Source organism: Brevinematales bacterium, assembly GCA_026415355.1.
GTDB lineage: Bacteria > Spirochaetota > Brevinematia > DTOW01 > DTOW01 > SKYB106.
The window spans coordinates 1-57,671 of sequence record JAOAHF010000014.1 but is presented as its reverse complement, the minus strand read 5'-3'; the positions used below and the strand labels follow the sequence as shown (position 1 = coordinate 57,671).

The 57,671-nt window shown below is 32.5% G+C and carries 57 protein-coding genes and 2 tRNA genes (1 of these 59 running past the window's edge); 32 read left to right on the top strand and 27 right to left on the bottom strand.

Going from position 1 to position 57,671, the window contains the following annotated elements:
• Nucleotides 1-232 carry the beginning of a T9SS type A sorting domain-containing protein gene (locus N2712_06480; GenBank protein ID MCX8029624.1) on the bottom strand. 554 nt of this gene lie to the left of the window's left edge, so only the first 232 of its 786 coding nucleotides appear in the window; the start codon lies at nucleotides 230-232; the stop codon falls past the left edge of the window.
• A 175-nt stretch (nucleotides 233-407) separates the two neighbouring features.
• On the opposite strand from N2712_06480, the gene N2712_06475 reads away from it, so the two are divergent.
• Nucleotides 408-1,433 carry a rod shape-determining protein gene (locus N2712_06475; GenBank protein MCX8029623.1) on the top strand — a complete coding sequence of 342 codons (1,026 nt, stop codon included), beginning with the start codon at nucleotides 408-410 and terminating at the stop codon, nucleotides 1,431-1,433.
• A gap of 5 nt (nucleotides 1,434-1,438) precedes the next feature.
• Nucleotides 1,439-2,281, top strand: coding sequence for a rod shape-determining protein MreC (locus N2712_06470; protein MCX8029622.1), 843 nt, complete (start codon nucleotides 1,439-1,441; stop codon nucleotides 2,279-2,281).
• On the opposite strand, the gene N2712_06465 is transcribed toward N2712_06470, so the two are convergent.
• Nucleotides 2,282-2,620, bottom strand: coding sequence for a rod-binding protein (locus N2712_06465; protein MCX8029621.1), 339 nt, complete (start codon nucleotides 2,618-2,620; stop codon nucleotides 2,282-2,284).
• 278 nt (nucleotides 2,621-2,898) lie between these two features.
• Here N2712_06465 and N2712_06460 point away from each other — a divergent pair, with 278 nt between their 5' ends.
• Nucleotides 2,899-3,024, top strand: coding sequence for a hypothetical protein (locus tag N2712_06460; GenBank protein MCX8029620.1), 126 nt, complete (start codon nucleotides 2,899-2,901; stop codon nucleotides 3,022-3,024).
• A 9-nt stretch (nucleotides 3,025-3,033) separates the two neighbouring features.
• Complete coding sequence (locus N2712_06455; GenBank protein MCX8029619.1) at nucleotides 3,034-6,000, top strand: tetratricopeptide repeat protein; 2,967 nt, start codon at nucleotides 3,034-3,036, stop codon at nucleotides 5,998-6,000.
• A gap of 70 nt (nucleotides 6,001-6,070) precedes the next feature.
• Here N2712_06455 and N2712_06450 read toward each other — a convergent pair whose 3' ends face one another.
• The 3 genes from N2712_06450 to N2712_06440 are packed head-to-tail and all read right to left on the bottom strand — an operon-like array spanning nucleotide 6,071 to nucleotide 9,458.
• On the bottom strand, nucleotides 6,071-7,108 hold the full coding sequence (locus tag N2712_06450) for a hypothetical protein (protein ID MCX8029618.1): 1,038 nt from the start codon (nucleotides 7,106-7,108) through the stop codon (nucleotides 6,071-6,073).
• 1 nt (nucleotide 7,109) lies between these two features.
• Nucleotides 7,110-8,918, bottom strand: coding sequence for a DUF5312 domain-containing protein (locus tag N2712_06445; protein MCX8029617.1), 1,809 nt, complete (start codon nucleotides 8,916-8,918; stop codon nucleotides 7,110-7,112).
• Between the two features lie 36 nt (nucleotides 8,919-8,954).
• A complete protein-coding gene (locus N2712_06440) occupies nucleotides 8,955-9,458 on the bottom strand; it encodes a gamma carbonic anhydrase family protein (protein ID MCX8029616.1) in 504 nt (167 codons plus the stop codon).
• A 135-nt stretch (nucleotides 9,459-9,593) separates the two neighbouring features.
• Here N2712_06440 and N2712_06435 point away from each other — a divergent pair, with 135 nt between their 5' ends.
• Nucleotides 9,594-10,733: a branched-chain amino acid ABC transporter substrate-binding protein gene (locus tag N2712_06435; GenBank protein MCX8029615.1), complete on the top strand. Its 1,140-nt coding sequence runs from the start codon at nucleotides 9,594-9,596 to the stop codon at nucleotides 10,731-10,733.
• A 1-nt stretch (nucleotide 10,734) separates the two neighbouring features.
• Nucleotides 10,735-11,991 (top strand): hypothetical protein, encoded by a 1,257-nt coding sequence (locus tag N2712_06430; GenBank protein ID MCX8029614.1) that lies wholly within the window; start codon nucleotides 10,735-10,737, stop codon nucleotides 11,989-11,991.
• Here the strand turns inward: N2712_06430 and rsmD are convergent.
• From rsmD to N2712_06410, 4 genes are all read right to left on the bottom strand, one after another.
• Nucleotides 11,986-12,528, bottom strand: coding sequence for a 16S rRNA (guanine(966)-N(2))-methyltransferase RsmD (rsmD, locus tag N2712_06425; protein MCX8029613.1), 543 nt, complete (start codon nucleotides 12,526-12,528; stop codon nucleotides 11,986-11,988). The two genes, N2712_06430 and rsmD, sit on opposite strands and share 6 nt — an antisense overlap.
• A complete protein-coding gene (locus N2712_06420) occupies nucleotides 12,528-12,872 on the bottom strand; it encodes a hypothetical protein (GenBank protein MCX8029612.1) in 345 nt (114 codons plus the stop codon). The genes rsmD and N2712_06420 overlap by 1 nt, the downstream gene beginning before the upstream one ends.
• A gap of 1 nt (nucleotide 12,873) precedes the next feature.
• Nucleotides 12,874-12,947 (bottom strand) — tRNA-Val (locus N2712_06415).
• Between the two features lie 142 nt (nucleotides 12,948-13,089).
• Nucleotides 13,090-14,733 carry a carbon starvation protein A gene (locus N2712_06410; GenBank protein ID MCX8029611.1) on the bottom strand — a complete coding sequence of 548 codons (1,644 nt, stop codon included), beginning with the start codon at nucleotides 14,731-14,733 and terminating at the stop codon, nucleotides 13,090-13,092.
• A 1,051-nt stretch (nucleotides 14,734-15,784) separates the two neighbouring features.
• Here N2712_06410 and N2712_06405 point away from each other — a divergent pair.
• The 3 genes from N2712_06405 to N2712_06395 are packed head-to-tail and all read left to right on the top strand — an operon-like array spanning nucleotide 15,785 to nucleotide 17,285.
• Nucleotides 15,785-16,105 carry an HPF/RaiA family ribosome-associated protein gene (locus tag N2712_06405; protein ID MCX8029610.1) on the top strand — a complete coding sequence of 107 codons (321 nt, stop codon included), beginning with the start codon at nucleotides 15,785-15,787 and terminating at the stop codon, nucleotides 16,103-16,105.
• Nucleotides 16,102-17,010 carry an HPr(Ser) kinase/phosphatase gene (gene hprK, locus N2712_06400; GenBank protein MCX8029609.1) on the top strand — a complete coding sequence of 303 codons (909 nt, stop codon included), beginning with the start codon at nucleotides 16,102-16,104 and terminating at the stop codon, nucleotides 17,008-17,010. The genes N2712_06405 and hprK overlap by 4 nt, the downstream gene beginning before the upstream one ends.
• Complete coding sequence (locus tag N2712_06395) at nucleotides 17,007-17,285, top strand: HPr family phosphocarrier protein (protein ID MCX8029608.1); 279 nt, start codon at nucleotides 17,007-17,009, stop codon at nucleotides 17,283-17,285. Before hprK ends, N2712_06395 begins: the two co-directional genes overlap by 4 nt.
• On the opposite strand, the gene pyrF is transcribed toward N2712_06395, so the two are convergent.
• Both pyrF and N2712_06385 read right to left on the bottom strand, forming a co-directional pair.
• Complete coding sequence (gene pyrF / locus N2712_06390; GenBank protein MCX8029607.1) at nucleotides 17,282-17,947, bottom strand: orotidine-5'-phosphate decarboxylase; 666 nt, start codon at nucleotides 17,945-17,947, stop codon at nucleotides 17,282-17,284. The genes N2712_06395 and pyrF overlap by 4 nt on opposite strands.
• A complete protein-coding gene (locus N2712_06385) occupies nucleotides 17,944-18,861 on the bottom strand; it encodes an NAD(P)H-binding protein (protein MCX8029606.1) in 918 nt (305 codons plus the stop codon). Before N2712_06385 ends, pyrF begins: the two co-directional genes overlap by 4 nt.
• A 206-nt stretch (nucleotides 18,862-19,067) precedes the next feature.
• Between N2712_06385 and N2712_06380 the strand changes: the two genes are divergently transcribed.
• Together N2712_06380 and N2712_06375 are read left to right on the top strand one after the other, a co-directional pair.
• The gene (locus tag N2712_06380; protein MCX8029605.1) at nucleotides 19,068-19,733 is read left to right on the top strand and encodes an MtnX-like HAD-IB family phosphatase; all 666 of its coding nucleotides are present in this window, start codon (nucleotides 19,068-19,070) and stop codon (nucleotides 19,731-19,733) included.
• On the top strand, nucleotides 19,730-20,800 hold the full coding sequence (locus tag N2712_06375; protein ID MCX8029604.1) for an iron-containing alcohol dehydrogenase family protein: 1,071 nt from the start codon (nucleotides 19,730-19,732) through the stop codon (nucleotides 20,798-20,800). The genes N2712_06380 and N2712_06375 overlap by 4 nt, the downstream gene beginning before the upstream one ends.
• Before the next feature lie 77 nt (nucleotides 20,801-20,877).
• Here N2712_06375 and alaS read toward each other — a convergent pair whose 3' ends face one another.
• On the bottom strand, nucleotides 20,878-23,490 hold the full coding sequence (alaS, locus tag N2712_06370; protein ID MCX8029603.1) for an alanine--tRNA ligase: 2,613 nt from the start codon (nucleotides 23,488-23,490) through the stop codon (nucleotides 20,878-20,880).
• A 276-nt stretch (nucleotides 23,491-23,766) separates the two neighbouring features.
• On the opposite strand from alaS, the gene N2712_06365 reads away from it, so the two are divergent.
• From N2712_06365 to N2712_06345, 5 genes are all read left to right on the top strand, one after another.
• On the top strand, nucleotides 23,767-24,027 hold the full coding sequence (locus N2712_06365) for a hypothetical protein (protein MCX8029602.1): 261 nt from the start codon (nucleotides 23,767-23,769) through the stop codon (nucleotides 24,025-24,027).
• Between the two features lie 194 nt (nucleotides 24,028-24,221).
• Nucleotides 24,222-25,412, top strand: a complete 1,191-nt coding sequence (gene tuf, locus N2712_06360) for an elongation factor Tu (GenBank protein MCX8029601.1) — start codon at nucleotides 24,222-24,224, stop codon at nucleotides 25,410-25,412.
• Nucleotides 25,413-25,423: 11 nt separating this feature from the next.
• Nucleotides 25,424-25,732: a 30S ribosomal protein S10 gene (gene rpsJ, locus N2712_06355; protein ID MCX8029600.1), complete on the top strand. Its 309-nt coding sequence runs from the start codon at nucleotides 25,424-25,426 to the stop codon at nucleotides 25,730-25,732.
• 31 nt (nucleotides 25,733-25,763) lie between these two features.
• A complete protein-coding gene (gene rplC, locus N2712_06350) occupies nucleotides 25,764-26,417 on the top strand; it encodes a 50S ribosomal protein L3 (protein MCX8029599.1) in 654 nt (217 codons plus the stop codon).
• Nucleotides 26,417-26,505: transfer RNA gene (locus N2712_06345), tRNA-Ser, on the top strand. The genes rplC and N2712_06345 overlap by 1 nt, the downstream gene beginning before the upstream one ends.
• A gap of 5 nt (nucleotides 26,506-26,510) precedes the next feature.
• Here the strand turns inward: N2712_06345 and N2712_06340 are convergent.
• Nucleotides 26,511-27,368, bottom strand: a complete 858-nt coding sequence (locus tag N2712_06340) for a hypothetical protein (protein MCX8029598.1) — start codon at nucleotides 27,366-27,368, stop codon at nucleotides 26,511-26,513.
• Between the two features lie 109 nt (nucleotides 27,369-27,477).
• Here N2712_06340 and N2712_06335 point away from each other — a divergent pair, with 109 nt between their 5' ends.
• Complete coding sequence (locus N2712_06335; GenBank protein MCX8029597.1) at nucleotides 27,478-27,984, top strand: phosphatidylglycerophosphatase A; 507 nt, start codon at nucleotides 27,478-27,480, stop codon at nucleotides 27,982-27,984.
• 98 nt (nucleotides 27,985-28,082) lie between these two features.
• On the opposite strand, the gene nth is transcribed toward N2712_06335, so the two are convergent.
• The 4 genes from nth to N2712_06315 form a co-directional block, all read right to left on the bottom strand.
• Nucleotides 28,083-28,733 (bottom strand): endonuclease III, encoded by a 651-nt coding sequence (gene nth, locus N2712_06330; GenBank protein ID MCX8029596.1) that lies wholly within the window; start codon nucleotides 28,731-28,733, stop codon nucleotides 28,083-28,085.
• Complete coding sequence (locus N2712_06325; GenBank protein MCX8029595.1) at nucleotides 28,730-30,343, bottom strand: CTP synthase; 1,614 nt, start codon at nucleotides 30,341-30,343, stop codon at nucleotides 28,730-28,732. Before N2712_06325 ends, nth begins: the two co-directional genes overlap by 4 nt.
• Before the next feature lie 124 nt (nucleotides 30,344-30,467).
• On the bottom strand, nucleotides 30,468-31,058 hold the full coding sequence (locus N2712_06320) for a DedA family protein (protein ID MCX8029594.1): 591 nt from the start codon (nucleotides 31,056-31,058) through the stop codon (nucleotides 30,468-30,470).
• A gap of 125 nt (nucleotides 31,059-31,183) precedes the next feature.
• On the bottom strand, nucleotides 31,184-32,206 hold the full coding sequence (locus N2712_06315) for an aspartate-semialdehyde dehydrogenase (protein MCX8029593.1): 1,023 nt from the start codon (nucleotides 32,204-32,206) through the stop codon (nucleotides 31,184-31,186).
• 183 nt (nucleotides 32,207-32,389) lie between these two features.
• Here N2712_06315 and N2712_06310 point away from each other — a divergent pair, with 183 nt between their 5' ends.
• A complete protein-coding gene (locus N2712_06310; GenBank protein ID MCX8029592.1) occupies nucleotides 32,390-33,094 on the top strand; it encodes a SagB/ThcOx family dehydrogenase in 705 nt (234 codons plus the stop codon).
• Nucleotides 33,095-33,103: 9 nt separating this feature from the next.
• Here N2712_06310 and N2712_06305 read toward each other — a convergent pair whose 3' ends face one another.
• Nucleotides 33,104-33,982 (bottom strand): class I SAM-dependent methyltransferase, encoded by an 879-nt coding sequence (locus N2712_06305; GenBank protein ID MCX8029591.1) that lies wholly within the window; start codon nucleotides 33,980-33,982, stop codon nucleotides 33,104-33,106.
• Between the two features lie 5 nt (nucleotides 33,983-33,987).
• Nucleotides 33,988-35,142 (bottom strand): pyridoxal phosphate-dependent aminotransferase, encoded by a 1,155-nt coding sequence (locus N2712_06300; GenBank protein ID MCX8029590.1) that lies wholly within the window; start codon nucleotides 35,140-35,142, stop codon nucleotides 33,988-33,990.
• Between the two features lie 97 nt (nucleotides 35,143-35,239).
• On the opposite strand from N2712_06300, the gene N2712_06295 reads away from it, so the two are divergent.
• Nucleotides 35,240-35,980 carry a phage holin family protein gene (locus N2712_06295; GenBank protein MCX8029589.1) on the top strand — a complete coding sequence of 247 codons (741 nt, stop codon included), beginning with the start codon at nucleotides 35,240-35,242 and terminating at the stop codon, nucleotides 35,978-35,980.
• On the opposite strand, the gene N2712_06290 is transcribed toward N2712_06295, so the two are convergent.
• Nucleotides 35,963-37,030 carry a hypothetical protein gene (locus N2712_06290; protein ID MCX8029588.1) on the bottom strand — a complete coding sequence of 356 codons (1,068 nt, stop codon included), beginning with the start codon at nucleotides 37,028-37,030 and terminating at the stop codon, nucleotides 35,963-35,965. The two genes, N2712_06295 and N2712_06290, sit on opposite strands and share 18 nt — an antisense overlap.
• A gap of 128 nt (nucleotides 37,031-37,158) precedes the next feature.
• On the opposite strand from N2712_06290, the gene N2712_06285 reads away from it, so the two are divergent.
• The 4 genes from N2712_06285 (at nucleotide 37,159) to N2712_06270 (ending at nucleotide 41,442) form a co-directional block, all read left to right on the top strand.
• Nucleotides 37,159-37,620: a hypothetical protein gene (locus N2712_06285; GenBank protein MCX8029587.1), complete on the top strand. Its 462-nt coding sequence runs from the start codon at nucleotides 37,159-37,161 to the stop codon at nucleotides 37,618-37,620.
• A 153-nt stretch (nucleotides 37,621-37,773) separates the two neighbouring features.
• Entirely contained in the window at nucleotides 37,774-39,315 is a 1,542-nt protein-coding gene (gene secD / locus N2712_06280) for a protein translocase subunit SecD (protein MCX8029586.1), read from the top strand.
• Nucleotides 39,316-39,324: 9 nt separating this feature from the next.
• Nucleotides 39,325-40,236: a protein translocase subunit SecF gene (gene secF, locus N2712_06275; GenBank protein ID MCX8029585.1), complete on the top strand. Its 912-nt coding sequence runs from the start codon at nucleotides 39,325-39,327 to the stop codon at nucleotides 40,234-40,236.
• 9 nt (nucleotides 40,237-40,245) lie between these two features.
• Entirely contained in the window at nucleotides 40,246-41,442 is a 1,197-nt protein-coding gene (locus N2712_06270; protein MCX8029584.1) for a class I SAM-dependent rRNA methyltransferase, read from the top strand.
• Between the two features lie 60 nt (nucleotides 41,443-41,502).
• On the opposite strand, the gene def is transcribed toward N2712_06270, so the two are convergent.
• Together def and N2712_06260 are read right to left on the bottom strand one after the other, a co-directional pair.
• Nucleotides 41,503-42,012 carry a peptide deformylase gene (gene def, locus N2712_06265; protein MCX8029583.1) on the bottom strand — a complete coding sequence of 170 codons (510 nt, stop codon included), beginning with the start codon at nucleotides 42,010-42,012 and terminating at the stop codon, nucleotides 41,503-41,505.
• A gap of 1 nt (nucleotide 42,013) precedes the next feature.
• Complete coding sequence (locus N2712_06260; GenBank protein ID MCX8029582.1) at nucleotides 42,014-42,556, bottom strand: hypothetical protein; 543 nt, start codon at nucleotides 42,554-42,556, stop codon at nucleotides 42,014-42,016.
• A 184-nt stretch (nucleotides 42,557-42,740) separates the two neighbouring features.
• Here N2712_06260 and N2712_06255 point away from each other — a divergent pair, with 184 nt between their 5' ends.
• On the top strand, nucleotides 42,741-43,457 hold the full coding sequence (locus tag N2712_06255) for a tetratricopeptide repeat protein (GenBank protein ID MCX8029581.1): 717 nt from the start codon (nucleotides 42,741-42,743) through the stop codon (nucleotides 43,455-43,457).
• A 94-nt stretch (nucleotides 43,458-43,551) separates the two neighbouring features.
• On the opposite strand, the gene N2712_06250 is transcribed toward N2712_06255, so the two are convergent.
• Nucleotides 43,552-44,202 (bottom strand): site-2 protease family protein, encoded by a 651-nt coding sequence (locus tag N2712_06250; GenBank protein MCX8029580.1) that lies wholly within the window; start codon nucleotides 44,200-44,202, stop codon nucleotides 43,552-43,554.
• Nucleotides 44,203-44,204: 2 nt separating this feature from the next.
• The gene (rpsO, locus tag N2712_06245; protein MCX8029579.1) at nucleotides 44,205-44,471 is read right to left on the bottom strand and encodes a 30S ribosomal protein S15; all 267 of its coding nucleotides are present in this window, start codon (nucleotides 44,469-44,471) and stop codon (nucleotides 44,205-44,207) included.
• A gap of 179 nt (nucleotides 44,472-44,650) precedes the next feature.
• Between rpsO and rpsK the strand changes: the two genes are divergently transcribed.
• The 6 genes from rpsK to N2712_06215 all read left to right on the top strand — a co-directional run bounded on the left by rpsK (nucleotide 44,651) and on the right by N2712_06215 (nucleotide 49,195).
• On the top strand, nucleotides 44,651-45,022 hold the full coding sequence (rpsK, locus tag N2712_06240) for a 30S ribosomal protein S11 (protein ID MCX8029578.1): 372 nt from the start codon (nucleotides 44,651-44,653) through the stop codon (nucleotides 45,020-45,022).
• A gap of 11 nt (nucleotides 45,023-45,033) precedes the next feature.
• Nucleotides 45,034-45,654 (top strand): 30S ribosomal protein S4, encoded by a 621-nt coding sequence (rpsD, locus tag N2712_06235; protein MCX8029577.1) that lies wholly within the window; start codon nucleotides 45,034-45,036, stop codon nucleotides 45,652-45,654.
• Nucleotides 45,655-45,671: 17 nt separating this feature from the next.
• Nucleotides 45,672-46,685: a DNA-directed RNA polymerase subunit alpha gene (locus tag N2712_06230; GenBank protein MCX8029576.1), complete on the top strand. Its 1,014-nt coding sequence runs from the start codon at nucleotides 45,672-45,674 to the stop codon at nucleotides 46,683-46,685.
• 9 nt (nucleotides 46,686-46,694) lie between these two features.
• Entirely contained in the window at nucleotides 46,695-47,048 is a 354-nt protein-coding gene (gene rplQ, locus N2712_06225; protein ID MCX8029575.1) for a 50S ribosomal protein L17, read from the top strand.
• Between the two features lie 223 nt (nucleotides 47,049-47,271).
• Nucleotides 47,272-48,516: a serine hydroxymethyltransferase gene (locus tag N2712_06220; protein MCX8029574.1), complete on the top strand. Its 1,245-nt coding sequence runs from the start codon at nucleotides 47,272-47,274 to the stop codon at nucleotides 48,514-48,516.
• A 178-nt stretch (nucleotides 48,517-48,694) separates the two neighbouring features.
• The gene (locus N2712_06215; protein ID MCX8029573.1) at nucleotides 48,695-49,195 is read left to right on the top strand and encodes a YfcE family phosphodiesterase; all 501 of its coding nucleotides are present in this window, start codon (nucleotides 48,695-48,697) and stop codon (nucleotides 49,193-49,195) included.
• Here N2712_06215 and acnA read toward each other — a convergent pair.
• A complete protein-coding gene (gene acnA / locus N2712_06210) occupies nucleotides 49,178-51,772 on the bottom strand; it encodes an aconitate hydratase AcnA (GenBank protein MCX8029572.1) in 2,595 nt (864 codons plus the stop codon). The genes N2712_06215 and acnA overlap by 18 nt on opposite strands.
• A 445-nt stretch (nucleotides 51,773-52,217) precedes the next feature.
• Here acnA and N2712_06205 point away from each other — a divergent pair, with 445 nt between their 5' ends.
• Nucleotides 52,218-53,399, top strand: coding sequence for an acetate kinase (locus tag N2712_06205; protein MCX8029571.1), 1,182 nt, complete (start codon nucleotides 52,218-52,220; stop codon nucleotides 53,397-53,399).
• A 267-nt stretch (nucleotides 53,400-53,666) separates the two neighbouring features.
• Here N2712_06205 and N2712_06200 read toward each other — a convergent pair whose 3' ends face one another.
• The gene (locus N2712_06200) at nucleotides 53,667-54,812 is read right to left on the bottom strand and encodes a hypothetical protein (GenBank protein MCX8029570.1); all 1,146 of its coding nucleotides are present in this window, start codon (nucleotides 54,810-54,812) and stop codon (nucleotides 53,667-53,669) included.
• An 88-nt stretch (nucleotides 54,813-54,900) separates the two neighbouring features.
• Entirely contained in the window at nucleotides 54,901-56,937 is a 2,037-nt protein-coding gene (ligA, locus tag N2712_06195; GenBank protein MCX8029569.1) for an NAD-dependent DNA ligase LigA, read from the bottom strand.
• Between the two features lie 81 nt (nucleotides 56,938-57,018).
• On the opposite strand from ligA, the gene N2712_06190 reads away from it, so the two are divergent.
• Nucleotides 57,019-57,671, top strand: a 653-nt coding sequence (locus tag N2712_06190; protein MCX8029568.1) for a hypothetical protein, incomplete at its 3' end; no start/stop codon positions are given.

Here is a 57,671-nt window from a genome sequence, read left to right as displayed (position 1 = left end):
TTTCCATTTTGGATTTATCTATTGTTATGTTTGTGATCTTAAAAGATGATGTACCACCGTTGAGTAGTATTGAATTATTTGGTGGTTGTAATATTGATGCATTTACAATATCATAGATTAAATTTGTAGTTGCTGGAGAAAAATCAATGTTGAGTACGTTATTAGTCATTTTGAAGGGATATCCTTGGTTTAGTACCAGCAAAAATATTACTACTATAAAAATAACTTTCATACTACCAATATTATACTAAAATTTTCGTATAATTTGAAAAACATTGCAAATTTCAGAAAAATATGTTTTTTCTATTCTAAAAACTTTGATAAACATTTTTGAGATGTTTTAGTAGGTTAATTTTGTAAGAAATGCTAGGTTATGTTTATAATGAATTCTGTTAAGAGGATAGGATATGGCTATTTTGGGGAGAGTTTTGGATGCTTTTACAAATGAAGTTGGGGTTGATTTAGGAACTGCTAATACTCTTATATATGTTAAGGGGAAGGGTATAGTGCTTTCGGAGCCTTCTGTTGTTTCTATAGAGACAAAGACGGGTAATGTGATAGCGGTAGGGTATGAAGCTAAGAGAATGCTTGAAAGAACACCAGGAGAAATAATGGCTATAAGACCTATGAAAGATGGAGTTATCGCTGATTTTGAAGCTGTTGGCAAGATGTTAAAGTACTTTTTGCTTAAAGCTCAAGATAAAAAACTCATAAAACCAACTGTAGTAATTGGAGTTCCTTCTGGTGTTACAGAAGTTGAAAGAAGGGCTGTAAGAGAGGCAGCAGAACTTGCTGGAGCAGCAAAAATATATTTGGTTGAACAATCTCTTGCTGCAGCTATAGGTGCAGAATTACCTATTAGTGAACCGTATGGACATATGGTAATCGATATTGGTGGTGGTACTACTGAAATAGCAGTTATATCCTTAGGTGGAATAGTTGTTTCAAAATCAATTAAGGTAGGTGGCGATAAGTTTGATGAAGCTATAGTCCATTACCTTAAGAAAAACCATAATCTGCTTATTGGTGAAACAATTGCTGAAGAGATAAAAAAAACCATAGGAAGTGCATCTCCTCTTCAAGAAGTTTTGACTATGGAAGTTAAAGGAAGGGATACAATTACAGGATTGCCAAAAACTATAAAGGTTGATAGTACTGAGATAAGAGAAGCACTGCAGCCACCACTTCAAGAAATACTTGATGCTGTAAAACAGGTTCTTGATGAAACACCTGCAGCGTTATCGGCAGACTTGGTCGATAGAGGTATAGTATTGACAGGTGGTGGAGCATTACTCAAAGGTATGGATAAATTTTTCCAACATCATATGAAGATACCTGTGATTGTAGCGAGTAATCCTATGGCTTGTGTTGCAATAGGTACAGGTAAGTATCTCGAGTTCTTGAGAAAGAACAAGATAGGACAAATAGTATAAAGTTTATGGTAGATGTAAAAACATCAAAAACTGTTTCTCCATTTTTGGTTTATATTATCGTATTATCAATATCAATTGTTTTCTTAATATTTACGTCAATTACTCAATATGTTAATATGTCCATAAAGTTTGTAGGTAATACTCTTCTTACACCGTTTATATTTATTTCTAAGGTTGCATCACAGTCTATTTCGTTTCTAGGCTCTTCTTGGGAAAACTTTACTAAAAGTCAAGATAAGATAGCGAGGCTTGAGAGAGAAAATGAGGAATTGAGAAAGAAATCTGCTCTAGTTGATTACTATGAAACTGAAAACAAGAAATTATCGATAATGCTAAATGTCGTTCAATCTTTGACTTACAAAGTTGAAGTAGCTAATGTAATATCTTCCGGTTTTGATTCAGCAGAAGAAACGATAATAGTTGATAAAGGAATAGTTAATGGTATAGTCAAGAATATGCCGGTTATTGCGTACTTTGGGGGTAACATAGCACTAGTAGGTATAGTTAGAGAAGTTTATTTGACCTCAAGTGTAATTGAGACTATATATTCACCCAATATCAATGTAGGTGTTATGCTTGAATCATCTCAGGAAGTTGGAATTTTGTATGGAAACGGTAAATTAAATGGTACAGCTACTGTGAAATTTATACCTGACAATGTAAGTGTTAGGATAGGAACAGAAAAAGTTTATACTTTCTCAAAGAGTTTAAACTATCCTGGTGGATTACTAATAGGTACTGTAATATTGTCGAAGAGAAGAGAAAGAAGTAGCTTTCAGGAGTTAGTGGTTAAACCTGCTATCGATACTAAGAATATATCGTCTGTTATGATAGTAAAATCTAGATAATTACAGGTTGCTTTTATAGAGTTCTTGTATTTTTTCTGCTATACCTAGGTTTGTATTTTTAGATATGAGTTTTGAGTATTCCCAATAAAGTAAGTCTCTAAATATGTCTTCTCTGAAGCCTTTTAGGAATCCTGTTTCGTTGATACTTTTCCGCATCTCCTTAAGCATTATGTTTACAAATATAGCCTCAAACTCTTCTGAAACTTCTTTCAGTTTTTCTTGGTTTTTGGAGTTGGCTATTTCCCTTTCTAAGGCTTTAGCGTCATCTAATGGTTTGTTGTTTATTACTTCACTACTTTGTAGCTCTACCTTTCTCGATAGATTAACTAAGCTGTACATACAAATATAATCGGAATTATAAAAGAAATTTGAGTTTATTGTTGGCCATTACGTTTGTTTATTGGCTATGAAATTAGATGGTAAACATAAGAAGTTAAGTATTTTGTGTGATTTATAGAGTGTTTTGGTGTATGATTATCCTATAAGAACTTGTTGTCTTTTACATAGATTTAGTTTAGGATTGTTTTATTTTCTACAGAGCTAAAGAACTTTAAGGAGTATTTAAAAAGAGTTTGAAATTATGGTATGTACTTTGTTAAATTTATGTGTGATTTAAAATGCCATTCCTTGATAAAATGGATGGAAATAATCTTTTAGACTTTTCAGTGGATTGTGATGATTTATTTGGTTTTGTAAAGGTTGATGGTTTATTTAAATTTTATTTGTTGAAAGATATTGGATAAGAGGTGACTATGAGTAATGGTATTGCTAAGTTATTGTTTTTTGTAATAGTTTTGTTGACTTTAGTTTCAGTTTCATATTCAAACGATGAGAATCTTTACAGAGTTGGTATTGGGGCTTTTAAAGATGAGCTTTATATGGTATCTGAGTCGCAATTTAAAGTTATTGTAGAGCAGTATCCTAATAGTAGATACTTTCAGGATGCCCTTTATTACTTACTTCTGTCTCAATACTTTCAGAAGAAATATAATGATGCTTTGAAGACTATTTCCCTTATAGAAGGGAAGTATAGGTATATTAAGTTTTTTCCTAAGGTTGTGTATGTAAAAGGTCGAATTCTATTCGATATAGGTGACTATAGAAGTGCTATAAGGACGTTTGAGAATTATTTAAGAAATTATCCTGTTGATGAAGATGCACCATTTTCTGCTTATTATATGGGTTTATCTTACAGTCTGATTACTAATAACCAGAGAGCTGTTGAAATACTAATAGATGCAGAGAAAACTTATTCGAATGCTCCTATAATTGAGGACATAAAGTATAGAATAGCCAAAATATATTTTGATGATGGTAACCTTGATAATGCTTATGTTAGATTTAAGGATTTTGAAAGGTTATTTCCTAATTCAAAGTACATCTCTGATGTTTTTTACACAATAGGTAAGATATTATTCCAAAAAGGTAATACAACTCAAGTTCAAACTAACTTACTTTACGATGCTTCGTTATATTTCTCACGTAGTGCTGAGTTTCAGTCTTATTTGAGGCCATATGCTATGTTTAATTCTGGAGTTTCATCAATGATTATAGGACAATATCAGAACTCAATACTATCGTTTACTAAGCTTATAGATGAGTTTTCTGTAAGTTCTGATCCTGCTATCAGAGATATTGTAAATGAAGCAACATACAACGTGGCTAAAATATATTATACTTTGGGTGATATAGATAATGCTGTTAGGTACTTTAGAATGTCGATATCTCAGGGAGGTAAGTATTCAACTAAAAGTGTTATAGAGTTGTCAGACTTACTTTATTCTCAAGGTAAATTAGAAGATAGCGTTTCGATTCTATCTCAATATACAAACAACTTTGATGTACTGCTAAAATATGCTGTAACACTTCAAACGAGAGATCCTGAGACATCAGAGCAGATATTGTTATCTATGGTTACGAATCAAACTATTTCTAGCGATGTAAAGAATGATGCTGTAGTTGAACTTTTGAGGTTACTTATAAGGAGGGGGAAGTACGATTTTATTGTTTTGAATTTCAAGTTACTTCTAGATAATTCAAGTGATGAGTATACTACAAGTTTTGTTTATTTTGCTTTGGGTGAGGCTCACTTGAACGCGGGAAATTATAAGTTTGCAATATCTTCTTATTCACAGGTTTCTGATAAAACTCTTAAAGAGGATGCTATAGAAGGAATAGCATATTCACATTTTCTATCTGAAAACTATACGTTGGCTATAAAGTTCTACAATGATCTTATATCAAACTACAACTCTGATAAGTATAGGGATAGGGCAAACTATCTGATAGGGGTTTCATATGAGAGACTTAAGAGGAATGATGAAGCGCGTAGGTATTACGATATACTTATAAGTACAGGCAAAGATAAGAAATATATACTTTCAGGAGTTATAAATCTTGGGTGGATTTATGTTAGGGATAAGAAGTTTGATGATGCTATATCTTTAGTTTCAAACTATATAGGCACAACAACAGAAATAGGAATTTATGAACATTTGAGTGAAGTTTTAGCTTGGGCTTATGATGGTAAGGGAGATTATTCTAAGGCAGTTGATACCTTGAGAAGATTAGTACTTATGAAAGATATACCTGATTTGCAGAAAGTGAGATACTATAATTACATTTCTTTATTTTATGAGAAGTCAGGGAATTTGAAATTGGCTCTCGAAACAGTAGAAAAAGAGTTACTAACTCTAACGCAAATAAGAGGATTGACAAATCATACGGTAGAGGCAATAGGTAGAATAATCGATTTGACTATTAAGCTAAAAGATGACAATAAGACTTTAAGGTATATTTCTGAGCTGAAGAAGAATTATACAAACGTTTCAAAGTCTTATGAGTACATATACAGATATGCAGAGTATTTGTATAGTGTTGAGAAGTACAAAGAAGCGGGAGATGAGTTTGTTTTTATATTTAGAAATTCTGATGACAGGGTACTTGTTGATGAAGCATACTTTTGGGGTGGATGGGCATATTTCAATGCTAAAAGAACTGATGATGCTTTGAATATATTCAATCAATTTGTTAATAACTCAAGTAGCAGTAGAGTTCCAAGTGTACTTCTTACTCTTGGAGACATAATGGTAAATCAGAGAAGATTTCAAGAAGCTAGAAACTATTATCAAAGGATAGTTAATCAATATCGTAACTCTCCTGAATATAACGAAGCAGTTATAAGACTTTCTAGGATAGCATCAATTCAAAGAGATGATAAAGCTACATCTCAGCAACCTTCGCAACCAAGACAGCCTTCTCAGCAACTTCAACAACAAAGACAAGAAAAAAGTATTGATGAGATTATATCTTCACTTGAAAGTATCTCAAAATCTAAAGATAAAGATGCTGCATCAAGAGCAAAATTTGAACTTGCTATGATTTATAAGTCTCAAAGAGATTACCAAAAAGCAATAAATCTTTTACAAGAGATAACTGAACAAGTATATAATGAAACATCTGCTATGGCACAATTTGAAATTGGAGAGATTTTGAGAATAAACGGAGACTATAGTAGAGCTTGGAAAGAGTATGTAAAGGTTATATACATATATAAGGATTTTAAAGATATAGTTGTTAAGGCTATGTATTATACAATTTTCTGCTATGTTCAGATAAAGGAATACGATCAAGCAAGAAAGATGTATGACAAGATGGTTAGGGATTTCTACAAAAATCCTTGGACTGAAAAGGCTAAAGAACTGTTGGACAAGATATAGTATGTTTTTTGTATAGTTGAGTCCTGATTCACTAGGAGATATTACTATTTCATTAAAAGTTCTTCAAATATTATTTGATTCTTGAAATCTCTTCAACTATTATCTGCTTTATTAGTTCCCTATTTCCCGATGTTGTACGCAAAAACCTTTCAAGTGACTCAATCATAGGCAGGTTTTGAGGAAATCTAGGACTATCAGAAAATACAGATGTTAATTTAATAAAGTACTTTAGTATGAAATTAAACCTATCTAATATTTCTTTATTATCCTTTTGGGAACATTTCATGTCAATTCTCGAAAGATTGAAAATACCCGATTTTCTGTGTTTTTGATTACTATTACATAGATTAGCATAACAATAATAAATAACGTCTGGACCATCTTGGTGTTTGTAAATTTCGGAGCTTGGGATACTTCCCTCAGAGAGTTTTTTGAATGTTTCTCCTTCAAGGAATTGTTTCGGCACATTAAAGTTTTTTACATGTCCGAAAATATTGATGTCTTTATGTTTATCAATATTAATTGAAAACAAGTTTCCATCCTTTATAAGGATCGTGCTAGAGTTGAGTTTGTTAAATATTTTTTCGATTACAAAATTTTTCTCGACTTCTGGAAGTAAACTTCTTAAAATGTATCCTTCCCAAATATCACTAACGGTCAAGAAATTTGTATCTACGGTGTGTATCTCATACCTCACATTATTTCGAAGTAGTATTTCTTTTTCATAGGATCTATTTTTCAGAGAGCTTTTAGATGCAACAAGATATCGTTTAACTTCGAAAGTAGTAGAATTATTTAATTCGATAGGTTTATTGCTATTGTATTCTGCTTCAGTGTAACCTAACGCTACTGTTATAAACGATACTAATAAAGATGGAGATTTTGTAATTGCGGTGAAATCAGACCTTATTACACTGTCAAAAAAAATAACTTTCTCAGGGGTAAACTTAGGTTCTGTGGTTATGTTAGGTATTCCTATGGTAGATGTATGATCAGAAGATACTTGATCGTTAGATATATGATCAGTTAATCCAATGCTCTCAAAGTTTTGAATATTTTCATTGTCAGTAAAACCAATTACGTCCCCTAATATATCTTTGAGCGTCATATTACTCCTCAATAAATAAGTTTATAAGCGAAGAGAATGCGTTAAGTTTTTCAATAGATTTTTCAAGCCCTTCTATAAAATCTTTGTTATTTGGTCCACCTATCCTGTGTATGTTTGTTACAGTTTTTGGGAATGGAGCGTATATATCATCAGATATAAACTCAAGAATTTTGTAGATACCCTTAAATATATCTTTAAATGTGTTCAAAAATTCAAAACATAGACTGTTCATTATTATTATCTTTCTTTCAATAACTTTTTTGTTAGCTTCATTTGCTAAAAGTGATGGAGATGTTATAAATCTTGAAAGTAAAATGTAATATTCTCCACCTTGTTCTACAGCTTTTACGAAGTCATTCATTTTGTTTCTAGTAGGTTCTACTTTCGAAAAAAGTTCGGAAAGTGTTCTTTGTAACTGCTTTTCCGTAAACACTCCGCTTACGATCAGCGTGTTTATTCTATCTTTTACAAATGCATCCCATATATTCTTCATGAAGTAGGAACTTATACCAAGTAACTTTGTGTATAAAAACGGTGGTAGACCGCTCTTGGCAAATAGAATACTAACATTTGTAGAATATATTCCAAACTCCTGAATCTCAACAGGTTTTCCGAATATTACATTCATATATTTATCAATCATTTTGTTATTTTTCTCTTCCATTTTATCTATTACTATTCTCTTATATCTTTCAAGTATTATTTTTGAAAACTCTTTAAAAAGGGAGTAGTTGGTTTTTATTACGAATGGTTTATGATTAGGATCTCTTGTTATATAGGCTACCACATCTGATATATTAAGTTTTCTTATGTTTTCGTTCAAGTTTTGGAAGAAATTTGAAGTGAACTTGTTTTTTGCTTCAGTTACTCTGTCGCTAGTTCCAGAGTACTTTTCGATGTAATCTATCATAAGTTTAACATAGTGTAAAGTGTAGACATCGTCAACGTTCAAAGAAAGAAGAATGCTTTCAAGGTCTGTTATGTACTTGGTTAGTCCCTGAGGAGGAATAGATTTGAAAGATATTCTTCCTCTTTTTATATCAGATGTTTGAGAAAACCTTCTAACTATAGTCTCAAAGTCAAAATAAGCAAATTCTCTTAACTTAACTATATTGTTGAATATGTTATCAGCTTTTTTTATCAAGTCTTCAGGTATAGACCTTAATATATCGTTTATATTATCCTCAATATTCCTTATGGCGCTCTTTACACTTTGTGATTTTTCGATCAGTTTAGTAACAAAATCTAAGTTTAGGTCCTTGTATTTTTCAACAACATTGGCCAAATCTGTTATATTTTCGAAGAGATATTCACAGGAAGATTTTTCTACTCCTACTCCTTTCCAAAGATTTTCGTTATTCAAAAATACGTCAAATACATTTCTAATTAACTTGGCTTGCTCGTACAGAGAAAGTATAACCTTTCCGAAGTCACCAGAAAGGTATTTTTTAGAAAAATCTATCATTACTGGCTTGTAACTTTTTAGTCTATGTTCTATCTTTCTTAGAGCTTTGCTTTTCTTGTAATCATTTGAAGACATTACGTTAAGCAAAGACAGTAAAAATATAATTATTCTATCCCAAATAGAAAGTTCAACTTCTATTATTTCGTCTCTTCTGACGGGAAGTTCTACGAGTTCAACATTACCTTGTGCCAACATCTCTGGTGCTAGCGTTGAGGTATGCTTTTTGAGTTTTTCTGCAAGTTTTTTCCTTTCAGCTTCATCAGTCTTTAGTGCTTCTGCATCAATACTTCTCTCAAAAACTCCTAATTTCTTAGCTCTATCAATAGCTTCTTTGTCATACGGCATAAAGGGCTCCTTATCGATTTTATTTAATGAATTTACCTAGGTTTTCATAGATTTACCTAAATTCACATACTCGATAGCATTTCTTCTTATATATTCGATTTCTTCTGAGGTTAATTCTCTAACAATTTTTGCTGGTGCTCCAAGTACCAAAACACCACTAGGAATCTCCATTCTTGGTGGAACTACACTCCCAGCTCCTATTATCACGTTGCTATTCACTCTTACATTATCTAATACTATTGCTCCCATACCAACAATAACATAATCGGAAATAGTTGATCCATGTATTATTGCATTATGTCCTATGGTAACATAGTCGCCTATTATAGTGGGTACATTATGATTTACGTGGACAACAGCGTTATCTTGGATATTACTGCTTCTACCTATTTTTACGAAGCATACATCACCCCTTATAACAGCACCAAACCAGACGCTACTATCTTCACCTATTTCTACATCACCTATAATACTTGCGCTATCAGATATGTAAGCGCTATAATGTATTCTGGGTACAATTTCTCTGTAGTTGTATATCATCTCAATATAGATTAAAAACCAGAGCCAATTGAAAAAACAAATTAAGTTTTAATAAGTGATATAAAAACTTGCCATCATAGAGAAAAGCCTTTATAATCTATACCTAGACAACTCAACCAAAAGGAGGAAAAAGTGATGAAAGGATATACTAAGTTGATTTCTATTGTTCTGGTTTTTGTTATATCATTACTTCTAATCTATGGTTGTTCACAAGAAACTTCTCGAAAAGTATATAGGATAGCAGTTGCTGCTCCACTTACGGGTGATATAGCAACACTAGGCCAAGGAATAAAAAGAGGTGTTATACTAGCGTATGTTGAGATGACAAATGAGTTTACAAATGCGAAGTTAGAGTTGGCATTCTTTGATGATAGGGCAAATGAGGGTGAAGCAGTGAATGTAGCATCAAAAATAGTTTCAGATAATTCGATAATAGGTGTAGTAGGACATTTGAATAGTGGATGTTCAATACCAGCCTCTGCTATCTACAGTAGAAAAAATTTGATTATGATAACCCCTGCATCAACAAACCCTAAGCTAACTCTTCAAGGATTTAAAAACGTTTTCAGAGTGTGTCCTACTGATGCTCAGCAAGGTCCTGTAGCAGCAAAATTTCTTGTTAAAAAAGGGATTAAAAATATATATGTTATTGACGATAAAACAGAATATGGCCAGGGCTTAGCAGATGAATTTGAAAAAGAATTTAAGAGATTGGGTGGACAGATTCTTGGTAGAGATTCCATAACTGTTGGTTCAAGAAACTTTAAAGCACTACTTACAAAAGTAAAACAAACATCTCCTCAAGCAATATTTTTTGGTGGAGTTTATGTAGAAGGTGCACTATTAACGAAACAGGCAGATGAGGTTGGACTAAACGTACCTTTCGTAGGAGGAGATGGTCTCAAAACTGATGAATATATCAAGATAGCAGGTGATTCAGCAAATGGAGATATCATAACATTTATAGGTAGTCCTATAGACCAAAATAGTGAATTCTACAGGAAGTACAAATCGATGTTCCCAAACGATGAAATAGGTCCATTTGATCTAAACTCATATATCGCGGCAAAAATAATATTCTCATCTCTAACTAATTCTTTGATATCATATGGTGGTTTCAGTAGAGAGAAGGCCATAGAGTTTATAAAGAAGATTGAGTTCAAGCATCAAGATATAATCGTAAAGTTTGATGATAACGGTGATAATTTAAATTCTGTATTCACAATATACTCAATAAAAAACAACAACTTCTCAATCGTGGAAGTGGCTAAGTAAAATGCAAGATATAGAAGAAAGTTTAACTAACGAAATACTTTACATAAACCTTAAAGCAAAAAGTGAAGTTTTAGATAATTCAAATATAATAAAGAATATTCTACCCAAACCAGTAAATGAAGAGATTGTGCTAGCTTTGTCATTGATAAAAAGTGGTTTTGTACTACCAGGTTTAAGAGTACTCTATAGAATAGCCAATATAGAGTACATAAAAAAATCTATATCAAACATAATATTTACTCCAAAGGATATAGCAAACATATTTTTTCAGACTATTTCTTTGAGAAATACTAAGCTACAAAGGTTTATAGAAAACATCGGAATACTACCTGCAAACATATCGATTGGGACAATCGAAGCGTTCGATGTAAGAAATATTGTAATAAACGGTATAACGCAAGACATAAAAAATACAAAAGTTGTACTTAATAGCAAAACTATATCAATAAACTATTACATAAAAAATGGTCAGCTATATGTTATGATTAATGGTATAAGGTTTTTACTTCCAAAAGAAATCATAGAATTTATCGATGAGAATTTCTTTGATATAAGACTTAAATCCATATTTGAATTTGGTTTACCTAATGAGAGAGTGTTTTTTGAAGTGAGGAAAACGTTGTCAGAACATGAAACTATACTTAATTTTGACCCAAATATAAAGCTAAGTATGTTGTTGTCAAAGATAGAATCTGAAAATTTCATTGATTTCTTCTATGAATTTATATCAAACATAGCAACAGATTTTGAGATGATGAACCTACCCGAAAACAAAAACTTAATAATCGAAAAGATAAAATCCAATAATATGGAGTGGTTATTACCGGAAACAAAGAATGTACTAGCTTACATTTATAACGAGCATCCATCATCAAATCTTAGAACTATAATAAGGAACATAGAAATATTTCTTGAAGATTGCAGTATTGAAATGTGTTTAAAAGAAGATAAAATAAGAGTTATAACTCCACTTTTTGAATACGACAAATATCTTGGGAAATCAGACTACATAAAAAATGCGACTAGAGATGATATAGTTCTTCTAAATTCAGGTAGCGAAATAAAAGTTATGTTAAAAAGCAGCAAAGTAGTAATAGGAAAGATAAACAATAACACATCAAGAATTCTTGCGGAGCTAAATGGAGAAATAGAGAATCTCAGGTTGATTGTTTCGAAGTATTTTTCAAGTGTTAATGATTACATACCTCATAAACTTGACTATTGGTTGGAGTTTTATATATTGAGAAAAAAGCTATAGAGCAAATTTGACAAATGTAAGAAAAGTTTCTCCATATTTCTTTATGTCTATTACACTTACGTTGCTGTCTAGTTTTATAAGGTTTCTTGATGAATGCTCGATAATCAATAGAGAACTTTCTTTTGATACTTCCTTAAGTTTGTAAATCAGTTTGGCATAATTGCTGAAATTGTAAAAAGGGTCGGCAAATATTATATCAAATCTTCTGTTGGAAATTTTTAGGAAATTGATAGCGTTATCCCAAGATTTTTCGAGTATCAAGTATCTATCTTTGCTAATCCCTAGAATACTGAGATTATTCTTTAATTGGTTCATCAAAGAGTAATCATTATCGACAAAACAAACGAAGTTTGCTCCTCTACTTAATGCTTCTATTCCTATTATACCAGAACCTGAAAAGATGTCTAAAAATGAAACTCCACTTACATCTATTATGTTAAACAAAGCTTGGCGAACAACCTCCGAAGTAGGCTTTACATGACTTGATCTTACTACTATTTGTCTTCCTTTAAGGTATCCCCCCGTTATTCTTAACATTACTCTGACAATAAAGATCCTACTATTTCTTTTATTACTTCGTTAGTAACTGATTCAACAACTTCACCCCTTCTTGATCTTAATATCTCAATTAGTGTGGATTTTTCATTTTCTGCTTTCAATTTCATCTCAGATTTGAATTTCTGAATTTCTTCAGAATAACTTTTTTCGAGTTCACCTTTAAAGTGTTGTAAGTCCTTCTCTTTTTGCTCTCTATACTTCTCGATTTCTGATTTTGCGGAATCAATTATTCTTTTTGCTTCTAGCCTTGCATCTTCTATCTTCTTCGAGAGATGCTCGTCTACTTTTAGTATTTCATCTATAGTTTTAGATATCTGGCTCATCTGGGCGGTGGAGGATTTGAACCTCCGACATCTGCTGTGTGAAAGCAGCGCTCTAACCAACTGAGCTAACCGCCCAACTATTCAAACTAAATTCTAAAACAATTGATCCTAAGTATCTAGTTAATTTCAAAAAAATCTTTTCAAAGACTAAATCAAAAAGCTAGATCAAAAGTTTAGACTACTACAAAATCGTTTTATTTTGAAGAAACTGTAAAAACTATTTGCCTTTTTTTCTGATAACAGAAAATATTATGCTAGTATATGCTATTAAGGCAACTACCAAAAGTATAGTGTCTATAATCAAAAATGTGATGTTAAAACTGTCAAAAGCATATTTGTAGAAGTAAAATATAAGAGAACCTAAAGTTGTTGCTACCATAAAAATAGCAGGTATAAAAGCAAACCAGCTTGTTTTTCCTCTGTACAGTAAGTAAAGTGTAATAACAATCAAAGCAAATGCAGAAACTAACTGATTAGCAGTTCCAAAAAGTTTCCATATTGCGACATAAGCACCACTTAATGCTAAGTATCCGGCAACAATTAATATAATTGTAACTGATTTAAATTTAGAAAGCTTTCTTCCAGATACATTTAAATAAATTTCCTCTAGTAGAAATCTTGATATTCTAGTTGCAGTATCTAGAGTAGTTAGCATGAAACCGTTAATCATAAGTATTGCTAAAGATAGACCAAAAGATCCTAAAATACCTTGAGTTAGTCCATTGTATGCATTGCCAAATGCAATTATTCCTTTACCTTCCTTGACAAATTTAACTAATGTGTCTGGTGTTAAGAAGAATATTGTTCCGAGTATAACAGTAACGGCAAGAAGACTTTCTGTTAGCATACCGCCATACGCTACAAATCTTGTATTCTCTTCATTAGCAATCTGCTTTGATGTAGTTCCTGAAGCAACTAAGGAATGAAATCCCGAAATAGCGCCACAAGCAACTGTTATAAATAATATAGGCCAAATAGGTTCAAGCAAATCGGTACTCGGATCTTTTGCTATTTCAGTTACCTGTAAAAAAGGTATTTTTATATCAAAGTTTAAAAAGTTAAAAAAGATTATCCCTAATATGCCAAAAAACATTCCTATAAAAAGTATGTAGGAGTTAATATAATCTCTTGGTTGGAGAATAAGGTTGACAGGGAGTATTGAAGCTATAAGAGAATAAGCGAGTAGTATTAGTATCCAAACTGTTATAGATGTTTCTTTGTCAAAGGGTAATAAAATTCCAATATTGTAACTGAAAGATACAAAAATGCTTAATGCTACTATAAAGAGACTTATAACAGTTGAGATGATAATATTTAACTTGAGTTTGTATATCATAAGACTTGCTAATAATGCGACTACTAATATTGTAGCAGTTGGTATGACAATTCTTGGTTCTGAAACAAATGTTACCGCAGTGAAAGCAGCAAATACTGCAACAACTATTATAAGAGCTAACAAAACAAATACTAGCATAAATAGACTTGCAAACTTACCTAAAACATCCTTTGAAATATCAAAGATAGATCTACCCTGATTCTTAACCGAAATTGCTAGAGATAGAAAGTCATGAACTGCTCCAAAAAATACTCCACCTAGTAAAACCCATAGCCAAACAGGCCCCCAACCGTACATACTAATTGCTATTATGGGACCCAGGATAGGACCAGCACCTGCTATTGAAGCAAAATGGTGACCAAATAATACAAATTTGTTTGTTGGGACATAATCAATTCCATCCATTTTCTCAACTGAAGGTACTTTGTTTTCTCTACTTATACCTATAACTCTGCTAATATACTTAGCATATAGGAAATAGCCTAGAAAGAAGATTACTATCGACAGAAGAAACATTAAAATCATAAGCTTATCTCTCTCAAATAAGTAATTTTGTTTGTCATTAAACTAGAATTTCAAAAAATAACTTAGGTGTTCAAAAAATTGCTAAATGTCTTAGGATGTTAATCTTGAAGGAAAGATAGTTTATGAAAGTATGTCAGAATAATTCTTCTGATATTTTTCTTGAGAGTTGTTAAAGAGATGTGCAATGAGATAGAAAGAGAATAATTGACAAAGAAAAAAGCATAATTATTGTTTGGTTGTTTTAATAGGTGTTTTTAGGAGTATAGGAAGGCTTATGTGTCAAGCATACATTATCGTGTTGAGAATTTAGGTGAGATGAGAGGTGGGATTGATGGTGTGATGTTTGAGGTGATGTATTTTTTTGAAAAAGGTTGAGAGGTGGTTGATGGGTGGAATAGGCAAAGAGGTTAAGTATTCTTTGAGTGAGGTATTAGAAGGATTTGGGAATTACAGGTATCAATTAGATGGAATTTTGAGAAGTTTATAGATAATTTCAAATGCTGTATGATAAGATGGTTAGAAGAGGAGGATGTAGAAGTTGATAGGAGTTTAAGGATGTCTAATCTCTCTCGAAGTTTTGGGAGGTAAAGCTAGAGATGGAAGCATGGATTTATAAGAGTATTGTTGGATGAGGTAGGTGTTGTATATGAGATTATGGTATGGGATGTTAGAGTAGAAGATTAGATGGAAAGGGGGTATATATAACCGATGGTTTTTGGTACTGATTTAAAGTTTATGGAGTGCTGGAAATATGGAAAAGCAAGGGTGAGGTGGTGTAAATTTTCGAGGATGTGTCTGAGAATTTAGAGATGTAGAGTGTGATGATAGGGAATTTTTAAAAAGATTGTGAGGTTACTTTTGTTTTGAATTATTGAATTTTAGTTTGATAGCCGATGAAAGTATTAGGAAACTGTTTTAGAGGTTAGAGAGGGTATTCTTGGACTTTTATATTCTTTCACGAAAAAATGTCAAGCTTTTTACCAAACTTCAGCTATTTAATTCTTGAAAAATGTTAGTTATACTTTTACGATTATAATTAGGAGGTATGATTATGGAAGTACTCGTGGAGGGTAAAGGGTTTAACATAACAGATGATGTTAGGGATCACATAAATGCTAAGCTTTCGAAGATATCATTTGCTGAGGATAAGGTTAGGAAGGTACACTTTTTTATATCGACTACTCCGACCTCTTCGATTTTATGTGAATTGGATATATTTGTTGATCATACGAAAGTTTTTGCGAAGTATGAACATCAGGATTGGAAAATAGCTATAACTGATGCAATTAACATAGCTCATGATCTAATAATAAAAGAGAGGAAAAAGAAAAAAGCATCAAGGCTTAGGGAAGCAAGAAAGAAAAGGCAATGACAGTTGAGAATTTCGTAGATATAGCCAAGAGAGATTACAATCTTGATATTGAGATAATAACCTGCAAGAATATAGCTAGTAATAAAGTTATAAATTCTGTTGTAACTAATAGGCCTGGTTTATCTCTTGCAGGTTTTTTTGATAATTTTGCTTACGATAGGGTTCAGATAATAGGTAGAGGGGAGCAGGCTTATATAAGAAAAGCATACCAGGATAATGATCAAGAAAAGATAAAGAATTTTGAAACTTTTTTTTCTTTTGATATACCTTGTTGTATTGTTTCTGATTATAGTGAATTACCGGAGGAATTTGTCGAATTAAGTTTATCGAAGTGTATTCCTATAATAGCTAGTTCTCTTGATACCTACCAACTTACATTCTCAGTGGAACTTATTCTGAACAATGAGCTAGCACCTAGGGTTGTTGTAAATGGTGGTATGTTTGACATTTTTGGGTATGGGGTTTTAATAATAGGTAGAAGTGGTATAGGTAAAAGTGAAGTAGGTCTTGAGCTTTTGAGCAGAAAACATAGATTTGTTTCAGACGATGTTGTTATGATAAAGAAAATAAGATATCCTGAAGGATACAGGCTTGTTGCGTTTCCATACAATCCTAAATACTCAAATATCATTGAGGTTAGAGGAATAGGAATAATAAATGTTGATAATATGTTTGGTACGGGTTTTACGATACCTAAAAAAGAAATAGATATAGTGATAGAATTGATTGACTGGGATAGTACTATTATGGTAGATAGGATAGGGGATAATGTTGAAACATATGAGGTTTTAGGAATAAAATTACCCAAAAAAACTATACCTGTAAGTCCAGGGAGAAATATACCGTTTTTGATTGAAACTGCTATAATTAATGAAAGAATAAAAGAAAAAAGGATTATAAGATGATAAGGAAAAAATTTGTTATAAGAGCTAAATATGGAGTTCATTTGAGACCTGCTGTTAGAATATATGAAACTATAAAAGACTATAAATCTAAAGTTGAGATAAAGAAAAATGATGTTGTTGCGGATGCTAGGAGTACTCTTGGAGTGATGCTTCTTGGTATGATGCCAGGAGATGTAATAGAAGTTATAGTTAATGGTGTTGATGAGGAAGAAGTAATGCAGAAGCTCACAGATCTGATAGACCACAAAAATTTTGGAGAGGAGGAAGATGATTAAATATACTCAAAAATCTTTTCAATTTTCTCCATTCGGAGTATATCTCTACCCATAACTATATAGTCAGCTCCTAATTCAAATGCTTCTTTTGGTGACATAACTCTTTTTTGATCATCTGTTTGATTACTAATCCTTATTCCAGGTGTTATAGCTTTTGTTTTTGGAAATCTTCTTTTGATTTCTCTAACTTCGTTTGGTGAACATACAAAGTAGTTTATTCCGTTTTCTAGCCCAATTTTGACTAGTCTTGTGACTTCGTCTTCTATGGTGCTATTAATACCTATTTCTCTTAAGTTTTCCTGTGAGAAGCTTGTGAGTATTGAAATACCAACAGGTATTATGTTTTCTTCTAGTGAAACTTGGGATACTATTTTTAGGGTTTCACTACCTGATAGTAGATGTACGGTAAACATATCACATATTTTTGATATTGCTCTTATATGTTTTTCTACTGTTGCGGGTATATCAAAGAACTTCAAATCTAAGAAAACTCTTTTGTTGTTATTTTTCAGTATATCTATTATTCTTATGTGTTCTTTTAAGAATATAGAGTGGACTTTGTACCAGACAAATACATCTTTTGTTTTGTCAAAAACTGAGATAAAGTCATCAAAGTTGGTAACGTCGATAGCTACTATTATTTTGTCTACGTTTGGTTTCATTTTCTATACCTCAGCTTCTTTATTTCTTCTTCAATTGGTATATTCTTTATGGGTAGTTTTTCAAGTATATCAAGATAATAAGTGTTACCTGCGAGTAGCATGTTTATTTGCTCCAAAGTTACGGGGAAAAATCTAAATCTACCTAGTAGTCTAGCTATGGATTTTACAAGAGAAACAGGTAAGTATATCTTTGAATAATTCTTCTTGCCTAAGGATAGAGCAAAAGTATCAATAAACTCGTTATATGTGTATTCTCTGGGGCCTACTAAGTTGAATTCTTTTTTATTTATTGATGTATCTGTTGCTATGTATGATATGAAATTTGATAGTGTTGTTATTGATATAGGTCTTATCAAATAGTTTCCGTCTCCTATTATTGGTACTACTCCTAGTCTTATCATGGAATATATCATTTTTGTGAATTCTCCGTCAGGTCCTATTATTATTGAAGGTCGTAATATTATCCAGTTATCAAATGATTCTATTACATATCTCTCAGCTTTGTATTTAGTTGTGTAGTATTGAGATATTGTTTTTATAGATACTCCTAGGGCGCTCATTTGTATGAATCTTTTAACTCCGTGTTTTAGACTGTGATCTACCAAGTTTTTAGTTGCTTCAAAATGGTGTTTCCAAAATGTTATTCTTTTTCTAGGGAACTCTCTAATTATACCAACCAAGTTGATAACAGTGTCAACACCTTCTAAATGATCTGAATAACTTTCAGGAGTTGTTATATCTCCGTTTATTACCTGAATGTTTTTTAAGTAACTTTTAGGAGTTATATTTTCTAGTATTCTTTCTAGTTTATTAGGATTTCTGACTAGTACTTTTATTTTCACGTCTTTCTGCAATAGTTTGTCTAAAGTGTTTCTTCCTACGAAACCAGTAGCACCTGTTAGAAATATTATCATATCTGAATTTTAATCAAAATGTTCACATAAAATAAAATTATACAATTACCTTTCCGTGGAGTTTTGTAATTAATTCTTGACAAAAAGTATAGAGTTTTGCTGATTGATTTGTTAGATTTATCTCATATTGAATGTTAATTACAAAAACTTTACTTTGCTAAATGTTATCAATCTAAATATCAATTCTAAAAAATAAAGGAGGTAGTATGAAAATAGTTTTTGCCTCTGACTTTGATGGTACAATATCGCTGAGAGATTTTTACTGGATAGTTATTGACAAGTATTTAGGCAAAGATTATATTGATTTATACATACAATGGCAGGATAAGAAAATAAAAGATGTCGATTTTCTGAATATAGTTTTTAATAACATAAATAAAGATTACGATACAATTATGAATGATATAATCTCTATACCAGTAGATAAAAGTGCTATTGAGTTTATTAAATGGTTTACGAGTGAGGTTGGGGATTTTTATGTAGTTAGTGCTGGTTGTAAGTACTATATCGATATTCTTATGGAGAAGTATGGTGTTTCTGATTTAGTTAAGGTTATAGCAAATCCAGGGTACTACAAAGACGGGAATATATATATGGTACCTGACAATACTAAAGAATACTATTCAGAGATTTTTGGTGTTGATAAAGGAAAAGCTGTTGAAATTATAAAGAGAGATGCTAATTTTCTATTTTTTGCCGGAGATTCAAGGCCGGATTATTATGCTGCGAAAGTTGCTGATTATGTTTTTGCTAAACATCAACTTGCTGATATGTTAAAAAATGAAGGTATTAGTTTCTTTGAATTCAAAGATTTCTCTGATATTTATTATGAAACAAAGAAAATTGTGGAAGATCTTAAGGAGGTACTATGAACAAGTTTTTGACACCTAGAGAAATATCAATACCTTATGTGCTAAAAATATATAGAGGGCTAAAAGATGAAGTAGGAGAAGTATTAGGCAGCATTGGTGTATCTTCTGTTGTGATATTCTATGGAGAAGGTATCCAAAAGATGTTTGGTAGTAGTATTCAAAATTCTATAAAATCGAAAAATATAAACATATACGAAGTTTATGAAGGTAAATCAAATAAAATAGAAGACATATATGAACTTGCTTTTAAAATAAAGCATTCTGATGTTATACTGGGTGTTGGTGGAGGTAAGGTAATAGATATAGCGAAGTATGTAGGATATATAAGGAAAATACCTGTAATAACATTTCCTACAGCTCCTTCTAATGATAGTATATGTAGTCCTTTGTGTTCTCTGATTATAGATGGTAAAAGAACTACGGTGCCAGCAAAAATACCGTTTGGAGTTATAGCAGATACTAATATACTATCGAGTGCTCCTGAGAGTTTCATATACTCAGGCATAGGTGATATTCTTTCAAAGATAAGCGCTTTGTATGATCTGGATTTTGAAGAAAAAAATAAAAAGATAAATCATGATGATTTTGCTAGGATGGTGGCTGAGAAATCTATAGATAGTCTTCTTTATTACGAAACTGAAAACATAAGAGATGAAGATTTTTTGGGCAAATTAATAGATTCTCTCATAATGAGTGGTATAGCTATGGAAATAGAAGGAGATAGCGCTCCAGCAAGTGGATCTGAACATCTAATTTCTCATGCTCTTGACAAAATATTACCTAATCCTCACTTACACGGAATACAAGTAGGTATAGCAACGTACATTATGGTAAATATACAAGATAATCCTAGAAAGAACATTGTAGTAGATATGCTTGAAAGAACAGGATTTTGGAAGTTCGTACAAAAAGATAACTTTAACATAAATGCTTGGTTACTTGCTATTGATAACGCATCTAGTATAAAGCCTCATAGATTTACAACGATACATGATGAAAATTATAAGAATAAGGCTAAAGAATTTATAGTGAATGATGATATGATGAAACACATTTTCTCAAAGTAGCAATAATCAAAAAGAATTTAGAGATACTTTTTAAGTGTTTGTTTTTGTATCGAGAAAATTCATAATCTATTAAAAATTTAGGTTATCATATTTTTTACCAGTTCATCTTTTATTTTGTTTATTTCTTCCAATGAGTTAATACCACCTCTTACAAAATCAGGTCTTCCTCCGCCTTTTACACCTAGTTTATTTAAGTCTTTTACGATGTTGTTTAAGTTGATATTTGTATTAGTTCCTGCGATGAAACCTATGGTGTTGTCTTTCTGAGATATTATGAATACAATTACATCAGTTAGTTTTTCTTTGATTTTATCTACTATTCCACCTAAAGAGTTTATATCTATATCGTTCAAAACCTTGAATATGAGTTTGTACTTTCCTATTGTTTCGTATCCTTGAAGTATTTCTTCTAAGCTTACTTGCTTTGAAGGTAAAGATTTTGCCTTCTCTAGTTCTTTAATTTTGCTTATAAGGAACTGTATTCGTTGAGGTATATTTTCGATGCTTGTTCCTAGAGTACTTGAGATATTTTCTAGTATTTCGGTATATTCTCTAAACTTATCTAGAGAAGATTTACCTGCAACTGCTTCTATTCTTCTCATTCCTGATGCTATTGATTTTTCATCAATTATTTTTATAAGTCCAATTTCTCCTGTTCTATTTACGTGAGTACCACCGCAAAACTCTTTTGAAAATCCTGGTATTTCGACTATTCTTACGATGTCCCCATATTTTTCTCCGAAAAATGCTAGTGCTCCTGTTTTTAATGCTTCATTTTTGGGCATATACTTTTTTATAACTTCAATATTTCTTAATACGATTTCGTTTGCTTCTTCTTCCACATTCTTTATGTCATTACTTGAAAGTGAAGAGTAGTGTGAGAAGTCGAATCTAAGCCTATTAGGTTTAACAAGGGATCCTGCTTGAGCTACATGTTCTCCTAATACTTTCCTCAGTGCTGAGTGTAATATATGAGTCGCAGTGTGATGTTTGGCTATATTCCTTTTCCTATTTATGTCTACGATCATTCTTGCCTTTGCTCCGGTATGTATTTCTCCATCTTCGGTACTTACTATGTGAAAGTAAATGTCGTTATCTTTTTTGGTATCAATTACTAATAGGGATGTTTCACCGGATGTTATTATACCAATGTCCCCTACTTGACCTCCGCCCTCACCATAAAATGGGGTTTCTTCAGTTACTACTATTCCAATATCCCCTTTGGTTAATTTATCTGTTTCTGCGAAAGTTTTTTCTTTCTTAACATATAATCTAATTACTTTTGATTCATATTCGTAGTATTCATCACCAACATATTTTGTAGAATGTTCTAATTTTGATATTACCGAGAAATCAAAAGTTTCATCTCGTTTCCAGCTGAGTTTTCCTCTTTGTTTTTGTTCTTCCATAAGTTCATTAAACCTGGCCCAGTCAATGTTTATTTTTTCATCTTTGCACACATCTTCAATTACATCGAGGGGTAACCCTAGAGAATCATATAGCTTGAATATATCATCTCCGGATATATAGCTATGTTTATTATCTTTTGCCTTGTTTATTATTTCAGAAAGGTATTCAATGCCTTTGGAGATGTTTTTGAAGTACTTTTCTTCTTCAACTTTTATAACTTTTTTAATACTATCTTTTTTACTGACTATTTCTGGATAGGTGTCTCCCATAGATTCTACTACACTGTCAATAATCTTGTAGATTATTGGTTCATTTATTCCTATTTTACCTGCGTATCTTAATGCTCTTCTTAATATCCTTCTTATTACATATCCTCTGCCTTCGTTAGAAGGATATATTCCTTCAGCACCTACGAATGTGATTGCTCTAGTGTGATCAGCGATTACATTCATTGCAAATATGTTATCTCCTTCATATTTTTTCCCTGTTTCTTGTGATATTTGTGTTATGATGGGTTCAAATATATCTGTTTCGTATACGCTTTTCTTGTTTTGTAGTATCATAGCTAGTCTTTCTAAACCCATTCCTGTATCTATTCCTTTAAATTCAAGTTCTGTTCTATTACCATTTTTGTCTTGGTAATACTGCATAAAGACTAAGTTCCAAAATTCGAGAAAACCGTCACAATCTTCAGGTGTTTTACAATCTTGTTTGTTGTATCCCCATACATCTCTCAAATCTATGTAAATTTCCGAGCAAGGTCCGCAAGGTCCTTCGTCTCCTGGTGGTCCCCAAAAGTTATCCTTTTCGCCTAATCTTATAATTCTATCACTTTCAATACCAATGTGTTTATTCCATATTTCAAATGCTTCATTGTCATCTTTATATATGCTTATCCAGAGAGAGTTTTTATCTATTCCAACTACTTCTGTAACGAATTCCCAGGCAAATTCTATTGCTTCTTTTTTAAAGTAATCTCCGAAAGAAAAATTGCCAAGCATTTCAAAAAATGTATGATGTCTAGGAGTTTTACCTACATTTTCAAGATCGCTTGCTTTACCTCCTGCTCTTAAACATTTTTGAATTGAAGTTGCTCTAGTGTACGGAGGTTTTTTTTCTCTCAGAAAGTATGGTTTGAATTGAACCATTCCAGCCGTTGTAAAAAGTAGGGTAGGGTCATCTGCAGGTATGAGTGGACTGCTTTCGACAATCGTGTGCCCTTTAGTTTCAAAAAAAGACAAAAATTCTTTCCTGATTTCTTTGCTACTAAGCTGTTTCATAGACAAAATATGAATAATTTTTGGTTTTCATTTCAATTTGTATGACTAGTAACTGCTGTGAATGTTTTGGAATTTTTCTTGACTTATGACTAAAATATTTTTATGATATACCCTAATAGAAAGGAGGATTTTTATACTTTATCTGTTTTTTATTGGTAGGTTATTTTTGGGTGGTTATTATATTTTTAATGGTTTAAATCATTTTGTATAGCTGTGAATATACTTGCTGTATATACCCAAAGCAAGGAGTTCCCTTTTCCTGAGATAGAAGTTTTTGTGACAGGTATTTTGCTATTAATTGCGGGAGTTACTATTATTACAGGATTATTCCCCAAGATTGGTGTTTTATCTTTAACGTTATTTTTTATTCCTGTTACCATAATAATGCATAACTTTTGGTTTGTTTCTGATGATCAAAAGGTAACTGAAATGATTAACTTTCTTAAGAATTTTGCCTTGATGTTTAGTAGCTGGATTTTCCTTACTATACCTGAACCTTGGCCATTGAGTTTAGGGAATAAGGTGTCAAATAGTTGATACTTTTGCTAACTTTTGGATATCCCTGTATTTCAGGATCTAGGTAATTTTTGAACTGGTTATTTTGTGGGGGAGTTTGTGATTTGTTTTGATGTATTTTTTGAGATTTTAGGTGAATTAAATTTAATCTAATTTGTGTTAGTGGTTTGTAATTTATTATAATTAAAGTTAAATATTTTGTTTGGGAGGTTTTTATGGCTGAAGGTAAGTTTGAGAGGAAGAAGCCTCATATAAATGTTGGAACTATAGGTCACGTTGACCATGGTAAAACTACTTTAACTTCTGCTATTACAAAAGTTTTAGCAAAGAAAGGATATGCTAAAGAGAAGAACTATGATGAAATTGACAATGCTCCTGAGGAAAAGGCAAGGGGTATAACTATTCAGATACAGCACATTGAGTATGAAAGTGATATTAGACACTATGCCCATATAGACTGTCCAGGACACGCAGACTATGTTAAAAATATGGTTACTGGTGCTGCTCAGATGGATGGTGCTATACTAGTTGTTGCTGCTAATGATGGTGTTATGCCTCAAACAAGAGAGCATGTACTACTAGCAAGACAGGTTGGTGTTCCTTACATAGTTGTCTTTTTGAATAAAATTGATATGGTTGATGATCCAGAGATAATTGATATTGTTGAAGAAGATGTAAGAGATTTGCTTAAGAAATATGGTTATCCTGGTGATAAAGTTCCTATCATAAGAGGGTCTGCTTACAAAGCAATGACAAACCCAGATCCAGCTGGTGATGGTAAATGTATTATCGAACTAATTGAGGCTCTTGATAAGTATATTCCAGAGCCAGTTAGAGAGATTGATAAACCATTCTTGATGCCTGTTGAAGATATATTCTCCATATCTGGTAGAGGAACTGTTGTTACAGGTAGGGTTGAAAGAGGTAAAATTACTCCTGGTGAAGAAGTTGAGATAGTAGGTCTTTCTTATGAAGTTAAGAAGACAGTTGTTACATCAATAGAAATGTTTAGAAAAGAACTTGATTCTGCTATAGCAGGAGATAACGCAGGACTTCTACTGAGAGGTATAGGAAAGGATGAAGTTTGGAGAGGGCAGGTTATTTGTAAACCAGGTTCTGTTACCCCTCATAAGAAGTTTAAGGCAGAAATATATGTGTTGAAAAAAGAAGAAGGTGGAAGACATACTCCATTCTTTGCAGGTTACAGGCCTCAATTCTTCTTCAGAACTGCTGATGTTACTGGAACAGTCACAAAAATACCAGGTGAAATGGTTATGCCAGGCGATAATGTTAACGTTGAGGTTGAGCTTATTTATCCCGTTGCTATGGAGAAGGGACTTAGGTTTGCTATAAGAGAAGGTGGTAAGACTGTAGGTGCTGGTGTTGTTACCGAGATTATTGAGTAATGGGATAAACTATGGTTTCTAGAATTAGAGTTAAGTTGAAATCATACGATGCTGAAGTTATAGACAAAACGGCTAAAGATATCTGTAATGTCGTGAAGAATGTTGGGGCTAATGTTGTAGGCCCCATACCCCTACCTACGAAAATTAAAAGATATACTGTCTTGAGATCACCACACATAGATAAAGATTCGCGAGAACACTTTGAGTATAGGTTACACAGAAGGTTAATAGATATAATTGAGCCGTCTCAAGAAGTAATTGATGCTCTATTGAGATTGGAGATATTACCTTCAGTAGATGTTGAGATAAAACAGGATTAAAGGGGTGATTACCCTGTTTTGGGAGGAAAGTATGGGAAAATCTTTTACTGGTAAAGGTCTTATAGGTAAAAAAGCAGGTATGACTCAAGTTTTTCTAGGTGAAAGTGTTGTTCCGGTAACGGTTATAGAGATAGGCCCATGTCCAGTATTACAAGTGAGAACTAAAGATAAAGATGGGTATAATGCTATACAACTTGGATTTGGTTCAGTTAAGCACAAAGTTAGAGATAAAACGGATAAAACAAAATACAAGGTAGTTTTGAAGCCAGCTATAATAAAAGAGTTTAGAGTTGATGATCCTTCAAAGTTTAATAAGGGTGATATTCTAGATGTTTCTTATCTTGAAGGGGTTAAGTTTGTTGATGTTAGTGGATACTCTAAAGGTAGAGGATTCCAAGGTGTTATGAAGAGATGGGGATTCTCAGGAGCTCCTGATTCTCATGGTCAGTCGGTTTTTCATAGGAGACCGGGTTCTATAGGTCAGCACACATTCCCAGCAAAGGTTTGGAAGGGAAAGAAAATGGCTGGTAGAATGGGAGGTACCAAAGTTACGGTACAGAATCTTGAGGTTGTCTATATTGATAAAGAGAAGAATTTGATGCTTGTTAAAGGATCAATTCCTGGATATAATGGAAGTTTTGTGATAGTAAGAGAGGCTATTAAAAAGTCTCTTGCTGTTAAGTAGGAGGGGTGGCCGAGCGGACGAAGGCAGTAGTCTTGAAAACTACAGTACCCTTCTCAGGGTACCGGGGGTTCGAATCCCTCCCCCTCCGAAATCTTAAATATACTCAATAACTGTTCCTAACTTAGGAATGTTTGATTTGTGGTTCAGAAAGTATACCAAAGATGTTTCTGTAAATGGGTTTTCAAAGTTGTACTTCCTATAACTGTTTGGACTTGTTATTCTAGTTATTACCATATCAGATGTTTGTTTTATCAAAGTATATCCTCTACCTCTACTGCTAAAAAAGCTGCTGTATGCATGATTACTTTCGATTTCCTTTCTTACAAGCGATCTTGATATACTACTTACGTCTGCTAATCCGAGATAATCACCTATTCTGATTATGAACAAATTATCCGTTTTTATTAAGTCAATTAGTATCTTTACGTTTATGCTACTTATATTTATTGTTGCTTCTATTATGTTGTCTATAACCTCAGATGATGCTATTATTACATCATTTATATCAACTTCATTTTCTATCTCAAAGTATTCCATAAATGATATTATATTGTCTAGTGCTTCTTCAGGAGTATTTCTTATATCACCTTCTATTGTTGCTGTATCTCTGTATATATTTGCATTATCATTTGTTAAATTTTTTGATAGATTGCCGATAAAGTCTTTTGCTGTTAAATTTTTGAATATGCTTTCAAAGCATAACAAAAAAATTTTTTCACCTTTTTTTGAGTTTAGATTATTTGGTAATCCAGAAACAAATGCTAGAATATTTGTATTTTCAAAACTTATTTTTCTTCTTAGGATGCTAAGTTTGTTTATGTCATCTACTATTATTATTTCTTCATTCGGTTGAGTATTTAGATTTTCATTAAGAAACTTTATGTTATTAAATCCTATGTGGTAAAGTATGCTAAGGAGATATGGATTTTGGGTGATAGCTACCATTTTCACACTCAAGAATATAATCTTTTTGATAGATTATTTCAATAAATTTTTGTCTAGAGTTTTTTGAAAATCTTTAGTTTGAAATATTCATATTCTGTTTTTGATAATCCACTTTATGAAGAAGTTTTTTGATTTGGCTCTTAGATTTTTAGCAACTGGTGGAGCTTTTGAATATTTGCCGTCTTGGGCTAGGGGAACTTTTGGGACACTTATCGGTGTTTTAGTATTTGTTTTGTTGAGTAATTATGAAATAATTTTCTATGGTCTATTGGTGCTTCTTATGGTATTAGCGTTTCCTGTAAGTAATTATGCTGAAAATAAAATACTCAAAGGACAAAAAACAGAATATGTGGTTATTGATGAGATCGTTGGATACATGATTTCTACAATTGGTTTTAAGTTTTCTTTCAGTTTGGAGGGATTTACGGTACTTTTGCTAACATTTGTGATTTTTAGAATATTTGATACATTTAAACCGTATCCAATAACTCACATAAGATCATTTGGGAATGGTGTTGGGATTGTGTTGGATGATATTTTTGCTGGTGTTGTAACTAATATACTTGTGAGAATTCTTTTAGCTTTTGAGGTATCGAGAATATTCATACCTTTGTTGATGTAAGTAATGTTTGAGTTATGATTTGTATCTTGAAACGGTATTTGAGAGCTTGAGATACCTTAAAACTTTAGAAAGTTATGTGGAGAAGTTAAGCTTATTTTCTAAAAATAGTTTTGAGAGTAATAGTTGCACATATTTTTTATATTACATTTATTGCATAGAGGATTTCGTGGTTTGCATATTGTTTGTCCAAATGCTACCATAAGATAGTTTATTTTTCTCCAGTGTTGTTTGGGTATTATCTCCATAAGTTTAAATTCGGTTTCTTCGGGGGTTTTAGTTTTTACAAGACCTATGCGATTAGATATTCTATGTACATGTGTATCTACACATATAGCATCTATTCCAAAAGCAACTGACAATACTAGATTTGCTGTTTTTCTTCCGACGCCTGGTAGACTAGTAAGATCTTCAATGTTTGATGGAACCTTACCGTTATATTTATCTATTAAGATTTTTGAAATTTCTTTTAGAATTTTTGCTTTATTTCTATAAAAACCTACTGGATATATTAGTTTCTCTATGTCTTTGACTTCGGCTTTTGCGAAATCTTCTGGAGTTTTTAGATTTTGGAATAGTTTGGATGCTACTGGGTATGTTACTTCATCTTTTGTCCTTAAGCTTAGTATTGTTGATACTAGGATCTGAAAAGGAGTTGATCCCTTTAGGTCTTTATACTTTTTTAGAGGTGATTCTTCGTTGTTCCATATTTCTTCAAGGAAAATGAGTATTGTGTCTATATGTTTGGTCATAGAGTTTCGGTTATTGCTTTGATAAAGCTGTTAAATATGGGGTTTGGCGAAAATATGGACGACTGAAATTCAGGATGAAATTGAACACCTACCATAAATCTATTTGATGTGTTTTCTATTATTTCAACAAGTCCTGTTTCACTAAAACCTGAGAATACTATTCCATTTTCTTCAAATGATGGTATATACTCTGGATTGAATTCGTATCTGTGTCTGTGCCTTTCATATACTTCTTCTTGCTTATAGGCTTGGTAAGCAGTTGTATTTTTCTTGATCAGGATTTTTTGAGCCCCTAATCTCATAGTACCACCTTTTGCTATTATTCTTTTTTGTTCGTCTAGTAGAGATATAACTGGATGTGATGTTTTAGTTTCGAATTCAAGGCTATTTGCATCAGTTAGCCCGCAAACATTTCTAGCAAACTCAATTGACATTAATTGCATACCTAGGCATATACCTAAGAAAGGCACATTGTTTTCTCTAGCAAATTTTATTGAGTTAATCTTACCTTCGATTCCTCTTTTTCCAAAACCTCCTGGTACTATTATGCCATCTGCTTTAGATAGTACATCAACGATTTCAGTTTCTGATATTTTGTCTGATTCAATATTTGTAGTTTTGATTTTTACCTTATTTTCGATTCCTGCATGGAATAGAGATTCATAGATGCTTTTATAAGAGTCTCTCAGGCTTACATATTTTCCGACAACTGCAATTGTTATCTCTTCTTCTAGGGATTTGAAAATTTCTACTTTCCTTTGTAGCAATGATATTTCGGGAGTTTTGTGAGGAATTCCTAAAATACTACATATTGTTTTGTCTAATTCTTGTTCTATGTAAGATAGAGGTACTTCATAGATTGTAGACATATTTAGTGATTTTATAACTGCTCTTTCTTCAACATTTGTAAATAATGCAATCTTTTTGGTTTCATTTTTTGAAAAATCCTTCTCTGATCTACATATTATGATGTCTGGTTGTATTCCCAGTTCGCGTAGTTTGGCAACAGAGTGTTGAGTAGGTTTGGTTTTTATTTCATCTGATGAAGATAGGTACGGCAGTAAGGTTACATGGATAAAGAGAGTATTTCTTTTACCTATTTCAAGTGAAAATTGTCTTATAGCTTCTATGAATGGTACACTTTCAATATCTCCTACTGTACCACCTATCTCTACAAGTAGTATATCGACTTCTTCATTTTCAACTTTTTCTGCTAGTTTTATAAGATCTTTTATTTCGTTTGTAACATGTGGAATAACTTGTACTGTTTGACCTAGATAATCTCCTCGTCTTTCTTTTTCTATTACGTTTTTGTAAACTTTACCGGCAGTGATAGAACTTGTTTTGTACATCTTTTGGTTTAAGAATCTTTCATATGTTCCCAAATCAAGGTCTGTTTCTCCACCATCAAATGTCACAAATACTTCGCCATGTTGATAAGGACTCATTGTTCCTGCGTCTACATTTAGGTAAGGATCTATTTTGACGATATTAACCCTATATCCCATTGATTTTAGTATTAGACCTATTGATGCAGTGCTTACTCCCTTGCCGAGTGAGGAGCAAACTCCTCCAGTAACAAATATATATTTTGTGCTATCCAATTTCATGGACAAAAATCCTAAATAAAAGGTTGTTCCTTTATCAATTTGTGCTACTGGTATTGATTTTATGGAAGTTTAATGATTTGTGACTTTTAAATTTTGATGTTGTGATGCTTTAATAACATAATTTCTATACTATGTACTTAAGTAATATGAACCCGCCGACGAGTAGTATTACGAATGCTAGTGCTAACCAATCAAAGTATTTGTCTATGAATTGTTTTGCTTTTTCTCCAAAAAATATTAGTATTACAGCTTCAAGGAAGAATCTTGCACCCCTACTTAGAATAGATGCTAATATGAACAATGGTATATTGAAATAAAACGAACCAGATGCTATTGTAAATACTTTGTAGGGAATAGGAGTAAAACCGGCGATCATGACTGCTACAAGGCCATATGTATCGAATAGATCTTTAACCTTGTTATATGCATCCCAATAGTTGTAGAAATTCAAGATTGCTTTTCCTATTGTTTCAAATAGAAATACTCCTATCGCATATCCTAGTAATCCACCTAGTACTGAAAACAAGGTTGTATTAAAAGCAAATTTCAGACTCTCTTTAGGCTTTGATAGACAAAATGCTATTAATAATGGGTCTGGTGGTATCGGGAAAAATGAAGACTCAGCAAATGAAATAGAGTATAAAGCAATATTACCACCTGGTTTATCAGCCCAGCTTAGTACCCAATCATAAAGTGTTCTTAATGGATTTTTCATTTATTATCCCTCCTAGATAACGGATTATTTTGATAATGATAACGCTATGTAAATTACATCAACAGTTCACAAATAGCGTAGAAAATCGTAAGGTACTTACTTAGGTTTATTTAGTGTTAAGGTTTTTATAATAACAGTTCTGCTATTTGGACTGCGTTTAGTGCTGCTCCTTTTCTTATGTTGTCTGCAACTATCCACATTACTAGCCCGTTTTCCGTTGATATATCTTCTCTTATTCTACCTACATACACATCATCTGTGTCATAACCTTGTAACAAAGGAGTTGGGAATATATCGTTGAATGGATCATCCATTAGTTTTACTCCTTTGGCTTTTGATAGTATTTCCCTTGCTTTTTCGGGTGTAACTTTTGTTTCAGTTTCTATCCAAACAGACTCGCTATGACCTTTTACAACAGGTACTCTTACTGTTGTTGAGGATACCCTTATTTCTGGATCGTGTAGCATTTTTCGTGTTTCATTAACCATTTTCATTTCTTCTTTTGTGTACAGGTTTTCTAGTACTATATCTATTCTTGGTATTACATTCATAAATATGGGATAGGGGAATTTTTTAGGTTTAGAATTGAGGATACCTTCTCTGCCTAACTGAGAGTATATTTTAACTTCTTCTTCGAGTTCTTCAATGGCACTACCTCCGGCTCCTGAAACAGACTGGTAGGTAGATACTATTATTCTTTTTATTCTGGAGTAATCATATATTGGTTTTAGTGCTACGAGCATTTGTATTGTTGAACAATTTGGGTTAGATATTATTCCTTTATGCCACTTTAGGTCTTCAGGATTAACTTCAGGTATTACAAGTGGTACATCATCATCCATTCGGAAAGCACTTGAATTGTCTATTACAATGGTTCCATCTTTAGCTGCTATTGGTGAAAAGTTTTTCGAAACTGTAGCACCTGCAGAAAAGAGGGCTATTTCTATCTTGTACTTTTTAAAAACATCTTCTCTTAGTTCTAAAATTTCAACTTCTGTTCCTTTGAATTTCAGTTTTTTGCCTTTACTCCTTTCAGAAGCAAAAAGATATAATTCCTTAACGGGGAAGTTTCTTTGCTCTAATGTTTTTACCATTTCTTGTCCTACCGCTCCAGTTGCTCCTACTACTGCTACTACTTTCTCAGACATGTTTTATATCTCCTATGATTTACGGCAGAAATTATCAAGGAGGAAATAATTCTATTTCAAGAATAGAGTTTTTCTGTTTGTATGAGATTTCTCTCAATTTTTGTGTAGTGTTATTCTAACATTTTCAGTTGAACAAGGATTTTTAGTATAGAAAGTATGTTTATTATTCGTTATAATAATTTTATGAAAGACAGATTTGTAGATGATTTTTTTAAAACTACTAATTGCCATCTTTCAGGTAATTACTCTGTTTCTAAAATAGATTATAGTAAAGAGTACCCTAGGGAAAAGATACCCTTACAAATAAATGGAATGCCAGAAACTAAAAGCCTATTTGAGATTCTTTCGAGTAGAAGGAGTACTAGGGATTATAGCTCTGAAAGTTTATCTTTAGAGGAGCTATCTCTTTTGTGTTTTGGAATTCAAGGTATCACAAAGATTGGAGATGGTTACTATTTTAGGACTTCTCCTTCTGCTGGTGCTTTGTATCCAATAGAAACGTACATTAATGTAAATTTCTCAAAAAATTTACCTAAGGGGCTTTACCATCTTAGTGTAAAGCAGTTTGCTTTGGAAAAGGTAAAGAAAGGTGATTTTAGGAGTTTGCTGGCTGAAATATCATTTAATCAAGAAGCTGTATCTAAAGCTAGTTGTGTTTTTATATGGACTGCTGTTATATATAGAACCATTTCGAGATATGGAAATAGGGGTATAAGGTATATATTCATGGACGTAGGTCATATATGTCAAAATCTTTTACTTGTAGCTGAAGCAATAGGGTTAAAAGCATGTCCTATAGGTTCCTTTTCAGATGTAGAGATGAATAAGTTTATTGATGTTAATGATGATGAAGAAACTGCGATTTATTTAGCAACTGTTGGTAAATAAATATAAGTTTTAGATTTTCTTACTTGCGTATATTTCAAATGTGTCACCTAATCCTATATATGTTTGATATATTTCAAAAATTTTCCTTGAGATGGGGTTTTTAAATATTCTTTCAGGATGGTATCCTGTATTTACTACTTTTAAAACTTTAAACTTATTTTTTGAAAGTAAATGTGACATGGAATATGGTGAAAATTCGAATAAATGATCTTGAGGTATTACAGAATAATACCAGTCTGGTTTGAATCTAGCACTTGCACCGTCTCCGTTTGGAGTTGATATTCCTAGAATACCTCCGTATTTTAGCATTTTCCAGACTTTTCTTATAACATCTTCAGGGTTTGGTAAGTGTTCTATAACATACCAAAGAGTTATAATGTCAAATCTTTCTTTACTTTCAAATTTGTTTATGTCTATTATAAATATATTATCTCTTATATTGTTTGGAACTATGTGTAGTGTATCTTTATTTATATCGATGCCTTTTACTTGATATCCTCTATACTTAGCAACTTCAATGAAAATTCCAATACCGCAACCAATATCAAGTAGACTTTTGCCTTTTAGGGAAGATACAAAGTTTCTTACGTAACATCCGGAGCAATTTGAAGTTCCGCAGTTATTACATTCGCCCTCTCTTAAGTACAGGTTTTCTATAATGTCTAATCTTCTATTTGATATTTTTCTAACGTTTTCGATATCTTCATATATTTCTTTGCCATATCTATTCTTGTAGTTTTGGGTGTAATATGTGGAATTATATAGGTTTTTGACTTCTTCATAATACTCATAGGGTGATGACCTTTGTAGTGTTTTACAATCTTCGCATTTGTAAAGATTTGTTGTTAATTTTTTGACTTTAGTTGATTCACAGATATGACAGTTCATGATTGTTATTTAGTAAATTTTTTGTATATTTTGTTTATTTTTTCGATCCCTCTTTCTATGTTTTTATCACTTGCTGCAAAAGATAGTCTGAAATTAGTATTTCGTTCTGAGAAAACGTTACCTGGTATTATGAGTACTCCTTCTTCAATGCAAGCATTGACAAATTCTTGGACATTGATGTTTTTATCTTTAGGTGCTGGGAAGGAATAGAACGCACCTTCAGGTTTGGTTATGTCAAAGTTCTCGTTTAATCCATCTACTACCATATTTCTTTTTAGTTTGTATTTTTTTATGTAATCTGACATATCATAATCAAGTGCTTTTATGGATGCGTATTGCGCAAAAGATGGAGCACATACAAATGTATATTGTTGTAGTTTTATCATTTCTTTGATTATGGGTGAGGGGCCAAATGCATATCCTATTCTCCATCCTGTCATTGCGTATGTTTTCGAAAAACCACCTAGTAATATTGTTCTTTCTGGATACATGCTTGCTATTGAAGTGTATTCTACGTCATATACAAATTCATCGTATATTTCGTCAGACACTACTAGTAGGTTATACTTTTTTGCTATTTCGTAAACTGTTTGTATATCTTCTCTTGAGAGTACTTTACCTGTAGGATTTGCTGGAGAATTTATTAAGATGAGTTTAGTTTTATCTGTTATCTTGCCTTCTATTTCATCTTTTTTGTTAGCTAGTTCAAAATCAGGGTAGGTGTTGATTATTATTGGTTTACCTCCAAATAGATTTGTTAAATGTTTGTACATGACGAAGTATGGATCAAAAATTATAACTTCGTCTCCGTCATTTAGCAAAGCCATTAAAACAAGTGTAATACCACCGGATACTCCAGAGGTTATTATACATTCATCTTTTGAGTATTTAGTTTTTTTTCTTTTGTTTACAAAATCTGCAAGTTTTTCTCGTAGTGGCTCAATACCTTGGGTTAATGTATATTTGTTGAAACCTAGTTCTATTGCCTTTATTGCTTCCTTTTTAATCTCTTCTGGTACGTCAAAATCGGGTTGCCCTATACTTAAGTTTATTGGATCCTCTATCTTTTGAGCTAGATCAAATACTTTTCTTATTCCAGAAGAGTCAACCTTTTTACTCTTATCTGAAATAAAGTCTTGTATATCTGGTGTTTTTTTCATAATCTCTGAAGATTATAAAATACTGTGTATTGTTGATTCAAAAATCAAATATGGTAGAAAAATTGATAGTTTGTTCTTGCTTTGTTAAACTTTAATTATGATTGACTTAAGAGGGTTAAACATACCTTTATCTCTTACCTTAGGTTTGGGAATAGGTTTTTTGATAGGTATGGTAGTAGGTATAGCAAGTGGGGGTTTTTTGTTTGAGATTATTTTTAGATCGATATTGAGTAGCATTTTAGTGGGTGGGGTTCTTTATGGTGTTGAGCAACTTATAAGAAAATTTGCTCCTGAGATTCTGGAAGTTAGTACTGCAAAGGATAGTAAAGGAGTTGACATCAAAGAAGATGAAGATATGTCAATATCAGACTTGTATTCTGAAAATTTGTCCTCGGGTGATGTTACTTACAATAGTAACCTATCAGAGGAAGTTTCTCAAGAAGATCGTACTTATTTATCTGGTGTGAATAATGTTGAAGACTTTGAAAGTAGTGAGTTGTCCATGGAAAATATTGATAGCATAGATAGTGGTATGAAATTTTCTGAGGACAATGTTTTTAGCGAATTTGAGCCATCTAATTTCTATTCATCGAGATATTATCCTAGCTCTAGTGATAGATACAGAAAGGAAGATCAATTTTCACCTTTGGAGTTTGATAATATTGGTAATAATTCTCAATTGTATACTAACTTTTCATCTGCTGAACTTGGAGTTACAGGACAGAGTAAAGGTGGTAGTACTCAAGATTTTATAATTCCATCTAAGGGTAAACCTATACCGAAGGATTATAAAAAAATGGCGGAAGCAATAAGAACGAAATTAAAGGAAGACCAATAGTATTAGTATTAGTGCTATACCAAACCCTATTATTGTTATGTTTATAATCCAGAATAGTAATGAGGTATCCTTTTCTTTCTCAATTAAATTTTCTATTTCATGTGATGTCCTTTCTTCAACTTCTGGTTTTTGTGTAATTTGAGGTTGATAATCGGATTTTTGTTTCTCTACATTTGGTGTAGGTGATAATTTTGTTTTTATTTTAACATCTTTTTTTATTGCGAAGTTACCAATAAAACCTGGGCCTACTTCTACGCTTACTAAAACTCTATCACTATCTAGATCTCTTATTGAAGATATTTTAGTAAATGTTGTACCATCACCTTTTATGAATGATTTTGATATTTCATCTGTATCAAGTATTTTAACCATAATCTCGTCACCTATTCTAAGGTTTGTTATTGGTACTCCGTCAATAGGTGATAAAACAGGTTGAACTGATATGTCTGATATAGAAAATTCATTTATTTGGTCCCCTTCAAGGGATTTAAGTGTTTCGGGTAATGGTATATTTGATTCTTTCATAAATTTATACAAATAGAAAATGTCGGTTCTATCAACTGAAAACCTTACTATTGTGTTTGGATCACCAAATATTATAGGTATATAAGTGTACAAAAATCTCTTTATATCTAGTTGTGTTTTATCTTCAGATAGTACCTTTGCGAGTGTTTGAATGAATTTAGAATCTGATGTTAGTACATTTTCTGCTTTTCTTGATAGGTCAAGATCAACTTGTAAGTTTTTATATTCGTTTGATAGTTTGAGTAATAAGTCTCTCCAAAATGTTTCTATGTTAATTTTAGTTATTTCAGCTGAATGTGATACATAAGCTCTTACGAATTCGATGTTTTTTGACTTTATATTAACGAACAAAAGTGCTATCCCAGAATACAGAGAGAAAGAAAACTTTAACTTAATCACTACTATATCTTTTTTTAGTGAGTTTATTACTAAGTATATCTTTTCTGGATCGTCACTAAAATGCGATATTAGAAAACTAGCGATTTTTTCGGGGATACCTCTTTCTATGAGATCAACAACTTTCATAGAGAAATTTTAGATAAGTTATCTAAATTTTTCAATAATCTAACAGAAGTTAGTAATGTATAGGATTTTATTAGCATAAAACTTATACAAGCTTGTTGATTCTGATGTTGATTTATTATACTATTCCTATGAAACTTTTAGGATTTATATCGGTTATCTTGGTTTTGGTAGGTTGTAATGCTTTGCCTGATATGGATAAAAATGTTGAACAAATTTTTGGGTATTGGCATCACGAGAAAACTGAATATTCAAACGCGACTATAGTTCAGACTCCAACAACAGTTTATTTTTTTAAACCGGTTGTAGTTTACGTATCCAACAACTTGACTAATTACTCTGGAGAAATCCTTGATATACAAGGATTTTCGACTAACTCTATTACAAATGTTTGGGCTTTTGATGCAAAAAATAACAAACTATATTTAATGGTTGGAATAACAAACTTTATATACTCTATAAACCTAGTGGCTGTTGATTCGACAAATATTAATTATATCTGGCTTTTTGAAGGAGTTTATAGAATATCTAATGTTACAGTTGGATTTTTTGTTTCTAACAACGTAAGAAGGTATATATTTAGAAAACTCTAGAGTTAATTGTTGTTTTAGAGAACCTTGGATGTTGGTTCTAGAGAGAGTTAAGTTTTGAATTGATTTTGGAACGAACATCATCTGACTAAGTTTTATAATTTTGTATTCAACTTATCAGTTTTTTTATAATCAGTTAGCAACTTGGAGAGAGGTATGGATTGGTTTAAATTTGGAGTTATTTTGTTAGTTGTTTTTATTGGATTTGTGATTTTAAAGCCGACTTATGATTGGTACTTTAACGTTTCTGAAGCTGATAGAAACTTGCTATCGTTACCAGCAGAGGAAGTTAGTAAGTTATCACCTGAACTTAAAAAGAAATACACAGATATAAAGAAACTTAGAAGTAGCACTATACTTAATTTGGGACTTGACTTAAGGGGGGGGGTTTATATTACTCTTGAGCCTGATCCTGTTGATATGACAAACTTTTTGCTTGATAAGTACGAAGGGGACATTAATAAAGTTATAAGTGAATATAACAATGAACTTGAGTCGCAAGTTTCAGTATCTCTTGAGATATTGAGAAATAGGCTCGACCAATTCGGAGTTACAGAACCTGTTATAAGGAAAGAAAGTGGATATAGAATTTCTGTTGAACTTCCAGGAATATCGAGTATTGCGCAGGCTAGAGAAGCTGTAAGTAAAGCAGGTAAACTTGAGTTCAGATTTGTTGATGATGATTATATGGCGAATGTTGATAGAAAGTATCTAAATGAATTAGGACTTATTTCAGATCTTTCTATGTTTTTAAAAGATAATACTGTCCCTGCGGATAGTGAAATTTATGGGTATTATGAATCTGATGAATTTGGATTACCAACTCTAAAGGGGTTTATAGTACTTAAGAGAGAAGTTGTTTTGGATGGTAGCTTTGTAAGTGATGCAAGGGTAGGACAAGATCAGTTTGGTAGACCTGTTGTCGATTTTTCTTTGACCCTTGAGGGAGCAGATATTTTTGCTGAAATTACTAGAAATAATATTGGTAAAAGGTTGGCGATAGTACTTGATGGAAGAGTTAGAAGTGCTCCTGTAATCCAGACAGAAATACTTGGTGGTAGAGGTCAAATAACAGGAGTATTTACTCAAGAAGAGGTTAATAGCTTAGTTTCTGTTTTGAAGTCTGGAGCATTAAGTGTAAGGCTTAAAGAGGTTGAGATTAGGGCTATAGGTCCTTCATTAGGTGCTGATAGTATAAGTCTAGGTACAAAGGCAGCAGTTATTGGAATACTTTTGGTTTTTGCTTTTGCGATGATTTACTATAAGACATTTGGTTTTATTACTACAATATCGCTTATTATGAACCTTTTCTTAACGCTGGCAGGACTTGCATTGTTTAGAGCTACATTGACTCTTCCTGGTATTGCTGGATTGGCCTTGACGATAGGTATGGCTATTGATGCTAATGTACTACAATTTGAAAGAATAAAAGAAGAGCTGCGGAATGGTAAGGATCTCGTAACAGCAATAAGAATAGGTTTTGATAGAGCTTTCATAACTATTATAGATACACATGTAACTGTTATAATATCTTCATTTATCTTGGCAACTTACGGATACGGTCCTATTAAAGGTTTTGGTACTACATTGCTTGTTGGTATTGTAGTATCGTTATTTACATCAGTTTTTGTTGTGAGATTTTTAGTTGATTTTGTGGTTCAAAAATTGAAAATAAGATTTTTACCAGCACTTGTGTAGGAGGAGAGTATGTTTAATTTCTTGGAACCAATAAGAAAAGTGGATTTCGTAAAGAATAGATTTTATTTTATTTCTTTTTCTTTACTAATCATAGTTTTTGGAGTGGTTTTGTTCATACTAAAAGGTGGTTTTAAACAAAGTATCGACTTTGCTGGTGGAACTAGACTTGAGGTTAAGATAAATGATAATGTTAATATTGAAGATGTAAGGAGGGTTATATCTGCAACAGGTATAACAAAGAGTGTAACCTATATTGGAGATCCTAGAGATAACATATATCTTATAAGTGTAGGTGTTTCTGAGGATTATATACAGAAGGTTGAGATACTTAAAAAGGCACTCCAGGATAACTTTAAAGAAGTTATAATAAGAGGTGAAAATACCGTGGGTCCTAGGTTGAGTGAAGAGTTTTTTAGAAATGCGATGATTCTCTCTTTTATTGTTGCTTTACTTATACTTATATATATAGGTATAAGATTTGACTTTATATTTGGTTTGGGTGCTATTGCTTCTCTTGTACACGATCTTTTGATATCATTTACTGTTATAACTCTATTTGACATAGAGATGGACATATCAATAATAGCAGCTATACTAACAATTCTGGGATATTCTGTTACTGATACAGTGGTTGTTTATGATAGAATCAGGGAAAACTTCGAGACTGTTAAGTCATCTGAAGTTGAGCAAATTGTTAACAAGAGTATTAGGCAAGTTATAGTTAGATCTGTATTGACATCTTTTACAACTCTGTTAATTGTTGTTGCTTTTATAATTTGGGGACCAGAAACGCTTAAAGGTTTTTCAATAGTTTTACTTACGGGTATTATTAGTGGTACTTATTCATCTCTTTTCATAGCATCTCCTATAGTTATTGAACTAGAAAAGCAAAAGCTTCTAAGACAGGAAAAAGCATTGTAAGCTAGCTTTATGGAATACATAGGTGAGATAATAATCAAAAAAGAGGCAGAGAAGAAGGTTAGAAATTTTTACCTTTGGATATACGAAGATGAGATAAAAAAATTTAATATTAATAGAAGTAAGGAAGGGTGGGTTTCAGTTATTTCCCAGGATGGTAGATTTGTGTGTAGTGCTTACTATTCTCCTAACTCGCGTAAAGCTGTCAAGGTTTTTTCTTATGAAAGTAATTTTGATTTAGATTTGGAGATTAAAAAGAGAATTTTATTTTCTTTTGAGCATAGAAAGAAGTTGATGTACTCAAATGACATAGATAAGAGCAACTATAGAGTTGTGTATTCAGAATCTGATTTTCTTCCTGGACTTGTAATAGATAAGTATGGTGATTTTGTAGGGATTCAAATAAGAAATAGATTATTTGAGGGGTTGAGAGATATAGTTGTTGATGGAATAGTTAGGTTTTTAGGTGTCGATAATATATACGAAAGAAGCTATGGTGATTTTAGAGAAGATGAAGAAGGATTATCTCCTGTTAATGTACCTCTTAGGGGGAATGTACCAAAATTTATAAGAATTGTAGAGAATGGACTACAATTCGTATTTGAGACATTTAAGGGGCAGAAAACAGGGTTTTTCCTAGATCAGACAGTAAATAGAAAGATAGTATCTGGTATGTGTAATGATGGGTTTAAGGTTTTGGATATTTTTAGTTACGTTGGAGGTTTTGGTATTTATTGCGCTAAGAGAGGTGCGAATGTTGTTTGTATAGAAAAAAGTGAAGCGTATTCAGATCTGATAAAGGAAAATGCTAATTCGAATGGCGTTTCTAGTAAATTGAAAGTTATAACAGGTGATGCTTTTGATCTGATAAAACAAATTGATGAAGAGTTTGATATAATAATACTCGATCCTCCAACTTTTGTTAAAAGTATTTCTGAATCTAGAAAGAGATTACCACAGTTAATTGATCTTATAAAGCGTAGTTTGGTTTTGCTGAAGCCTAGTGGTAAATTAGTTATATTTACATGCTCTTATAATTTACTCAAAGAGCACTTTGTTGCTGCTATAAGGATAGCGGGAATGGAACTTGGTGTTAGGTTAAGAGTAGATAATGAACTTTTGCAATCTCCGGATCATCCTTGGATACTCCAGATGCCAGAAACGCTTTATCTTAAAGGATTTGTAATTTCAAAACTACCTAGTTTTTAGTCTCCCTTGTATCATAATCCTTTTAGTTATTTTTGGTTTTTGTCCTAGTGTATATATTAGTTAAAGGTATTTTCTCCTTCTAAAAAGATCGGTATGAAAGTTTTTTATCCTGTCGAGGAAGAGTTTTCCATCAAGATGATCTATTTCGTGTTGGAATACTACTGCTTCCATTCCTTCTGTTTCTATATCAATGTCCTTAAAGTTTCTATCTAGTCCCCTTATGAATATTTTGGATTTTCTTTCAACGTTTCCTGTGTAATCAGGTATACTCATACATCCTTCTCTTATTAGTATATTACCTTCAGAGTAGATGATTACGGGATTTATCATAACTATGAGTCCATGGTTGACAGTAGTTTTTTTATTCTTTCTTGCATCAACGACTATTATCCTCTTGTGTACACCGACTTGGGGAGATGATATTCCTATACCACCGGGAGCGTTGTACATTGTTTCTACTAAGTTATCTATGAATTTTTGTAGTTCCTCTTCGTTTTCTTTTTCTGGTATAACTTCTTGAGATACTATCTTGAGTCTTGGGTCTGGAAACTTTATTATCTCGAGTATCATTTTACATCTCCACTTCTTCTACTTCTTGAACGCTAACCTCTAGTCCAATTTCTTTACATACCTTCTCGACTTTAGTTCTGATGGTATTAAGTTTAACATTGCTACCATCAACTGTTATTGACATAACATATACTTTCTTACCTTCAACTTCTACAAGGTCGGTAAATAAATCAATTATATTCATGTTGTTTAGATACAGCAGATTTGTTACGTTAAATACTATTCCGGGTTTATCTGCACCATAGACATTGACTATAAAAGTTTTCTTTGGAATTTCTTGTTTATCTGAATATTCCTCTTGATCTAGCTCTCTCAGATTTATCTCAATATCCATTTCGTATTCCACTCTTTTGAGTTCTCTTTTGAGTGAATGATAATTTTTGTCCTCAAAAAGAGTAAAAATTAGAATTATAGCAAATTCTCCTTGTAGTAGAGACATCCTTGATCCTTCAATGCTACAACCTGTTCTGAAAAGCACTTCTGAGATTTTGGCTACTATTCCGGGTTTATCCTTACCCATACATGTAAGTGCTATTTTTTTCATAATGCTCATTTTGAAGGACTATCGTTAAGATAAACAATATTTTTAAGCTAATGTGTGTTTTTTATTCTGTAAATTCTGTTTATGTAGTTTGAATTAGTAGAGGAGATACTTTTTTATCTTTATGCCGATGGTAAATTTTTAACTTTAAATGAAACTTACGAAGATTTATAATATGGAAGTAGTTATGGAAGATATTATCTCAACAAAGGATAGTGATATACCGCAGTTGAGAGAGGCTATTGAGCTTTTTAAGAAAAAAAACTTCAAGGATGCCTTAGAGTTGTTTAAGGAACTTCTTAAAAGAAATCCAGACAATTATGAATATAACTATTATGTTGGGCTTACTTATGCTAACTTAGGTTATTTTGATCTGGCGTTGAACTATCTTTTGCATTCTGCGAGGACAAATAAAAATTATTACATATCTATTCACTCCAATATGGTATGTGGTTACATATATACCTTGAGAAAGGAATATAAGTTAGCTGAGAACTGCTTTAGGGAAGTACTTAAAATAAATCCTCAGAGTGTATCTGCTTTAGTTGCTATAGCTTATGTTTTTGAGAAGAGTAATAGGTATGATCAGAGTATAATATATCTGAAAAAAGCTATGGAGATAGATGATAGCAATCCTAGAGTTTTGAATGCGTTAGCGTATATATATGCTGAGAAAGGGATAAATCTAACGGAGGCTGTTAGGCTTGCTAGGAAAGCTTTATCTCAAGAGCCAGATTCTCCAGAAATAAGGGATACTATGGCTTGGGTTTATTATAAAAGGGGGGAGTATTATCAAGCACTTAGTGAAATAAAGAAGGCTATTGAGCTTCTGCCAAATAATGCTGAAATTCAATATCACTACAAAGAAATACTTTCAAAGATAGAGGAACTAAAAGCTAAATGAAATTCAAGTGTATATCTTTACTTTGTGTTTTTTGATTCTTCTATTTTAGAAGTTAAACTTAGACAAACTATAAGTAATTAGGTTAATTAATTTGCTATCTAGGTAATATAACAAGCCATTCTTCTAATGAGTTTACTGCAGGTATTATCGTATATCTACTTATAAAGATTGCTATTACTATTGTCAATATCATAATTATTGGATAATATTTTGATGATACTATTGAAACTATTTTGTCTCTTGAAGTTTCAGGTAATAAATTGGCAACTACCCAGAATCCATCTAGTGGTGGTAATGGAAACAAATTGAAAGTTCCTAATACAAAATTTATTACTAATATGTACCATAATACTAACTTTATGTAGAATATTTCAGGTGAAGGTGTAAAGTTTGAATTTATGAATAAGATTATGGGTAATGATATTAGTACTAGTGAATAATTTGTTAAAGGACCTGCTAATGATGTTAGTATCCAACCTAACTTTTTATTTTTGTAGTTATCAGGGTTTATTGGTACAGGTTTAGCCCAACCTATTATAAATCCTGTGTTTGATATAACAAGTAGTACTGGTAATAGAATGCTCCCAACAGGATCAAGATGCTTTATAGGGTTTAGTGTTAATCTACCTTCTTCCTTTGGAGTATTGTCTCCGAGCATATATGATATCCTACCATGAGCATATTCGTGAAATACCACAGATATTATTAGTACTAGTATTGCTATAGAAGTTAGTACGTATTCCACTTTTACTTTCTTAATCCCAATTTCTTAATAAGGTTATTATATCTATCTGGATAGTTTTCCTTTAAGTAGTTAAGCAATCTTCTTCTTCTTCCTACTAGTTTTAGAAGTCCTCTTCTTGAGTTTTTATCTTTTTTAAACTTTTTGAAGTGTTGATTTAATGCTTCAATTCTGGCAGTCATGAGAGCAATTTGGACCTCTGGTGAACCAGTGTCTCCTTCGCTTATTTTGTAGGCTTCTATTATTTTTTGTTTAACATCTTTTGACAACATACTTAAAACCTCTTTATTCAGATTTGCGATATATTATGAAAAAAGTATTGAGTTTATATCAAATTCTTTATATAGTAAAGATTTTAGGTTTTTGTAGTTTCAGTATCGAAAGTTTTATAACTAAATTGATTTTATTTTTTAAACTAGTTTAAAATTATAGTTACAAAATGAGGTAAGTTATGGCTAAGAAAAAGGAGAAGAAAAAAGTTTCTGAGGGTATTGTACATATAAACTCTACTTTTAATAATACGATAGTTACAATTACCGATATGAATGGGAATGTTTTGTGTTGGTCAAGTGCTGGGTCTTGTGGCTTTAAGAATACTAAAAAAGGAACGCCTTATGCAGCACAAGTTGCCGCTGAAAGAGCTATAAAAGAAGCGATTAATTTGGGTATAAAGGAAGTTGATGTCAATGTAAAGGGGCCAGGTCCTGGTAGAGAAACAGCTATAAGGTCGATTATTGCATCTGGAGTTAAGGTTAGAAAAATAAGAGATGTTACTCCTATACCTCATAACGGATGTAGGCCTAAAAAGAAGAGAAGAGTTTAGGAGGGGTGAATATGTATAAAGGTCCTGTTTGTAGGTTATGTAGAAGAGAGGGAGTTAAGTTGTTTTTGAAAGGTGAGAAGTGTCATACTCCAAAATGTCCTCTTGTGTCTAGGAAGAAAAAACCAGGTGAACCGCCAAAAAAACTCAAGCCAACTTTGTCTGAGTTTGGTTTACGATTCAGAGAAAAACAAAAGCTAAGAAGGTTGTATAATATGTCCGAAAGGCAACTCAGAAGATTCCTTGATATAGCACAGAGAAGAGGAGGAGTTATAAGTGACAATCTGTTGTCTTTGCTTGAGAGTAGATTGGATAATGTTGTTTACAGAGTAGGGTTTGCTAGATCACGAAGAGAAGCTAGACAGCTTGTTTCGCATAAACACTTTAAGGTGAACGGTCATTACGTTAACATACCTTCATATGTTGTTAAGCCAGGTGATAAAATTGAATTTGTCCTTGATGATGAAGAACTAATAAAGAACGCTAAAGAGAAGTCTCAGAATATACCTAAGTGGCTAAGTCTAGACTTGGATAAAAGGCAAGTGGAGGTGCTTAAGTCTCCTGAGGGGCAAGATTTAACTTTGGATACTAATATAAACCTTTCTTACATAATTGAGTATTATTCTAAATTCTAATTTTATAGGGGTAGTTTATGGATGTTACTAGGATTTTAGGGTTATTTACTTTTCCAAAGGAAGTTATATGTGAGAGGTCGTCTCTAACAGAGAATTATGGTAGAATAATAATAGGTCCTCTTGATGAAGGAGTTGGTGTTACTATTGGAAATTCTATAAGAAGGTTTTTGCTGTCTTCTGTACCTGGGTATGCTATAAGTGCTGTTAAGATTGATGGTATTTTGCACGAGTTTTCGCCAATAGAAGGTGCAAAGGAAGATTATACTGATTTTGTACTTGCTCTTAAGCAAGTTAGACTAAAATTAAATTCTCAACAAGATAGAAAAGAAGTTTTTATTTCATTGAAAGGAGAGGGAGTTTTTAAAGCAGGAGATTTGTCTAAATTTGATAGTGATATAGTAGTTTTCAACCCAGATTTACCGCTTCTTACTCTCAATGAAGATGCGAATTTGAAGATTAAACTAGTTATAACATACGGAAAAGGTGCAATTCTTGCTGATGAGATTCAAATGTCTAATGGTAATTATGAAGTAGGACTTATACCTATTGATGCTCTTTATTCTCCTGTTAAAAGAGCAAACTTTGATGTTGAAGCGGTAAGAATTGATAATACTGTAAAAGAAAGAGTTGTTATTGAGATCGAAACTGATGGTAGTATTTCTCCAATAGATGCTTACAATACAGTGGTTGAAGTATGGAAATCTTATATAAGAAGTATATCTGAGGTTATGCTTGGGGATTTTTCAGTATCAAAAGTTGAGGGTAAAGTTATAGAAGTTAGAGAAATTATCAAAAAGTTGTCTGCTTCAATAGAGGAACTCAATCTGTCGGCAAAGACTTTTAATATTCTAAAAGAATCAGGTATAACAAAAATATACGATCTAGTAAGTAAGCACGAAGAAGAATTAAAGTTTAGGAGTTTTGGTAAGAAGTCTATTGATGAAGTTAAGAAAAAACTCGAAGAATGGGGGTTGAGTATAGGTATGCACTTACCAAAGGAAGTAGTTGAGGAATTTGAAAAGAATTCTTAGGAGGTTGGTATGAGACATGGTGATAAAGTTAAGAAGCTTGGCAGATACAAAGAACATAGAAAGTCAATGTTAAGGAATTTGTCAAACTCTCTCATAAAAAATGAGAGAATTATAACTACTGTTGCAAGAGCTAAGTATCTTAAAAGAGTTATTGAAAAGATTATTACGAGATCCAAGGAAGATACGTTACATAATAGAAGAATTGTTTTTGCGTTCTTAAGAGATGGAGATTCTGTAAATAAGTTGTTTAGCAATATAGGAGTAAGATATAAAGATAGGAATGGTGGTTATACTAGGATAGTTAAGTTAGGTAAGTTTAGAAAAGGTGATGGAGCTGAGTTAGCGGTTATAGAGTTCGTTTAGTTTATCGAGTATAGAGAATTCTATAGAGTACTCTATTGAATGAAATTGGAATTTTTTTATTGTAAACTTTAGGTTTTACTTGGTCTAGAAAAAATGTTATATTCTTAATGTGGGGGGAAAAACCGCCTGCTGGGGTCTCTCTCCACGTTGTATGGCGGTATATAAGTACTCCAGCTTTTGTATTATGAGTGAGGTTGGTATGTTACTTTCTTCTTCTATTGATATGATAAAAGGAAAACTTTTGAAAGAGGTTGATCCTGAGATATACGAAGTGATAATTAATGAGATAAACAGACAAGAGTATCATCTAGAGCTTATTGCATCAGAGAATGCCACTTCTAAGGCTGTTTTAGAGGCTATGGGTAGTGTTCTTACAAATAAATACGCAGAAGGATATCCTTCAAAGAGATATTATGGTGGTTGTCAATATGTAGATGTTGCTGAATCTCTTGCTATTGATAGAGCAAAAAAGTTATTTAATGCCGAACATGCTAACGTTCAACCACATTCTGGAGCCCAAGCTAATATGGCTGTGTATTTGGCTTTTCTTAAGCCAGGTGATACTATACTTGGTATGAATTTATCTCATGGAGGACATTTGACGCATGGTAGTAAAGTTAATTCTTCGGGTAAACTTTATAATGTAGTGTACTATGGAGTTAATAGAGATACTGAGCTTATTGATTATGATGAGGTTGAGAAACTAGCGGAAGAACATAAACCAAAAATTATAGTTTGTGGAGCAAGTTCTTATTCTAGACAGATTGATTTTGAGAGATTTTCTGTCATTGCTAGAAAAGTCGGTGCGTATCTATTAGCAGATATAGCACACTATGCTGGATTGATTGTTGCTGGTTATTATGATTCTCCAGTTCCTTATGCTGATTTTGTTACTACTACTACTCATAAAACACTGAGAGGGCCTAGAGGGGGTCTTATTTTAACTAAGGAGTCTTATGCAAAAGATGTAGATAAATCAGTGTTTCCAGGAATACAAGGCGGACCTTTAATGCATGTTATTGCAGCAAAGGCAGTAGCTTTTAAAGAAGCTATGTCTGATGAGTTTAGAGTTTACCAAAAGCAGATATTACTAAATTCAAGAAAGTTAGCCCAGTTACTTTCTGATAGAGGATATAGAATTGTTTCAGGTGGTACAGATTCTCATATGTTCAGCATTGATCTAAGAAATAAAGGTATTACAGGTGCTGAGGCAGAGGTCGTGCTTGATAAAGTAGGTATTACAGTGAATAAAAATGCTATACCTTATGATCCGAATCCCCCTATGAATCCAAGTGGAATAAGGATAGGTACACCAACAATAACAACAAGAGGTATGAAGGAAAATGAAATGGAGGAAGTTGCTGAATATATTGATGAAGCTTTAAAAAACAAAGATAATGATGCATACTTAAACTCCGTAAAGGAAAAAGTTGTATCTCTGTGTAAACGCTTCCCGTTATATATGTAAATTTTTGAGTGTTTGATGCTTAAAAATTTGGTTTATTAAATATATTTTGAAATAATTTTTTTAGTGTTTGTTGAATTTGGTTGAATTAAGGGTAAGTATAGTATTATCATAGGATAGTAGTATATTCTGTGCTTTGTATGAGTTTTAGACTAGATGTTTTCCTGGTCTGGAGTTTAGTATGAATAAGAAGATACTGGTTATAAGTGATTCACACGGTCATCTTGGATTTATATCAGATGTTTTGAGGTTAGAGCTTGATGGAGTTCAAATGGTAGTTCATTTAGGTGATGCATGGTTTGATATGAAACCTTTTATTAGGATGATAAAAGATAAGGGTAAAGAAGTTTTAATGATTAGGGGTAATGTTGATAGCATGAGAGAAGATAGTATGACTCCTTTTATACCTGAGATTGAAATTTTTGATGTTGTAGATAAAAAAGTCTTATGTACTCATGGTCATATATACGATGTTCACAATGGTTTAGACAAGCTGAAGCATGCTTCCCTTAGTAAAGGAGCTAGAATTGTTTTATTTGGGCATACTCACCAACCTATGGCAAGAGAAATTAATGGTATATTCTTCTTCAATCCTGGTCCAATGAGAGATGGAATATATGGTATAATTTCAATAGGACAGAGTATTTCTCACAAGCACTACAAGCTAAAGAACTTGCCTTAACGCCTTATGTAGAATTCCACCACTTTTTAAGATATTTAATTCATTAGTAGTGTCTATTCTGCAGATAACTTTGAATGTTTTCTTAGTACCATCTTCTCTTATTATTTCAGCTTCAATTATATCTCTTGGTTTGATATTTGATATTCCTCTTATGTTGAATATTTCCTTACCTGTTATTCCTAGAGTTTCCCTATTTTCATCTATAAATTGTAGTGGTATTATTCCCATACCTATTAGGTTATTTCTATGTATTCTCTCAAAACTTTCTGCTATTATTGCTTTGATTCCGAGTAGATATGGGCCTTTTGCTGCCCAGTCTCTCGAACTACCAGTACCATATTCTTTTCCGCCTATTACTATGAGGGGGATATTATTCTGTTGATAGTATACTGATGCTTCGAAAACGGTAGTTTCGATCCATTTGCCGTCTTTGTATACCAGTGTATAACCGCCTTCTTTTCCGTTTAGCATTAGATTCTTTATTCTAACATTAGCAAAAGTCCCTCTCATCATTACTTCGTAGTTTCCTCGTCTAGCTCCATATGAGTTAAATTCTTCTTTTTTTACACCTTTTGAAAGTAGATATATTCCTGCTGGAGATGTTGGGCTTATACTTCCTGCTGGAGATATGTGATCTGTTGTTATTGAGTCTCCTAATACCAAGAGTACTCTAGCACCTATTATATCGTTTAGATTATTTTCCTCTTTATCATAGTTATCGAGATAAGGAGGTCTCTTTATGTAAGTTGAGTTGATATCCCATTCAAATAGCTCTCCTTCGGATATTTCAATATTTTCCCAATCTTCAGTGCCCTTGAATATATCTTTATAGTTTTCTATGAAACTTTGAGTTGTATTTATTTTATTTAAGTATTCAACAATCTCTGAATGAGTTGGCAAGATATCTTTGAAATATACAGGGTTATTGTTTTTGTCATATCCTATTGGTTCAGATGATAGATTAATGTTTATTTTTCCAGCAATTCCATAAGCAACTACTAAAATAGGAGATGCTAGATAATTTGCTTTTACAAGGGGATGTATTCTTCCTTCAAAATTTCTATTTCCGCTAAGTATAGAAACTACCAAAAGATTTTTTTCTTTTATTTCTTTTTCAACCCAATCTATCAGAGGTCCACTGTTACCTATACATGTAGCACATCCGTAACCTACGATGTTATAGCCAATCTTTTCGAGGTACTCAAGGAGACCTAGTTTTTTTAGATAATCCTCAGCTACTCTTGAGCCAGGAGCAAATGATGTTTTTACGTAGGGTTTTACACTTAATCCTTTCTCAACAGCTTTTTTAGCAACCAAACCTGCTCCAACTAGTAAGTAGGGGTTTGAAGTATTAGTACAACTTGTGATTGAAGATATTACTATATCACCATCATTGAGACTGTTTTCTTCGGTAGTGGATTGCTTTGTTTGCGATAGATAGTTTTGAAATTCACTTGCTACAGAATATAGAGAAACTTTATCTTGAGGACGCTTGGGGCCTGCTAGTACCGGTTCTACTTTGCTTAAATCAAATTCAATAACTTGTGAAAATTCAATTTTTTCATATGAGTCTTTATATACCCACAGTTCTTGTTCTTTTGTATAAAGTTCGACTATTTCTATAAGTTCTTTATCTCTTCCTGTTCTCTTTAGATAATCTAATGTCTGCTCGTCAACTCCGAAGAATCCCATTGTTGCACCATACTCCGGAACCATGTTTGCTATCGTTGCTCTTGTTTCAACATCCATCTCTCTAGTTCCTTCTCCAAAAAACTCAACAAACTTATCTACAACTCCTACCTTTCTGAGTAGGTTTGTAATTGTTAATACTAAATCTGTTGCGTTTACTTCTTCTCTTAATCTTCCTTTTAGGTGTATTCCGATTACTTCTGGTAATTTCATGAAGTAAGGGTGTCCTAGCATTACTGCTTCAGCTTCTATTCCACCAACTCCCCATCCTAAAACACCTAACCCATTTATCATAGTAGTATGAGAATCTGTTCCAACAAGGGTATCATATTTTGCTGTTCCATCTTCAACTATTACGACTTTTGCTAGGTACTCTAAATTTATCTGGTGTATTATTCCTTTACCAGGTGGTACGACATAGAAGTTTGAGAAGTTCTTTTGAGCCCATTTTAGTAATTTGTATCTTTCTAGATTTCTTTGAAACTCAAGCTCTAGATTCTTTTTTAAAGAATCTGAGGTACCGAAAAAATCTATTTGTAAAGAGTGATCGACAATTAGATGAGTTGGTACTCTTGGATTTATGAGTTTAGGGTCTTTTCCTTTTTCTTTTGCTTTTTCTCTCATTAGTGCTAAATCTACTACGATGGGTACTCCTGTGAAATCTTGCATTAGTACTCTACAAGGTTTAAATCCTATTTCATCTTTGTATTCAACATGCCCTTTCCAATTTATCAGAGCATTAAGGAATCGTTCTTCCATTCCTTCTTCTTTTAGGTTTCTTGAAACATTTTCTATCAATACCCTTATGGAAAAGGGTTTTTTCAATAATTCCTCTCTTGATATGTAATCATGAATGCTCTCAAACTTAATGCCTTTTATTTCTTTCATACCTTATTCTCCGGAAACAAAAAACCATAATAGTTCGGTGTTATTTTTTAACTTTAGTTAAATTGGTTATTTTGGATTTTTTAGCTTTTCCTTCATATTTTACAAATTTTACAAAAATATAATTGTATGTATTTGGGGATTTCAAGTAAGATTTTATTAGTAGTTTGAATGTATTTTTGAGATTTGGTATGAGTAGTTATTTTTTGGAATTAGAAATATGAGTTTTAATAGAATCTTGAAATGATATGAGTTAATCAAAAATTTAGGTGAGTAATCTAATTTGATTTGGTGATATTTAGTCTAAACAGGGATTTTATGATGTTAGATTATGTTTTTTCTATTTCTTGCCTTTTTGTAATAAGTAAGCATATTTTGAGAGTTTTGAGTTAGTGTTATCAAGAGGGTATTTTGAAAGAATCTTTTTTGATACTTTAAAATGCTACGTATGAAGGTTTTGGTTATAAATTCTGGTAGTTCTTCTATTAAGTATCAATTAATCGAGACTTCTACGGGGGAAGCTCTTCTGAAAGGGCTTGTTGATAGGGTTGGTAACATAGGTGCTACAAATAGTTATACTTTAAATGATGAGAAAGTAAAAGAGGATGTGCTTGCTAGAGACCATAAGGAAGCTATTCAAATAGTTGTTAAGATAATACTATCAAACAATCTTCAGGTAGATGCGATAGGCCATAGAGTAGTTCACGGAGGACATAAATTTTTTGAGAGTGTTTTGATAAATGAGGAAGTAATAGAATACATAAGGGAATTTGGTAAGTTAGCACCACTTCATAATCCACCCAATCTTATAGGTATTCTTGCTTGCAAAGATGTATTACCGGATGTACCTCAAGTTGCGGTTTTTGACACAGCGTTTCATCAAACTATGCCACCTGAGAACTATTTGTATGCTATACCTATGAAGTATTACGAGATACATAGAATTAGAAGATATGGTTTTCATGGTACATCTCATAGATACGTAACTCAGAAAACAGCAGAATTGCTGAATATAGACATAAACAGTATAAACCTAATAACTTGTCATCTAGGTAACGGTGCAAGTATAACTGCTGTTAAGCAGGGTAAGTCATATGATACTTCTATGGGATTTACCCCTTTAGAAGGTCTCATAATGGGTACAAGGAGTGGTGATATTGATCCAAGTATACCGCTTTTTATTATGGATAGAGAAGGACTATCTCTATCGGAGATGGATAGAATACTCAACAAGGAAAGTGGTATTCTTGGAATAACCTCTATGTCTAATGATATGAGGGTGATAGAGGAAGAATATGGAAAGGGTAATGAAAGAGCTATTTTAGCTTTCAATATGTATTGTAATAGGATAAGAAAATATATAGGTGCATACTTTTTTGAGTTAAAGAAGGTTGATGGGATAGTGTTTACCGCTGGTGTTGGTGAGAATTCGTCCTTAACAAGGAAAAAAGTTTTAGAAGGGTTAGAAGATATAGGAATAGAAATAGATGACGAGGCTAACAATAAAACTATAAGGGGGCAATCTGGAGTGATATCAAAACCGTCTTCAAAAGTTAAGGTTATTGTAATGCCAACGAATGAGGAATTAGCTATAGCACTTGATACTGAGAGGATTTTGACTTCAAGATAAGAAGTTGCTGAAAGTCTAAATAAGTATCTTAAATTATCATCCTTGATAATTAACAAAATTTTAGAGGATATTTCTGAGGTATGTTATACCTAGTGTAATCTTTTGTGATTTTAGAGATTTCAGCTAAGTCATCTATGGAGTAGTCTTATGTTTTGACCTATATTGATTTTTGTAGTTGCTAATACCTAAGAAATTTGCGGTTCTTGATTTTGTTGCAGTAAAAACGTAGACTTTTTAGAAGAGTAGGGGGGAGATACCCCCTAAAGTTTATAGCTTAATTAAAGTATCAATATATACAACTGTTTGGTAGTCGACTTTGTTGTTGAAAAAGTCTCTAAATCCTTCTTTTCTTTGTTCTATCTTAGCGTTTAGTGATGAAGATAAATTTTTGTTGAAAGCGTATTCGATACCTCCTAGGTAATATATCCTTTCATCGTTGGAATTATCAACATTTGGTTCATAAGTGTAGAATGCTCCGACTAAGGCTAGTTCTTTTATTCCTATAAAACCGAAGTTAGCTTTTCCAAACACGCCAAAATAATTTCCATAAGTAGGTGAGCTGTGTAGTCTTATAAAGCTAATCGCAGAATAGTCAGCAAATAGTTTTACAGGATCAAAATCAATTCCTAAACCTAGGCCATATAATTCAAGACCTCTGGCATCTTTCATGTCAGAAGTAGGAATTATTGTGTTGTATGTGTGTAGAGCAACGACAATCTTTTCAAATTTCTTGTCTCCTGTTAATAGGAATATTGGTGCTAATGTTACTCTTGTTCCTAGATCTTTTGTGACATTTGAATATCCTATATTTGATTGTACGCTGTCAGGACCTCTGCTGAAACCGTTTCCATCAAATATTCCTGCGAAGATTCCTATACCTTTTATTGGTGTTATGCTCAGACTTGCTCCTATATCAACGGATGTTCTTAATCCGAAGTAGTCTGCAGGGCTTGTCGTTATGTATCTTATTCCAACAAAGTCATCAACATAAGATACCCATTCTGCTCTTGTTATACCTCCAGAGAATACGAGTAAATCTTTGATAAGTTCCCAGTCAATGAAAGCATGTCTTAGTCTCATAGTCCATCCGCTTGTAGTTGGTGTTACGTCTGGTGTTACCCTGAGCTTTAGTCCATTTTTGAAGTCAACTCTGAAATCAATATAGGCTCTTGAAAGATAAAAAGTGTTATAGTTTGTTGCACTATTCTGTATAGTTGAAGGATTCCAGAGGTATCCTGTGAAGATGGTAAACTCTAACTTCCATTCAGGTTTGTCATCTTTCTTTTGCTCCTGTTTGGTTTCTTGTTTTACTTCAGGAGCAGGTGTTTGAACTTGGGGCTGTTGTACTTCTTGTGCGTATACAGTCCCCATTACGAACATTGCCATTATGGCAAAAATCAGAAGTCTTTTCATATAAACCTCCTTTTTATTTCTTAATCATAAAACTGCTTTGTAAATTTATTGAAAAGATATCTTCAAAAAAATGAAAAGTAATAACTTTCTAGAAAAGACTCATTTCTCCGCTTTTTGAAATAATATTTCTGAGTTCAACGATTGTTTTTCCTGTCATGTTTATAAATTCTTCTTCACTGATAGTTTTTACTCCTAGTAATTTTGCTTTATCGTATTTGCTACCAGGATTTTCTCCTACTATAACATAATCTGTTTTTGATGATACGCTTTCGGATATATTGCAACCTAGAGTTGTTAATAATCTCTTTATTTCGTCTCTAGAGAAATTCTTTAAAGTTCCTGTAACTACAAAGTTTTTACCAGTTATATTAGACTTTTCTTGTTTTGGGTAGATTATGTTTACCCCTGCTTCCAGCATTTTCTTAATTGTCTGTGTATTTTTCTCATTTCTGAAAAACGAAGTTATTGAGTTGGCTACTACTTCTCCTATTCCTTCTATTTCTAATAGTTCTTGTTGTTTCGCATTTATAAGTTTTTCTATTGGTTGGAACTTTTGAGCTAATAATCTTGAAGTTTGTTCTCCTACGTACCTTATTCCTAGTGATGTTATAAATCTATCGTATTCAATGTTTTTTGCTTGTTGTATGGCTTTTTCTATTTTGACAGAATTTTTTTCTCCAACACCTGCTAAGAAAAGTTTTTTTGCGTTTAGTAAGAAAATATCAGATATGTCTCTCAAATAACCTAGTTTAAATAGTTTTTCAATTATTTCATCTCCAAGACCTTGAATATCAAATCTACCTTTAGATACTACATATTTTAGTTTTTCTACTATTTGTGCTGGACAGGAATTATTTATGCATCTATAAGCTACTTCGCCTTGAAATTTGATAACTTCACTTCCGCACTCAGGACATTTCTGAGGTGGCATAATGCTAAGTTCACTTCCTGTTCTTTCTTCTTTCATTACTCTAGCTATGTAAGGTATTACATCACCTGATCTTTCAATGACTACTTTATCTCCTATTTTTATGTCAAGTCTTTTTATTTCATCGAAATTATGTAATGATACCCTTGATATTGTAGCGCCTTTTATTCTAACAGGCTCAATTTCCGCGACTGGTGTTATTACACCTGTTCTTCCTACTTGGAAGACAACATTTATAACCTTACTTATTCCTTGCTCTGGTTTGAATTTCCAAGCAATAGCCCATCTTACGTCTCTTCCTACTACTCCAAGTACTTCGTGAAAACTCAGTTCGTTTACCTTTACTACTATTCCATCTATATCAAATGGTAACTTTTCTCTGTTTTCTTCAATTTGGGAGTGATAGTTCATTATATCTTCTGGATTAGATGATGTAAATGTATCAGGTACTGCAAATTTCCAAGATCTAAGTAATTGTATTAACTCTGATTGTTTTCTTACTCCTATGTCATGATTTGATTTTAAGTAGTATCCATAAAATCGTAACTTTCTTGATGCTGTTATCTTAGGATCCAATTGTCTTAGTGAACCTGCTGCTGCATTTCTCGGGTTTGCGAATAAAGGTTCTCCTAGCTTTTCTTTTTCTTCATTTAATTTTATGAAATCTTCTTTAAACATTATAACTTCACCATATATCGCTATTTCACCATCAAATGGTATGGATAATGGGATGTTTCTGATTGTTTTTACATTATTGGTAACATCTTCACCTACATTTCCATCTCCCCTGGTTGAGGCTCTTTCCAGAAAACCGTTCTTATAGACTATTTCAACCGCGAGTCCATCGAACTTGTATTCTGCTATAAGTTCAATATTTTCTGTGTTTAGTAGCTTTTTTACTCTTTTTATAAATTCTAAGAATTCGTCGTAATTTTGCGCATTTGAGAGACTATACATAGGGAATAAATGTGGTATTTCTTTGAACTCTTTAGATATGGATAGAGATAATCTTTGGGTAGGTGAATCTTTTGTTACAAGCTCTGGAAACTTTCTTTCGAGATCAACTAATTCTCTGAATATTTTGTCATACTCTAGGTCTGATATTTCTGGTTGGTTTAGTACGTAGTATAAATAGTCATGGTATTGTATTAGTTTTTTCAACTCCTCTATTCTTTCTTTTGCTTTCTCATAAGTCATATTGAAATTATTATTTAGAAACTATTGAAAATGAAATTTCTGTTTTTTATAATCTCTGTGAGATGCTAGGAGGTTTGAAGTATGATGGTAAATTATAGATTATTATTATTGTTGATGAGTTTTACTTTTATTTTTAGTAGTTTTGAGGTTTTTGGTGTTACAGCTAACGAGAAAAATATAGTTGTTAGAGTTTTAAGTAGTTGGGACCCTTTTGCGATGGGTTGGGAGCCAGATGAACTTTTAATCTCACCTACTAATGTTTTGAATAAACAGCTTAATGCCATAGTTGATCAGAATGATTTAACAAATAATGGTGGTAGGATGCTTACATACTTTGGTTCTCCATATCAAAATAAATGTGAACCAACTAATGACTCTGTCTATCCGGGTAAAGAAACAGATACTTTGACTAAGGCGGAACTTTCAGAGTTGTGGCTTACTTGGGATACGAATTTTATATATTTTGCATTAAGGGGGCAGCAAGCAGGACTGAGAAATAATATTATGATCTATTTTGACAGGGAGCCAGGTAAAGGCAGAGTGAATTTTGATACAGGAGTTGTTTGGGATAGACGTGTATATTTCTCAGGCATGGACCCGGATATGTATATAGGTTCTTGGTCTCCAGACAATAAAGTTGAGTTTGATCCAACCGTGCAAAATAAAGGGGGATTCCAATTGTATTCGGTGGTTGCCCCTGGTGCAACAGGAGATGCTTATATAAGTAGTTACAC

Coding starts and splice junctions, on each gene's coding strand:
- N2712_06375 (MCX8029604.1), top strand. CDS start 19,730: ATGAACAAGTTTTTGACACCTAGAGAAATATCAATACCTTATGTGCTA.
- N2712_06430 (MCX8029614.1), top strand. CDS start 10,735: ATGCAAGATATAGAAGAAAGTTTAACTAACGAAATACTTTACATAAAC.
- N2712_06290 (MCX8029588.1), bottom strand. CDS start 37,030: ATGAAAGTTGTTGATCTCATAGAAAGAGGTATCCCCGAAAAAATCGCT.
- secF (MCX8029585.1), top strand. CDS start 39,325: ATGTTTAATTTCTTGGAACCAATAAGAAAAGTGGATTTCGTAAAGAAT.
- N2712_06220 (MCX8029574.1), top strand. CDS start 47,272: ATGATAAAAGGAAAACTTTTGAAAGAGGTTGATCCTGAGATATACGAA.
- N2712_06395 (MCX8029608.1), top strand. CDS start 17,007: ATGATAAGGAAAAAATTTGTTATAAGAGCTAAATATGGAGTTCATTTG.
- secD (MCX8029586.1), top strand. CDS start 37,774: ATGGATTGGTTTAAATTTGGAGTTATTTTGTTAGTTGTTTTTATTGGA.
- N2712_06270 (MCX8029584.1), top strand. CDS start 40,246: ATGGAATACATAGGTGAGATAATAATCAAAAAAGAGGCAGAGAAGAAG.
- rpsK (MCX8029578.1), top strand. CDS start 44,651: ATGGCTAAGAAAAAGGAGAAGAAAAAAGTTTCTGAGGGTATTGTACAT.
- N2712_06315 (MCX8029593.1), bottom strand. CDS start 32,206: ATGTCTGAGAAAGTAGTAGCAGTAGTAGGAGCAACTGGAGCGGTAGGA.
- N2712_06405 (MCX8029610.1), top strand. CDS start 15,785: ATGGAAGTACTCGTGGAGGGTAAAGGGTTTAACATAACAGATGATGTT.
- acnA (MCX8029572.1), bottom strand. CDS start 51,772: ATGAAAGAAATAAAAGGCATTAAGTTTGAGAGCATTCATGATTACATA.
- N2712_06445 (MCX8029617.1), bottom strand. CDS start 8,918: ATGCCGTATGACAAAGAAGCTATTGATAGAGCTAAGAAATTAGGAGTT.
- N2712_06465 (MCX8029621.1), bottom strand. CDS start 2,620: ATGTACAGCTTAGTTAATCTATCGAGAAAGGTAGAGCTACAAAGTAGT.
- N2712_06295 (MCX8029589.1), top strand. CDS start 35,240: ATGATTGACTTAAGAGGGTTAAACATACCTTTATCTCTTACCTTAGGT.
- N2712_06335 (MCX8029597.1), top strand. CDS start 27,478: ATGAAGAAGTTTTTTGATTTGGCTCTTAGATTTTTAGCAACTGGTGGA.
- N2712_06320 (MCX8029594.1), bottom strand. CDS start 31,058: ATGAAAAATCCATTAAGAACACTTTATGATTGGGTACTAAGCTGGGCT.
- N2712_06380 (MCX8029605.1), top strand. CDS start 19,068: ATGAAAATAGTTTTTGCCTCTGACTTTGATGGTACAATATCGCTGAGA.
- N2712_06455 (MCX8029619.1), top strand. CDS start 3,034: ATGAGTAATGGTATTGCTAAGTTATTGTTTTTTGTAATAGTTTTGTTG.
- rplC (MCX8029599.1), top strand. CDS start 25,764: ATGGGAAAATCTTTTACTGGTAAAGGTCTTATAGGTAAAAAAGCAGGT.
- N2712_06255 (MCX8029581.1), top strand. CDS start 42,741: ATGGAAGATATTATCTCAACAAAGGATAGTGATATACCGCAGTTGAGA.
- N2712_06300 (MCX8029590.1), bottom strand. CDS start 35,142: ATGAAAAAAACACCAGATATACAAGACTTTATTTCAGATAAGAGTAAA.
- N2712_06450 (MCX8029618.1), bottom strand. CDS start 7,108: ATGACGCTCAAAGATATATTAGGGGACGTAATTGGTTTTACTGACAAT.
- N2712_06460 (MCX8029620.1), top strand. CDS start 2,899: ATGCCATTCCTTGATAAAATGGATGGAAATAATCTTTTAGACTTTTCA.
- nth (MCX8029596.1), bottom strand. CDS start 28,733: ATGACCAAACATATAGACACAATACTCATTTTCCTTGAAGAAATATGG.
- N2712_06230 (MCX8029576.1), top strand. CDS start 45,672: ATGGATGTTACTAGGATTTTAGGGTTATTTACTTTTCCAAAGGAAGTT.
- pyrF (MCX8029607.1), bottom strand. CDS start 17,947: ATGAAACCAAACGTAGACAAAATAATAGTAGCTATCGACGTTACCAAC.
- N2712_06410 (MCX8029611.1), bottom strand. CDS start 14,733: ATGATTTTAATGTTTCTTCTGTCGATAGTAATCTTCTTTCTAGGCTAT.
- alaS (MCX8029603.1), bottom strand. CDS start 23,490: ATGAAACAGCTTAGTAGCAAAGAAATCAGGAAAGAATTTTTGTCTTTT.
- rplQ (MCX8029575.1), top strand. CDS start 46,695: ATGAGACATGGTGATAAAGTTAAGAAGCTTGGCAGATACAAAGAACAT.
- hprK (MCX8029609.1), top strand. CDS start 16,102: ATGACAGTTGAGAATTTCGTAGATATAGCCAAGAGAGATTACAATCTT.
- tuf (MCX8029601.1), top strand. CDS start 24,222: ATGGCTGAAGGTAAGTTTGAGAGGAAGAAGCCTCATATAAATGTTGGA.
- rsmD (MCX8029613.1), bottom strand. CDS start 12,528: ATGTTAAGAATAACGGGGGGATACCTTAAAGGAAGACAAATAGTAGTA.
- N2712_06325 (MCX8029595.1), bottom strand. CDS start 30,343: ATGAAATTGGATAGCACAAAATATATATTTGTTACTGGAGGAGTTTGC.
- N2712_06385 (MCX8029606.1), bottom strand. CDS start 18,861: ATGATAATATTTCTAACAGGTGCTACTGGTTTCGTAGGAAGAAACACT.
- N2712_06470 (MCX8029622.1), top strand. CDS start 1,439: ATGGTAGATGTAAAAACATCAAAAACTGTTTCTCCATTTTTGGTTTAT.
- N2712_06420 (MCX8029612.1), bottom strand. CDS start 12,872: ATGAGCCAGATATCTAAAACTATAGATGAAATACTAAAAGTAGACGAG.
- ligA (MCX8029569.1), bottom strand. CDS start 56,937: ATGACTTATGAGAAAGCAAAAGAAAGAATAGAGGAGTTGAAAAAACTA.
- N2712_06285 (MCX8029587.1), top strand. CDS start 37,159: ATGAAACTTTTAGGATTTATATCGGTTATCTTGGTTTTGGTAGGTTGT.
- N2712_06440 (MCX8029616.1), bottom strand. CDS start 9,458: ATGATATACAACTACAGAGAAATTGTACCCAGAATACATTATAGCGCT.
- N2712_06215 (MCX8029573.1), top strand. CDS start 48,695: ATGAATAAGAAGATACTGGTTATAAGTGATTCACACGGTCATCTTGGA.
- N2712_06200 (MCX8029570.1), bottom strand. CDS start 54,812: ATGAAAAGACTTCTGATTTTTGCCATAATGGCAATGTTCGTAATGGGG.
- N2712_06475 (MCX8029623.1), top strand. CDS start 408: ATGGCTATTTTGGGGAGAGTTTTGGATGCTTTTACAAATGAAGTTGGG.
- rpsD (MCX8029577.1), top strand. CDS start 45,034: ATGTATAAAGGTCCTGTTTGTAGGTTATGTAGAAGAGAGGGAGTTAAG.
- N2712_06260 (MCX8029582.1), bottom strand. CDS start 42,556: ATGAAAAAAATAGCACTTACATGTATGGGTAAGGATAAACCCGGAATA.
- N2712_06305 (MCX8029591.1), bottom strand. CDS start 33,982: ATGAACTGTCATATCTGTGAATCAACTAAAGTCAAAAAATTAACAACA.
- rpsJ (MCX8029600.1), top strand. CDS start 25,424: ATGGTTTCTAGAATTAGAGTTAAGTTGAAATCATACGATGCTGAAGTT.
- def (MCX8029583.1), bottom strand. CDS start 42,012: ATGATACTCGAGATAATAAAGTTTCCAGACCCAAGACTCAAGATAGTA.
- rpsO (MCX8029579.1), bottom strand. CDS start 44,471: ATGTTGTCAAAAGATGTTAAACAAAAAATAATAGAAGCCTACAAAATA.
- N2712_06310 (MCX8029592.1), top strand. CDS start 32,390: ATGAAAGACAGATTTGTAGATGATTTTTTTAAAACTACTAATTGCCAT.
- N2712_06205 (MCX8029571.1), top strand. CDS start 52,218: ATGAAGGTTTTGGTTATAAATTCTGGTAGTTCTTCTATTAAGTATCAA.
- N2712_06435 (MCX8029615.1), top strand. CDS start 9,594: ATGAAAGGATATACTAAGTTGATTTCTATTGTTCTGGTTTTTGTTATA.